The following is a 42,145-nucleotide window of genomic DNA, read 5'->3' as shown; positions in this document are numbered from 1 at the left end:
ACCAGCATGAGCGCCCCCGGCCCCGCCCGCCTCCGCGCCCCGGTCACCGCCTCAGGACGCGGCCCCGCTGTCGTCCGCCACGGACACCCAGCGGCCGTCGGTCGTGTCGTAGTCGAGCACGGAGTGCCCGCGTACCCCGCTCGTACGGAACGGCCGCCCGCCGTCGTCGATGCGTACCGTGCCGGACCGGCCGTCGCTGCTCCATCTCAGCTCCGCGACCCAGGAGCAGTCGCAGCCGACCGTACGGCCGGTGATCAGGAAGACCTCGGGATCGGTGACCGAGACGCGGTACGGGAAGGCGACCGCCTCGATGGGCTCGCCCGAGTCGTTGCCCGCGACCGGGCGGGCCACGGGGCGGGAGGCGTCGAGATCCACGTCGAACATCCTCGGGGTGAGGGACCCGCCGCAGCCGGAGCTCATCCGGTAGACCCGGCCCGGGGCCGGTGAGCCGCGCTCGACCACCCTGATCCGCAGGGATTGCAGGACCACGGCCCGGTCGTCCCGGCCCTGCAGGGTGATCCGGACGCCGGTCTCGCCCGCGTGCACCGCGCCGAGCGCCCCCGCCCAGGAGGCCGCGTCGGCCTCCACCGGGGGCGGTGGGACGGCGGCGGGCGCCCGGTCGAGGAGGTAGGCGTGGTCGCAGCCGTTCTTCCAGACGTGGTCGTCACCGGTCCAGGTGAACGGCACCCGCCCGGCTGCCGGGCCGGACGAGGGTCCGGAAGGCCGGGGGACGCTCTCGTTGCGAGGCCCGACCCCTGATGACGCGGTCGGCGAAGGGCTGCCCGACGGTGACGTCCGCGGGGACCCGCTCGCCGTACCCTGCGGCTTCTCGGGGGTGGGGGAGCCGGAAGAGGGGGACCCCGGGGCGTCCACCGGAGGCCCACCCGGGACGTGGGCGACTGACGGGCGCCCGCCGGGACCCGAGGACCACGGCCGCCCGAAGGCCGCGACCAGGGCGAGGACGAGGACCGCCGCGGCGAGGACGCCGAGCCCTTGCCCGTACCGGCGTGCGCGAGGTGACCGGAGCGCCGGCATCCGGGAGGCGAGGCGGCCGACCGTGTCCGACGGCCCGGACCCGGAGCCGGGCGACGGTCTCGCGTGTGGTGTCTGCGCGCCGGGCGGCCCGGCCAGGCCTCGGGGCGCCGGCCCACCCACAGCGCCTTCCGGCGGCCCTGAGCGGGCCTCGGGGGCGAAGGGCCCGGCCAGGGCCCCGGGCGCCGACTGTCCCGCCGCGCCTTCCGGCGACGGCTCCGCCGCGCCTTCCGGCGACTGTCCGGCCGCCGCCTGCTCCGTCGCCCCCGCGGCCTCCGCCACCCCCTGCCGGTCGAGGCGTTCGCCGTCCGCCAGGAGCCACAGGCGGTGCAGCGCCTCGCGTTCCTCGGCCGGTGCGCCGCACAGCCGGGCCAGCCGCTCCACCGGGGCGAACTCCGCGGGCACCGTCCGCCCCGTGCAGTACCGGTGCAGCGTCGAGCCGCTGACCCCGATGCGGCGGGCCAGCGACGCGTACGTCCGGCCCGACCCCTCCCGCAGCCCGCTCAGCCGCTCCGCCAGCACCGCCCGTGCGGCCCCCTCGGCGTCACCCGACACGCTCGACCTCCCCTGCCGCCGTTCCAGGGCGTTCCAGCCCTCCGGGAACACCCACGTCACCAGGGGTGGGACGGTTCCAGCCCGGCCGGAAGCCGTGTCACGCTTGTCCGGATCCGGGGCGGCGGCCCAGGCTGGTGCCCGTTCCACAACGCCGCCGTACGGACCCCGACGGGCTCCGTACGCCTCGGCGCGACGCCGTACGGACGACCGAACGGCCGCACGCGGGAACGCACCACCTGACCGCACCATCCGAAACGGGGAACCTCACCATGCGCGACCTCCGTAACGCCCTCCTGACCGTCATGGCCACGGGCCTGGCCGTCACCGCTCTGGCCCAGGTGCCCGCCGCCGCGGCCCCGGCCCCCGCTCCCGTCCAGCCGAAGTTCCTGAGCGCGAGCCAGCTGCCCGCCTCCCACACCCCCTGGACGGCCGGTCCGGTGCGCAAGGGCGTGCCGGCGGAGGGGTCGGTGTGCACCACCGGGATCGCCCCGGCGGCCGGCAGCCGTCACCGGGACTTCCGCACCGAGCTCGACACCAACGCCCGCCAGACCATCACGGTCGCCGCCACCACCGCCCAGGCCAAGAAGCTCGCCGCCGACCTGCGGAGCGCCCTGGAGACCTGCCTCGACCGGCTGAAGGAGCAGGACCCCGGCCTGGAGGGGGAGGCGTTCTACCACGGCAGGATCAATGTCGAGGAAGGCGCGCACGTCTACAGCATCGACACGTCCTACCCGGAGGTCGGTTCCACCGACATCGGGCTGTTCTCCGTGGGCCGCGACGGCCGGGCCGTCACCGTCGTCGAGTGGGGGCAGCTGGGCGAACTGGACGGCGCTCCGCTGGAGGGATTCAAGAAGACCACCCGCACCGCCGTCGCCAAGCTGTACTGATCCCGCCGCCGCGACCGGCCGCCACAGGGGAGTGGCCGGTCGCGGAGGTGCGGGGTACCCCGGGGCGGGAGCATGCTGGCTGTGTGACCCGGCACGATACGCCCCGGTCTTCCCCGCCCGCCGGACACGGGACCGTCGCCGGGGCGGCCGACGCTGGCCGTGTGCCCGACGAGCTCTCCCTCGTCCTCGCCCAGGCCCTCGTCAGCGCCGTCGAGTCGAGCGACGGCTACGCGGGCGGTGTCTACCTGCGCAGCCGGACGCCCGGACTTCTCCGGCTCGCGGTGCTCGCCGGACTGCCGGGCCCGCTGTTCCGGCCCTGGTGGCGGATGCATGTGAACCGCCCCTTCCCGGTGTCCGAGGCCTACCGCTCGGGGCGGCCCGTACTGCTCTCCGACGCGGAGGAGGCCATGCGCCGCTTCCCGCAGCTGATGGCCGGGCTGCCGTTCCCGTTCGGTTCGCTGTGGGTGCCGATCACCGGGCCCCGGGGGAGCATGGGCGTCCTGGCGGTCCTGCGGGCCTCCACGCCGGGGCGGCCCGTCGCCCCCGCCGACGGCGAACGGCTCCACGGCCTGGGCCGTCGACTCGGCGCCGCGCTCACCGATCTGGAGCGGCGGGGTGTCGACTGCGTATGGGAGACCGAGCCGGTCCCCGTGCAACTGCCCGCCGCGACCACGCCCCCCGTGCGCGTCGGCCGCTTCGACTGGGACCTGCACTCCGGGCAGGTCGCCGCCGACGACGAACTCTGCGCGATCCTCGGCTTCGAGCCCGACGCCTTCCCGGGCACCGTCGACGCGCTCGCAGAACGGCTGGTCCCCGAGGACGTGTACGGGCTGTGGGCCCTGGCCCGGCAGACGGTGGAGTCCGCCGAACCCGTCGTCCGCCGGATGCGGCTGCGCGGCCCCGACGGCCGGTCCCATCTGCTGGAGCTGTCCGGCCGCTGGACGCACCCGGACGGCGATGTGTCCGCCAGCCATCTGACCGGCTTCCTGGTCGACCTCGGTGCGGGACCCGTCGTACCGGAGGCCGCCGACCGGCTGCCCCGGGGAATCCTCTCCCTGGACCGGCTGGGCCGGATCACGTACGCCAACGGCCTCGCCGAGGAACTGCTCGGCCACTCCCGTACGGAGCTGGTGGGCCATCCGGTGTGGCAGGCCCTGCCGTGGTTCGGGCACGAGGCCTACGAGGACCACTACCGGGCCGCCCTGATCGCCGACGAGCCCGTCCACTTCCTCGCCCGGCGCCCGCCCGCGCTCTGGCTGTCGGTGTCCCTGTACCCGGGGCATGACGGGGTGAGCGTCGTCCTCCAGGCGACCGATCAGCCGGCCTACGCCCCCGGCTCCGTCACCGCGCCGGGTCTGGGCATCGGCTCGACCGCCGACCGTTCCTCCGCGCTGTACCGGCCGGTGGCCCTCGCCATCGCGCTGACCGAGGCGGTCACGGCCCGTCAGGTCTCCTCGGTGGTCACGGACGAGCTGCTGCCCGCCTTCGGCGGCCGTCAGCTCGCGATCTATCTGCTGAACGAACGCCATCTCCATCTGGCCTGGGAGACGGGGTTCCCCAAGGGCTTCCTCGACCGCTTCGACGGGGTCGGGCTCGACGTCAGCATCCCCGGGGTGGAGACCCTCACCACGGGGCGCCCGATCTTCTTCGAGTCCATGCAGCGCCTGGCCGAGGCCTATCCGGGCATCCCGATCGACACGGACGTCGGGGCGCGGGCGTTCCTGCCGCTCATCGCCTCGGGCCGGCCGGTCGGCTCCTGCATTCTCGGCTTCGACCGGCCGCGCGGCTTCAGCCCGGAGGAGCGTACGGTCCTGACGGCCCTGGCCGGGCTGATCGCGCAGGCCCTGCAGCGCGCCCAGCGCTACGACAGCGAGTCGGCGCTCGCCCGCGGGCTCCAGGACGCCCTGCTGCCGCACCGGCTGCCCGAGGCGGACGGGGTGGACACGCTGGGCCGCTACCTCTCCGGCACCCAGGGCATGGACGTGGGCGGCGACTGGTACGACGTCATCGAGACCGGTCACGAACTCGCCCTGGTCATCGGGGACGTTCAGGGACACGGCGTCTCCGCCGCCGCGACGATGGGGCAACTGCGCAGTGCGGTGCGGGCGTTCGCGCTGAGCAAGCACGATCCGCAGGAGGTGATGAGCGGCACGAACCGGCTGCTCATCGACCTCGACCCGGGCCAGTTCGCGAGCTGCTGCTACGTCGCCCTCGACCCGGCGACCGGCGTGGCCCGTGCCGTACGGGCGGGCCATCCGCAGCCCGTGCTGCGGCGGCCCGACGGCCGGACGGAGGTGCTGGACCTGCCCGGCGGCATCGTGCTCGGGATCGACGGGGACGCGGCTTACCCGGTCACGGAGATGCGGCTCGAACCGGGGGCGATGCTGGCCCTGTTCACGGACGGGCTGATCGAGCGCCCGGGGACGGACATCGACGAGGGCATCGAGCGCTTGCGCGCCACCGTCGAACGCATCGGCGCGGTCCCCCTGGCCGAGACGGCCGACCAGGTCATCGGAGAGGCGAGAGCGGCCACCGACCGCCCCGACGACATCGCGCTCCTGCTCGCCGCCCGCTGGGCCGAGGTCTCTCGGCCCCGCCGGCCCCGGACGGCGCAGGAGCCCGGGCCCGACCTGTGGCGCACGTTCAGGAGGCCGGACCCGGGGCGTACGACGGGTGCCCCGGATCCGGCCTCCTAGGGCCTGGAATACGTTCTGCCGGTCAGGCGCCGGAGGCGTCCAGCATGCCCTCGCGCTCCACGACCTTGATCCGCTCACGGCCCTGGGCCGCACCGAGCGCCAGCTCGTGGGCGTCCAGCTTGTGCCAGCCCTCCCAGGTCGTGTAGCGGACGCCCCGGTCCTCCAGGAACGCCTCGACGGCCTCCGGAGCGGGCGTGGCCGGCTCGGGCAGACGGCCGGCGGCACGGTCCTCCAGGACGCAGGCGACGGTCTCGTTGGCGTCGCCCTTGGTGTGTCCGATCAGACCGATCGGTCCGCGCTTGATCCAGCCGGTGACGTAGACCGAGGCCATGTGCTCGTCGCCGGCGATGACGCGGCCCGCCTCGTGCGGGACGGTGCCGGAGGTGACGTCGAAGGGGAGCTTGGGCAGCTCCTCGGAGTAGTAGCCGACGGCACGGTAGACGCTCTGCATGTCCCAGTCGGTGAACTGGCCGGTGCCCCGGACGTTGCCGGTGCCGTCCAGCTCGGTGCGCTCGGTGCGCAGCGCGGTGACCTTGCCGTCCTCGCCGAGGATCTCGACCGGGGACTCGAAGAAGTGCAGGAACAGCTTGTGCGGGCGGTCGCCGATGTCGCGGATCGCCCAGTTCTCCAGGGTCTGCGCGACCATGTTGGCCTGCTTGTTCTCGCGGCGGGTCGCGATGGAGCCCTCGTCGTACTCGATGTCCTCGGGGTTGACGATGACCTCGATGTTGGGGGAGTGGTCCAGCTCCCGCAGCTCCATCGGGCTGAACTTGGCCTGCGCCGGGCCACGCCGCCCGAACACATGCACCTCCAGCGCCTTGTTCTGCTTGAGGCCCTGGTAGACGTTGTCCGGGATCTCGGTGGGCAGCAGCTCGTCGGCCGTCTTGGCCAGGACCCGGGCCACGTCCAGGGCCACGTTCCCGACGCCGAGCACGGCGACCTTCTCCGCGGTGAGCGGCCAGGTGCGCGGGACCTCGGGGTGCCCGTCGTACCAGGAGACGAACTCGGCCGCGCCGTAGGAGCCGTCCAGCTCGATGCCGGGGATGTCGAGCGCACGGTCGGCCTCGGCGCCGGTGGAGAAGATCACCGCGTCGTAGAACGACCGCAGGTCGTCCAGGCCGATGTCGTGCGGGTAGCTGACGTTCCCGAAGAGCCGGATCTGGGGCTTGTCCAGCACTTGGTGCAGGGCCTTCACGATGCCCTTGATCCGCGGGTGGTCGGGGGCCACGCCGTAGCGGATGAGGCCGAAGGGCGCGGGCATGCGCTCGAAGAGGTCGATGGAGACCCCCGGGTCCTGGCAGACCTCGGATTTGAGCAGCGCGTCCGCAGCGTAGATACCGGCGGGGCCGGCTCCGACAATGGCGACGCGGACGGGGCGTGTCATGGCGTGGTGATCCTTCGGGGCGGGCGAACGCGGGCAGGTACAGCGTACGTCGGAGGTAAGGGTTGGCTTACTAGTCTCCACCCCACACCGTAAGCGATCGCCGCGCGGACCCTTCGACCGGCCCCGCCTGGAGTGCCCGTTTAGCCCGTTTTGGTATTGCGAAATGGTCGATTTGGCCCCTATGGGACTCATGGTCAATAAAGGTCTTATCGGGGCCATCGAGGTATTTGCTTGGGCGCGATTTCGCCACCTCCGCGAGGAAGTGGTGAGCGTCACGTCCGAGAGGGCGGATGTCGAAGCGGACGTATCGGTTCCCTTCTGTGCGAAGAAAGTTGACGCCACGACGGCGCGCCCCGATCCGGGAATTCCGTTATTCGATCATGCGCGGAAAGGGGAATCCGGAATGCGGGGCTTGTTCCGTCCTGTGTTTCTCGCCTACGGTCACCGTCAATCCGGATGGAACGCCGAATCCTGCCGCCGTCCGGGAATCCGAAACCCACTCACGTACGGCAGGAGCGGGGGACCCAGGTAAGTCGCCGATCCGTAACCGGAATGGCTTGGGGTGAAGTCGCACGACCGTGCGGCCAGACATCTCCCGTCTGAACCCGACAGCTCACCTCGCAGGCGCCGGAGAGGAAATCCCCCATGCCCGCACAGGGTAAGCACCGTCGTCCCAAGTCCACCTCGCTCGGCCGCGGCCTCGCCGCCGTGACCACCGGTGGAGCCGTCCTCGCCCTCCCGGTGATCGGTGCGACCAGCGCCTTCGCCGCTCCCGCGCCCGCCGCTGCACCGCAGGCCGTGGCGCCCGCCACGGTGGTCGCCCAGGTGAATTCCGCCGCGAAGGCCGCCCCCGCCAAGCATTCCGTGGTGGCCGGCGAAACCCTTTCCAAGATCGCCCGCGAGCATTCCGTCAGCGGCGGCTGGAAGAAGCTGTACGAAGGCAACCGGAAGATCATCGGCTCGAATCCCGACCTCATTCACCCGGGTATCAAGCTGGTCATCGGGGCCAAGTCCGCCGCCTCGTCGGACGACAAGGCATCCAAGGCTTCCCCGTCGGCCGCGCGCGGTGCTTCGGCGGACCGCGCCGACCGTTCGGAGCGCATCGACGCCGCCCCCGTGGCAAAGGCCGCTCCGGCCGCCGAGAAGGAGGCCGTCACCTACACGAACGACCTCGACGGCTGGATCAAGGAGTCGTTGGCGATCATGGCCGAGCAGGGCATCCCCGGGACCTACGAGGGCATCCACCGCAACATCATGCGCGAGTCCTCCGGCAACCCGGCCGCCATCAACAACTGGGACTCCAACGCGGTCAAGGGCACCCCGTCCAAGGGTCTGCTCCAGGTCATCGACCCGACGTTCCAGGCCTACCACGTGCCCGGCACCTCGACCGACAGCTACGACCCGGTCGCCAACATCACGGCCGCGTGCAACTACGCCGCGGACCGCTACGGCTCGATCGACAACGTCTTCGGCGCCTACTGATCCCCGCGCGACCCAGCAGCATGAAGGGGCCCCGGACCGCACGGTCCGGGGCCCCTTCGGCGTGCCGGGGTGTCGCCGGGAAGTTACCCCCAAGTTTCTCGTGACTTACCACGCGAACGGCAGTAGAACCTGTTGCATTCTGCCGAGAGTGAGGGAGGTCACATGAACGACGCTTCCATGCAGGACGACGGAACCAAGGGTGTTTCGCGTCGAAGATTCATCACTGGAACAGGTTCTCTTCTAGGGGTCGCGGCGATCGTCGGGCACGCTCCGCGGGCGTGGGCGGGCGTCCGTGCGGCGGCGGCGCCGATCGGGTCCGGGGTCCATGTACCGGTCCTGGTGATCGGCACCGGATACGGCGGCTCCGTGGCCGCCCTCCGGCTCGCCGAGGCCGGCATGGACGTCCATATGGTCGAGATGGGCATGGCCTGGGACACCCCCGGCGCGGACGGCAAGATCTTCGCCAACACCACCAGGCCGGACGACCGCTCCTTCTGGCTGCGCACCCGGACCAAGCAGCCGCTGAGCAACTTCCTCGGCTTCCCCCTCGACAAGGACGTCAACCGCCACACCGGCATCCTCGACGCCGAGGAGTTCGGCGGCATCACGGTCTACCAGGGCCGGGGCGTCGGCGGCGGATCCCTGGTCAACGGCGGTATGGCCGTCACCCCGCGTCGGGAGAACTTCGGCGCGATCCTCCCGACGGTGAACGCCGCGGAGATGTACGGCACCTACTACCCGCGCGCCAACAGCGGGCTTGGCGTCACCACGATCGACCCCGCCTGGTTCGACAGCGTCGACTGCTACCAGTACGCCCGAGTCGGCCGAAAACACGCGCAGCGCTCCGGCTTCCCGTTCCTCTTCGTGCCGGCCGTCTACGACTGGGACTACATGAAGCGGGAGGCGGCAGGAGCCGTCCCGAAGTCAGCTCTGGACGGGGAGATCCTCTACGGCAACAACCATGGCAAGAAGTCGCTCCAGAAGACCTACATCGAACGGATCAGAGCCACAGGCCGCGTCACCATCTCCCCGCTGCACAAGGTCACCACCGTCACCCCGGCCCCGGGCGGCGGCTACACCGTGCTCATCGACCAGCTCGACACCGGCGGCCGGACCACCGTCACCAAGACCGTCACCACTGACAAGGTGTTCTTCGCCGCGGGCAGCGTCGGCACCAGCAAACTGCTCGTCGGCCTCAAGGCCACCGGCGCGCTGCCCCTCCTCAACGACGAGATCGGCAGGGGCTGGGGCGACAACGGCAACGTGATGTGCGGCCGGGCCAACCACCTCTGGGACCCGACCGGGAAGGTCCAGTCGTCCATCCCCACCGGCGGCATCGACAACTGGGACGCCGGGGGAGCGTTCGCCGAGATCGCTCCACTGCCCACCGGCATCGAGACGTGGGCGTCGTTCTACCTCTCCATCACCAAGAACCCCCACCGCGCCCGGTTCACCTGGAACGCGGCGGCGGGGAAGGCTGAACTGGACTGGCAGACGGCGTGGAAGCAGCCGTCCATCGACGCTGCGAAGACCATCTTCGACAAGATCAACAAGAAGGAGGGGACGATCTATCGAACGGACCTCTTCGGCACCTACAAGATCTGGGGCGACCACCTCACCTACCACCCGCTGGGCGGTGCGGTCCTGGACAAGGCCACCGACAACTACGGCCGGCTGCGCGGCTACTCCGGCCTGTACGTCATCGACGGGGCGCTGATCCCCGGCAACACCAGCGTCAACCCGTTCGTCACCATCACCGCGCTCGCCGAGCGCAACATCGAACGGATCATCGCGACCGATCTGTAGGCGGCCCGCGCAGACCGGGAGCCCACGGAGAGTCCGGGGCCGGGAGTGCCAACCCCGGCGGCCCCGGACTCCGTCAGTGACCGGGCAGAACGCACACCGCGTCGATCCCCAGGACATGGTTGAGCCGCCCGAACGCCAGCCACGATCCGATGCTCATCGTCAGCTCCACGATCTCCGCCTGGCTGTAGTGCGCGGTCATCCGCTGCCAGAAGGCGTCGTCCAGACCGTGGTGGTCGAGCGTGTACCGCTCGGCGTACTCCGCCGCGAGCCGGGTCCGCTCGTCGAAGGCCTCGGTCGTACGCCACCGGGTCACCGCCTCGGCGAACTCCTCCTCGACCTTCGCCCCGTCCCGCTCGGTCCGCCAGTCCAGACAGAACAGGCACCCGTTGATCTGCGCCACCCGCAGCCGGGCCGCCTCGAACTCCCGCAGCCCCAGCGTCGTGTGCTCGTAGACGGACATCGAGAACGTGGCGGCGGCCGTGCCGATGCCGGGGACCATCTCCCCCCACACGTAACCGATGGGTTCCTGGCCCTCCGGAACATCGATGATCATGCCGGTCTCCTTCCCAGCCTGCCGACCGCAGGCCGCAGTGGAACGTCGAGTGCGTCGTACAGCCCCGGCTTCGCGTCCGCCAGCCAGTCGATCGCCGAGACGAGCCGCCCGACCGCGGTGGCGTTCCCGCCCGCCGACCGGTTCTCGCCCTCGTCCGAGGCCTCGACCGTCACCTCGATACGGGGCCGCCCCTCGATCACCACCCGGTGCGCGCCCACCCCGTCGGGCGGGGACGGCCAGTGAGGGGCGCACGAGGCGTGGATCCGGGTGATGTGCTCGATGACGATGCGGGGCTCGCCGCCCACGATGCCCTGTACCTCGAAGCGCACGGCGCCCTGGGTGCCCCGGGCGAACGCGCCCATCGTGCGGGTGTGGACCTCGCCCTCCAGGGCCCGGCGGTCCAGCGTCTCGCGGATCTCGTCGAGTTCGACGCCCAGCGCCCGCGCCATCAGACGTATCTGACCGCCCCACACCATCGTCGGAACGCCCTCCGCCAGCATCAGCGGCTGGTAGTCCATCGGGTGCCCCATCCCGATCAGATGGCGTACCGAGTCCTCCTGCTCGTACGTGGAGTAGTCGAAGATCTCCTGGCAGCGGATGGCGTCCACCTCGGTTCCGAGGCCGCTGATCAGCAGCGGCAGGACGTCGTTGCCCCAGCCGGGGTCGACACCGGAGACGAAGAGGGAGCCGCCGCCCTCGGCGACGGCCGCCAGGACCGGGTCCCGCAGTTCGGGCGGGGCGTTGCGCTGGTCGTAGAGCGGATACAGGGAGGGCGTGACGACCACCGCGCCGGCCCGGATCGCCCGGCCGACGTCGGTCAGGGCGTCATCGGGACGGATGTCGCCGGACGCCGCGTAGACCACCGCCCGGGGGCGGGCGGCCAGGACGGCGGCGATGTCGTCGGTGGCCGCGACCCCGAGCGTGCGCCCGAGACCGCCGAGTTCGCCCGCGTCGCGGCCGACCTTGGCGGGATCGTGCACGAGGACGGCGGCGAGTGTCAGTGCCGGATGGGCCTCGACGGCGCGGATCGCCGCGCGGCCGACGTTGCCGGTACCCCAGACAACCGTGGGAATCATGCGCGGAGGGTAGCTCCGGGGCCGTGCACTTCCCAGAGCCGTGCACCACCGAATCCCCCGGGGGAAAAAGGGGTTCCCGGGCCGGCGGGGGATCCGCCGGCCCGGGAACCGTGCAGGGGGTTCATCGCTTCGCGCGGGCGCCGTTCGGGGTGCCGGAGATCGTGAACTGCGAACCCGGCTCGATCAGCACATGGCCGTCGCGCGAGTCGGTGATCGTCACGTCGGTGAGCGTCGCGTTGCCGCGTGCGCCGCCCATCGCGAGGATGCCGGAGCCGTTGTTGGACTTCTCGATCCGCACGTTCTGGATCTTGACGTCCGGCATCAGGCCGCCGCCCGTCTTGAACTGGATGCCGTCGTAGGTGGAGTCGACGATGTCCGTGTCGCGGATCGTGACTCCGGGGATCGGCAGGTTCTGCGGGAAGAGGGTGATCGCACCGAACTCCTGGTCTTCGTTCCAGAAGGCTCCGCCGGTGCGGTACAGGCCGTTGTTGGCGATCAACGTCTGCCCGGAGAAGGGCAGCGGGTCGTGGTCGGTCGCCAGCATGATGGCCGGGTAGTTCATGGTGTCGGAGATCAGGTTGTTCTCGATCTTGTTGCCGTAACCGCCGTAGATCGCGATGCCGTTGGCGCGCCACGGGAGCTGGATGGTGTTGTTGCGGAAGCTGTTGTCGTGGCCGATGTCGACGGACTGGTCCTTGACGTACTTGCTGGACCAGACGGCGAGCGCGTCGTCGCCGGTGTTGCGGAACGACGAGTTGTAGACCGCGGAATTCCGGGTGCCGTTGGCGAAGTTGATGCCGTCCGCGTACGTGTTGCGGATCCGCATCCCGGTGAACTCGATGCCGTCGCCCGGGTTCCACAGCTCCTGGATGTTGTCGAAGTCGCGGCCGGCCCAGACGCCCACGTTGGCGTGCTCGATCCAGACGTTGCTGATCTTCGTGTCCTTGCCGAACCGGCCGTTGAGCGCGACGCCGCCCTCGTGGTTGCCGTCGCCGCCGCGGATCGTGCCCGAGCCGAAGATGGCGATGTCGGAGATTTGCGTGTTCTCGTCGATGTCGAAACCGAAGTTGCCCTCGTGCGGGTGGTTGATGCCGCCCGCCTCGTGCGGCGGGGTCAGCGTGTAGAGCTGGGAGTGCCACATGCCCGCGCCGCGGATCGTCACGTCCCGGATGCCGACCTGGTTCCACTGGCCCCGGTCGAGCGGGTCGTCGGTGAGGATCTTCTGTTCCTGGCGCCACTGGCCCGCCGGGATCCAGACGCAGTCGATCTCGCCGTTCTGGTTCGCCGTCACCGCGCGCTGGATCGCGGCCGTGTCGTCGAGACCGTCGTTCGCCACCGCGCCGTACGTCGTGATGGAGACACAGCCGGACGGCTGCGAGGAGGGCGCCGCCACCTGCTCCAGGTCGATCAGGTCGATGATGTGGAAGGCGGCGTTGTCGCTCGCGTCCCGCTGGAGGCGAAACTTCGTTCCCACCGGGTAGGTCTCGGTGAGCAGGGCGTGGGACTCGTCGAACAGCCGCCGCGCGTCGCCTCCCGGCGTGTTGGTGAGCCCCTCGGGGCTGTCGGTGTTCCCGTACAGCCAGCTGTGCTTGGAGGAGAGGTCGAGCTTGCGGACGAACTGGCCGTCGGCGTACAGGCTGATGGTCGCCTCACGGCCTCCGCCGCCCGGCGCGTCCGGGATGGAGTTGCGGACGACGATCGAGTTCGCCGGGGCGGTCGAGGTGAACTCCACGTACTCGCCCGTGGAGTTGAGCCGCACCGACTCGCGTCCTGAGGACTCGGTGGCGAAGTTGGTGTGCCCGAAGGTGCGTTCGGGGTCGGACTGGAGCAGCGTGCCCTCGTAGTCGGCCTTCTCCGCCTCCAGTTCGGTGTACGGGACGGCCGCGCCGCGTCCGACCACGATGGACCGGGCGAAGGTGTTGTTGGTCTCGCTGGTCTCCGCGACCAGGTTCGTGGCGTCCGCGGTGGCGGTCAGGGTCGCGCCGCCGCTCGCGGCCGTCCAGCTGCCGCCGACCGTGACGTTCGCGGTCGCGCCCGCGGCGATGGCCGGGGTGGTGCCGTTGAGCGTGGTGGAACCGACGGTCAGCCGGGTGACCGTGCCCGCGCTCACCGCGCTGGTGCCGCGGTTGTGCACGGCCACGGTGAAGGTGACCGCCGCGCCGACGGCCGGGTTGGCCGGGCTGGAGGTGATGGAGCGGACCTCCAGGTCGGGTCCGGGACTCTGGCCGACCACCAGCGGGGAGGCGGTGGTCCGGCTGTTGTTGGCGTCGTCCGACTCGACGACCGTGTCGGTCGGGTCCACCAGTGCCGAGACGGTGTACGACCCCTGCGGCCGCTTGCCGACCTCGACCGCGACCGGGGCCGAGGCCCCGGCCGCGAGGGGGCCGACCGGCGCGCTGCCCACGACCACGCCGCCGAGGCTCACGTTGACGGTGGTCGAGGGGGAGGCGGCCGAGCCGGCGTTGCGGACGGTCCCCGCGACGGTGATGTCGTCCGTCTCGGACGGTGACGACGGGCTCCAGGACAGTGCGCTCACGGTCAGGTCCGGGTTGGGCGCGGCCGTCCCGAACACCTGGATCTCGGCGACCTGGGCGCCGGGCGCCTCGGTGTTGGAGAAGAACTTCAGCTGGAGGTCGGCGGCCCGGCCGTCCACCGGGATGGTCACGGTGTTCTGGTTGGAGCCGGGGTTGAACACATAGCCGGCGCGGGCCCGCAGCGAGGTGAACGCCGTGCCGTCCTGTGTCCGGCCGAGCACCTGGATGTCCTGCGTCCGCGTCGCCCAGATCGGGTCCGGGTTGAGCTTGACGACCACGGAATCCAGGTCCGCGTCCGCGCCGAGCTTCACCGTCAGGTCGGCCGGGTGCCCGTTGGATTCCCAGTAGCTGTCGACCTTGCCGTCGTTGGAGTTCGAGGCCGGGTAGCCGCCGTGCGATCCGCTGGCGGTGACGGTCTTGCCCCGCGCGAGGTCCGTGGCCTCAGCCGCGCTCGCGGTGACGGGCAGGAGCCCGGCGGAGATCAGTCCGGCTGTCAGCAGTCCGGCGACCGTCCGTCCGATGAGTCGCTTCCATCTCATGATGTCCTCTGCTTCCACAGCATTTGAGTCCACAAGTCAATCTTTTGCGGTCAGAGATTCACAGATTTCTGCGCTGTTTCGGATTTGTCAACGGTCCTCGCATGGTCATGTCATTCAGGTGCGCACCGTGACGCAGCATCAGGCGTGCTCCTGTGCAGGCCTGTTCAGCCCGCCGTCACGCCCCGGACCAGCAGCAGCGCCAGATCCATCGCCGCCACGGCCACCGCTCCGGCCAGTGCCGCCTTGCGCCACCGGCGACCGAGCGCCGGGCCCACGAGCGCCGCCGCCCCGGCCAGGACGAGCGCCGCCGCACCGCCGGGGCCCACCGGTCCCGGCGGCCCGAGCGCCAGCACCGCCGTCGCGCCGAGGAGCGGCAGCGGCAGCAGCAGCCGGGTCCCCGTGTCGCCCAGTCGGTGCGGCAGGCCACGGATGCCGGCCGCCCGGTCCTCCGCGATGTCCGGGAGCGTGTCGGCCAGATGTGCCGCGAACCCGAGCAGGGCCCCGGCCGCCACCGTCCACCACCGGGGCGCCGGCCCGCCGGGCAGGGAGAGGGCTACGGCGGCGGGCAGCGCGCCGAACCCTGCCACGTACGGCAGCCAGGACAGGGCGGTCGCCTTGAGCCGCAGGTTGTAGAGCCAGGCGGCCGCGACCGCGGCGAGGTGCACCGTACCGGCGAGGGCCCCGCAGGCCAGCGAGAGCGGTACGCACAAGGCGAGCGCGACCGCCGCCGCCGCCCACACCGCACCCGCCCCGACCGTGCCGTCGGCCGCGGGCTTCCCCCGGCGGCCCGCCCGGGCGTCACGCCGCGCGTCGTACGCGTCGTTGCACCAGCCCACCGAGAGCTGGCCGGCCAGCACGGCCGCCGTGACCAGCGCGGAACGGGGGCCGAGGCCGGAGCCGAGGGCGAGGGCGCAGGCGAGCGCGGTCACCGCGAGCGCGGGTCCGGGGTGACACGCGAGCGCGAGCCCCGCGACCCGGCCGCCCCGCCGCACGGCCCCGGCCGGACCGGCGGCGACCGGGACGGTACCCGCCGGGCTCACCCTCTCCGTGGCGTCCATCGGGCGATCGTAGGGGGCTGCCGCCCCGTCAATGCCACGACCAGGCGGGTCTTTTGCGCCGTTTCGCACCACCTTGTGGGCAGGATGGGGGCATGACGCCACCGAAGCAGGAGGCAGGATGACCCGCATCGCCGCGGTGCACGTGGCTCTGCCGCCGCACCGTCACACCCAGCGCGAGGTCACCGACATGGTGGCCCGGACCTGTCTGCCGCCCGGCGCCGACCGCCGCGTCCTCGACCGGCTCCACGAGAACGCCCGGGTCCGCAGCCGGCACACCGTGCTGCCGCTGGACGGCTACCGCGACCTCGACGGCTTCGGCCCGTCCAACGACGTGTTCATCCGGTCCGCCGTCGACCTCGGCGCCCAGGCCGTACGCGGGGCGCTGCGGACGGCGGGACTGCGCCCCACCGATGTCGACCTGCTGATGTTCACCTCCGTCACCGGTATCGCCGCCCCTTCGGTCGACGCCCGGCTCGTCACCCGCCTCGGGCTGCGGTCCGACGTCAAACGGCTGCCCGTCTTCGGCCTCGGCTGTGTCGCCGGAGCCGCCGGAACGGCCCGGCTGCACGACTATCTCCTCGGCCGCCCCGACGACGTGGCCGTGCTCCTGTCGGTCGAGCTCTGCTCCCTCACCTTCCAGCGCCACGACACCTCGCCTGCCAATCTCGTCGCGACCGCGCTGTTCGGGGACGGGGCGGCCGCCGTCGTCGCCCTCGGCGGCCGCCGGGCCGTCGCCGGGCCCGAGATCGTGGCCACGTGCAGCCGGATGTACCCGGACACCGAGCACGTCATGGGCTGGGACATCGGCTCCACCGGATTCCGCGTCGTCCTCGATCCCGGCGTGCCCGACGTCGTACGCCACTATCTCGCCGACGACGTACGGGAGTTCCTCGGCGAACACGGCCTGAAACCGAAGGACATCGCCCACTGGGTCTGCCACCCGGGCGGCCCCAAGGTCCTGGAGGCGGTGACCGAGGTCCTCGACCTGCGCGACGGGGCACTCGACGTCACCTGGCGCTCGCTGGCCGACATCGGCAACCTGTCCTCGTCCTCGGTCCTGCACGTCCTGCGGGACACCATCGAACAGCGCCGGCCCGAACCGGGCACCCCCGGACTGCTGCTCGCCATGGGCCCGGGATTCTGCTGCGAACTGGTGCTGCTGCGCTGGTAGGAAGGAACGGCCATGACCTGGTACACCGCCCTCGTGCTCGCCGTCGCCGCCGAGCGCCTCGCCGAACTCGTGGTGGCCCGCCGCAACACCCGCTGGAGCCTCGCCCGGGGCGGCGTCGAATCGGGCCGGGGACACTATCCGGCGATGGTCGCGCTGCACACCGCGCTCCTGGCCGGCTGCCTGGCGGAAGTCCGATTCGCCGAACGTCCCTTCCCGCCCGTCCTCGGCTGGGTGATGGTCGCCGTCGTCGTGGCCGCGCAGGCGCTGCGCTGGTGGTGCATCCGCACGCTCGGCCCCCGCTGGAACACCCGCGTCATCGTCGTCCCCGGCCTGCCCCGGGTCACCGGCGGCCCCTACCGGTGGCTGAGCCACCCCAACTACGTCGCCGTCGCCGCCGAAGGCCTCGCGCTGCCCCTGGTCCACGGGGCGTGGCTGACCGCCCTGGTGTTCACCGCCCTCAACGCCGCGCTCATGGTCGTACGGATCCGCTGCGAGGACGGGGCGCTTGCCAGCCTCCCGGCCGTGGACGCACGGGCGTGATCGACGTCCTGGTCGCGGGCGGCGGACCGGCCGGACTTGCCGCGGCGATCCGGGCCGCCTCCACGGGCCTGGAAACGGTCGTGGTCGAGCCGCGCACCACCCCCGTCGACAAGGCGTGCGGCGAGGGCATCATGCCCGGCGGCGTCGCGGCCCTGCGCGACCTCGGCGTCCGGGTGGAGGGCCACGAGCTGCGCGGCATCCGCTACACGGACGGCCGACGCAGCGCGGAAGCGGCCTTCCGGGGCGGCCTCGGCGCGGGCGTCCGCCGCACCGAACTCCACGCGGCACTGCACGAGCGGGCCGCAGCCCTCGGCGTACGCGTCGTCACCCGCAAAGTGGGGGAGATCCGGCAGGACGAGCGCACCGTCACCGCCGCCGGACTCACCGCACGCTGGCTCATCGCCGCCGACGGGCTCCACTCGCCGCTGCGCCGCGCCCTCGGGCTCGACCACCCGGTCCCCGGCCCCGGACGCTACGGGCTGCGCCGCCACTACCCGACCGCCCCCTGGACGGACCACGTCGAGGTGCACTGGTCCCGGCACGGCGAGGCGTATGTGACCCCGGTCGGCGAGCGCCTGGTGGGCGTGGCCGTCCTGAGCCGCGACCGCCGCCCCTACGACCAGCACCTGGCCGCCTTCCCCACCCTCGCGGCCCGGCTCGCCGACGGCCCAGGGGCCACTCCCGTACGCGGGGCCGGTCCGCTGCGCCAGCGGGCGCTGGGCCGACGGGCCGGGCGCGTCCTGCTGGTCGGCGACGCCGCCGGGTACGTGGACGCCCTCACCGGGGAGGGCATCGCCCTCGCGGTCGCCACCGCGACGGCCGCGGTCGACTGCCTGAGCGCCGGTCGGCCCGAGCACTACCCCCGCCAGTGGGCGCGGGTCACCCGGCGCTACCGCCTCCTCACCGCGGCCCTGCTGAGCGCGGCGGGCCACCCGTCCTCGGGCCGGCTGATCGTCGCCGCCGCCCACCGGGCGCCCGCCGTCTTCCGCGCCGCGGTCCGCGCGCTCCAGTAGGCCGCCACGGCGTGTGCGGCAGGCCGCTCGCTCGAATGGCGGTCCCCTCATTTCGGGCATAACGTCGGTCGGGTGATCGCCCGCGCTCACGCCGGGCACTGCCCCCGGCACGAGAGACGACCTCCACCATGACGGGCTCCCGCGCGACACCCACGCCCACGGCCACAGCACACGACCGGCACCGGAGCGGACTGGCGCTGCTGGTCATCGCCTCGTGCCAGCTGATGGTCGTGCTCGACGTCACCATCGTCAACATCGCGCTGCCGCACATGCAGAAGGACCTGGGGTTCTCCACCGAGAACCTCTCCTGGGTCGTCAACGCGTACACGTTGACCTTCGGCGGACTGCTGCTGCTCGGCGGACGCCTCGGCGACATCCTCGGCCGCCGCAGGGTCTTCATCTTCGGCGTGCTCCTCTTCGTCTTCGCCTCGCTGCTCGGCGGACTGTCCCAGGAGGGCTGGCAGTTGCTGGCCGCCCGCTCCCTCCAGGGCGTCGGCGGCGCGATCGCCTCGCCGACCGCCCTGTCGCTGATCACCACGACTTTCCGCGAAGGCCCCGAACGCAACCGTGCGTTCGGGGTGTTCGCCGGTGTCTCGGCGGGCGGCAGCGCGATCGGACTGCTCGCCGGCGGGATGCTGGTGGAGTGGCTGGACTGGCGCTGGGTCCTGTTCGTCAACGTCCCGATCGGCCTGCTGATCGCCTTCGCGACCCCGCGCTTCATCCCGGAGTCCGAACGCCACCCGGGCCACTTCGACGTCCTCGGCGCGCTCACCTCGACGGTCGGCATGGTGCTGCTCGTCTACGGCTTCATCCGCGCCTCCGAGGACGGCTGGACCGACGGGCTCACCCTCGGCTCGTTCGCGACCGCCATCGTGCTCCTCGCGGTCTTCATCATGATCGAGCGCGGCTCGAAACAGCCCATCACGCCGCTGTGGATGTTCCGCGACCGCAACCGCGCCGGGTCGTACGCGATGATGCTCAGCCTCGCCGCGGCACTGTTCGGGATGTTCTTCTTCCTGACCCTGTTCGTGCAGAACGTGCTCGAATTCAGCCCGCTGCGGGCCGGACTCGCCTTCCTGCCGGTCAGTGCCGTGATCGCGGTCAGCGCCGGCCTGACCTCCCAACTGCTGCCCCGCTGGGGACCCAAACCCTTCATGGTGGTGGGCGCGCTCCTGGCGGCCATCGGCCTCGGCTGGCTGACGCTGACCGACGTCCACAGCTCCTACCTCGGCTCGATCCTCGGCCCGATGCTCGTGTTCGGCTTCGGTATGGGCATGCAGTTCGTCTCGCTGACCCTGATGGCCGTCTCCGGCGTCGCCCCGAAGGAGGCGGGCGCCGCCTCCGGCATCCTCAACGCCACCCAGCAGGTGGGCGGCTCGCTGGGGCTGTCGATCCTGGTCACGACGTTCGGCACGGCCAGCCGCAACGAGCAGGCCGAACAGCTGCGGATCATTCGCCAGGAGGTGTCGCCCGCCCAGTACGAGCAGCTCAGCAGGGCCGAAGTGCTGCCACCGCCCTGGGGTGCCGAGGTGCTCACCTCGGGTGTTTCCAGCGCCTTCGTCGTCGCGGCCTGCTTCGCCGTGCTCGCCGCCCTGGTCGCCCTGTTCGTCATCCAGGTCCGGCCCGCCGACCTGGCCCGCCTCCAGGGCGGCGCGACGCCGCTCGCCGCGGAGGGGGCGGACGACGGCGAGGCGGACGGACCGACGCCCGGCGCGGAAGCGACCCGGCGCGATCCGGACGTACCATCGCCCGACCCGGACGATCCAGGACCGGGCCCGGGCACCGACCGACCCACGAAAGGGCTGTGACCCATGGACTGGACCCTCGAAGTGATCGTGCTTCCCGTGACCGACGTCGACCGGGCCCGGGACTTCTACCGGGACAAGCTCGGCTTCCACGTCGACATCGACGACGAGGTGATGCCGGGCGCCCGCGTGGTCCAGCTGACGCCGCCGGGATCCGGCTGTTCGATCGCCCTCACCGACGGCCTGCCCAACCCGACGGGAACCCCGCAGCCGGGCACGTACCACGGTCTCCAGCTCTGCGTCACCGACATCGACGCCGCGCACGCCGAACTCGTCGGCCGGGGCGTCGAGGTCTCCGAGCCGCAGCGGTACACCTCCGACGACGGGGCGACCTTCATGTACTTCACCGACCCGGACGGCAACGGCTGGGCGGTGCAGGAGTACCGCCGCCGGGAGACCGAACCCCTGCACAAGCTCCTCGCCGACCGGGCCGCCGGGAACGGGGCGAACACGGGGGACACGGTGGGGTGAACCGGATGCGAAGGTGGATCGCGCCGCGTCCGGTCCACCAGAATGCTCCCCGTATCGAGTGCAGTGATCCATCAGCGCAAGGGAGCGGCATCCACATGGGCGGCAACGCAGAGATGGTGGCCTTCGTCCGGGCGCGGCTCGCCGACGAGGAACACGTCGCCCTGGCCGCCGGCGGGGACCGATGGCGGTGCCCGGCCGACGTGCCGGGCGAGGTCCACGACCGCACCGGCGGGGTGGCGTTCACGGTGCGGGGCCGGGGCTTCGACCAGCACATCGCTCTCCAGAACCCCGCGCGGACCCTGGAGCGCATCGAGACGAACCGCGTCATGCTCGGCGAGTACGAAGAGGTGGCCGACCTGGACACCGACCGTCCGGCCGAGGACTTCCGCTCCGGCCGTGCGGTGGGCCTGGGCTTCGCCGTACGGCAGCTCGCCGCCGAGTACGCGGGCCACCCCGACTACCAGGCACGTTGGCTGCCCCGGTTCATCCAGTAGCCGATGCCACCTGAACGGACGGTGATCGGTGTGGTACGAGCCGGTGACCATGAAGGTGATCCACGCCAAAATGGCGTTGCTCTCTGGTGAGGAGTGATCCCGCCGTGTAGCGTCGCCGACAGATGTCGTGGTTCGCAGTACCTGCCCGCGCCTGGCGCGGGCGTTTTGCTGTGCAGTGCCTGAGAACCAGGGCGATCACCTCCGGGTCCGCGCGGTGCGGATCCGTTTACTGCTGAGAGGTACAGGCATGGCCAGCGGAACCGTCAAGTGGTTCAACTCGGAAAAGGGCTTCGGCTTCATCGCGCAGGACGGCGGCGGCCCCGACGTCTTCGCGCACTACTCCAACATCAACTCCACCGGCTTCCGTGAGCTCCAGGAAGGCCAGGCGGTGACCTTCGACATCACCCAGGGCCAGAAGGGCCCGCAGGCGGAGAACATCACCACCGCCTGATCCGGGTTGACCGACCCTGGAGCCCCGGAGCGCGTCGCGCTCCGGGGCTCCAGGGCGTTGTGGGCCGATGGGTCAGCGGGACGGGCTGCCGCCCTCGGCCTCCACGGCCGACAGGGGGGTGGCGATGTCCTCCAGCGAGCGCTGCTCGGCGGGCACCGCGAAGAAGAGCGCGACCACGCCTGCCGCCACCATCAGGGTGGCTCCCACGCAGAAGGCGATGACCGCGTCGGCGACCACGCCGCTCTCGGTGAGGCTCGCGAACAGCAGCGGTCCGGAGATTCCGCCTGCAGCGGTGCCGATGGCGTAGAAGAACGCGATCGACATCGCGCGCGTCTCCATCGGGAAGATCTCGCTGACCGTCAGGTAGGCGGAGCTCGCCCCGGCCGAGGCGAAGAAGAGGACCACGCACCAGCACAGCGTCATGGTCGTGGCGGTGAGCAGCCCCGCCCCGAACAGCCAGGCCGTTCCGAACAGCAGCACGCCGGACAGGATGTACGTGCCCGAGATCATCGGACGACGGCCCCAGACGTCGAACAGGTGCCCGAGCAGGAGGGGCCCGAGGAAATTGCCGAAGGCGATGACGGCGAAGAAGTACCCGGTCGTTCCGCTGGAGACGTCGAAGAACTTCACCAGGATGGACCCGAACCCGAAGGTGATGGCGTTGTAGAGGAACGCCTGCCCGATGAAGAGGGCGAAGCCGAGCGTGGCCCGCCGGGGGTGGTCCCGGAAGACGCTCCGGCCGATCTCCAGGAAACCGACACTCCTGCGCTGGCGGATGGTGATTTCCGTCGTGGCCTCGGGGAGCGGCTTCCCCCTCTCCGCCTCGACGGTGCGCTCCACGTCGTCGACGAGACGCTCGGCCGCTTCCCCGTGGCCGTGGATGAACATCCACCGTGGGCTCTCCGGTACATGACGGCGCACCAGCAGGATGACCAGACCGAGCACGACACCGAGGGCGAACGTGAGCCGCCAGCCGATGTCCTTCGGGAAGATGTCGGTGTTCAGGGCGACGACCGACAGCAGGGCGCCGCCCATCGCTCCGAACCAGTAACTGCCGTTGATGATGAGGTCGACCCGGCCGCGGAACTTGCTCGGGATCAGTTCGTCGATGGCGGAGTTGATGGCGGCGTACTCCCCGCCGATGCCGAAACCGGTGAGGAAGCGGCAGAGGAAGAACCACCAGGGCGAGAAGGAGACCGCGGTCAGCGCGGTGGCCCCGAGGTAGACGGCCAGAGTGATCAGGAACAGCTTCTTGCGGCCGTAGAGGTCCGTGAGGCGGCCGAAGAAGAGGGCCCCGGAGCAGGCCCCCGCCACGTACAGCGCGGCCGCGACACCGGTGACCTGGGCATCCGTGATGGCCAGGCCGCTGCCGTCCTCGGACAGGCGGCTCGCGATGTTGCCGACCACGGTCACTTCCAGGCCGTCGAGGATCCATACGGTCCCGAGGCCGACCACGATCATCCAGTGCCATCGCGACCACGGAAGCCGGTCCAGCCGGGCGGGGACCCGGGTCGAGACCGTTCCCAGGACCGGTTCGTCTCTGCTCATGCGCCTGACTCCTCAGCTGCGGCGTCCCGGCCTCGTGGTTCGGGCCGGAGCGCGGGTACCCGGCGATGAAACCGGACAAACAGCGTTCGGGGCGGCGGGCCGCGCGGAAGCAGGGGGGCGGTTCCTGCTCCCGCCGACTGCCGTCCGGTCAGGTGGCCGCGATCCGGGATTGGGGTGCCGCGCCGTGGGTACGCGGTGGCTCGCGAACCCAACGCCCCTGGAAACCTCTGGGAGCGAGAACGGAGGGCAGACCCATGCTGAAGGCCATCGCGGACGTGCTTCGCTCCATCGGAGGAGCCATCGCGACCGTGGTCACGTTGCCCTTCCGGGCGCTGGCCCGGCTGTTCGGAGGCGCGTCGAGCAGCGCGCGTGGACACCACTGAACGCCACGACATGCCGGTGCCCCGGCCCTCCGGAGGGCCGGGGCACCAGCATGTCGTGGCGTCGTGCGGGGGCGGAGGAGGCAGGTCAGCCCGTCGCCTCGTCCGGGGCGGGGTGCTCCTCCGGGTGCGCGCCCGCGTTGCGCGGCTCGTTCCGGCCGGCGCCCGCCTCGTCCAGCGCGGGCCCGTCGTTCTGGCGGGCCACCCGGTCCGGCACCGGTATGTCGAGAGCGTCCTCGCCCTCCTGGTTCTGCTGGTCCGGCATGTCCGCCGGTACGGGGGGCGGGCTGCCGGAAGCCCCGGTGTAGGCGGTGCCTTTCGGCCTGCGGTCGGTCATGAGAGCTTCCTTCCGTACGGCCCCGGAGCGCCCGGGGAGGAGTGATGCGCCCAGGTGGGTACCCGCTGCCGGGCGAAGCAGTCACCCGATCCGATGAGGCGGGGGACACAGGGGCGCGGCCTCCCGCGCCACGCTCCGGGGAGGCGGATGAGAAGGTGCGGGGCCCGTGTGGTCCGGCCATATTGGGAGCTCCGGGCCACCGGTCCGGCACGTGCCGCGCGAGTCGGCGGTGGAAGCGGCGTCCGCGGAGTGTGACCTGCCCGGGCGTGGGTACCCGGGGCGATGCCCCATCCGGGCAGGATGTCGCCCCTACTCGGTCGCGACATCACCCGATCGACCCCGCGGAAGGAAGCCCCGCATGCTGATGGCCCACCCCACGGTGCTGCGCAATCTGATCGAGCAGTATGAGGCCCTGCGTGTGCTGCACGCGGAGAACGGCGGCCAGGAGGCCCGGCAGCGGATGGACGACGTGGCGTACACGCTGTGCGTGTCGACCGGCACGAGCGACGTGGACAGCGCGCTGGTCGCCGCCCGCCACCGGTTGCCCGGCGCCCGCCCCGAGGACGACTCCGTCCTGTCCGCCTGACCTGCCGAGCGTCGAAGGAGAGGCCCCGTGGTCCGCACGGTGGGAGTCGAAGAAGAACTGCTGCTGGTCGACGAGGACAGCGGCGAGGCCCGGGCGCTGTCCTCGGCGGTGCTGGCGATCGCCGAGAAGGACACGGCCGGGGAGTCGCCCTTCGAGGCGGAGCTGCACCGCCAGCAACTGGAGTTCTCGACGCACCCTTGCGCGGACATGGGCGAACTCGCCGAATCGGTCCACCGGTGGCGTGGCCAGGCGATCCAGCATGCCGCCGACGCCGGAGCGTCGGTCGCGGCCCTGGCGACCTCTCCGCTCCCCGTCAGCCCGAAGATCGGCACGGGGGAGCGGTACCGGTGGATGGCGGAGCGCTTCGGTCTCACCGCCCAGGAGCAGCTGACCTGCGGCTGCCACGTCCACGTCTCGGTGGCCTCGGACGAGGAGGGCGTCGCCGTGCTCGACCGGGTGCGCTGCTGGCTGCCCGTCCTGCTCGCCCTGAGCGCCAACTCGCCGTTCTGGCAGGGGCAGGACAGCCAGTACAGCAGCTACCGCAGCCAGGTGTGGGGGCGGTGGCCCTCGGCCGGCCCGGTGGACGTCCACGGGTCCGCCGAGGCGTACCACGCGTGCGTGCGGTCCCTGGTCGCCACCGGAGTGCTCAAGGACGAGGGGATGGTCTACTTCGACGCCCGCCTCTCGCACCGCTACCCCACGGTGGAGGTCAGGATCGCGGACGTCTGCCTGGACCCGGCCGACACCGTGCTGCTGGCCACTCTGGTACGGGGACTGGTGGAGACGGCCGCCCGGGAGTGGCGGGCCGGTGAGCCGCCGCCGGGGGCCGGTACGTCCTTGCTGCGGGCGGCCTCCTGGCAGGCGGGCCGCTCGGGCCTGGAGGGCCGGCTGGTCCACCCCCGGACCTGGCGGCCGGAGCCCGCGCCCGATGTCCTCGCGGCCCTGCTGGACCATGTGCGGGACGCCCTGGAGGACAGCGGCGACCTGGAAGCCGCGGAGAAGGCCGTGGCCACCGTGGTCCGGCGCGGGAACGGGGCACGGATCCAGCGCGAGACCCTCGCGCGGACCGGCAGCCTGCGGGACACGGTGGCCGAATGCGTCCGCATCACGGCCGGATGAGCCCCCGCGGGCCCCGCCACGGCGGGACGACCGCATGAACAGCCGAACATCTGACATCGCAGGAACGGAGCAGTCCATGTCCACCACCGCTCTCGACGACCGCCGGATCCTGGCTGTCGTCACCAATTACGGCGTCGAGCAGGACGAACTCGTCGTCCCCGTGAAGCACCTGCGCGACCACGGGGCGCAGGTCAGCGTGGCGGCGGTCTCCTCCGACACGATCCGCACCCTCATCGGCGACCGCGATCCCGGCCAGACCGTGCGGCCCGACCTCACACTCGACGACGTCGACCCCGCCGCGTACGACCTCCTCCTGGTCCCGGGCGGCACACTCAACGCCGACTCGCTGCGGCTGGAGGACGCCACCACCCGGATCGTCAGCTCGTTCGCCGCCTCCGGCCGGCCGGTGGCCGCCATCTGCCACGGGCCGTGGGCACTGGTCGAGGGTGGCTACGTCCGCGGCAAGACGCTGACCTCGTACGCCTCGCTGCGGACCGACATCACCAACGCGGGCGGCACCTGGGTCGACAAGCCGGTGGTCCGCGACGACGCCGAGGGGTGGCCGCTGATCACCTCCCGGAACCCCGGAGACCTGGACGACTTCCTCGGCGAGATCGACGCCGTGCTCGCCGAGGGCTGAGGCGGCCGCCCCTGGCGAGGGGGCTCGGCCCTCAGTCCAGCGTCTGCGTCACCTCGCTGCGGGTGGCGGTGTGCACGACCCGGCACCGCGCCCCGTTGACGAGGGGCAGGTACGGCGGCACATGGCCGCACTCGATGTCGGCGACGATCGGCACGTTCAGCGGTCCGAGTGCGTCCAGCACGGCCTCGTGCTGGGTGAGCGAAGCGGTCCCCGGTGCCGCTGTCCGGCCTACGAGCACGGCGTTCGCGGCGTCGAAGAACCCGGCCAGCCGCATCCCGTGCAGATAGCGGCAGATGGCGAACGCGTCGTCGCCGGCGGCCTCCACGTACACGAGAAGCCCCTCCGCGGCGTGGGTCCGGGCGAACGCCGAGGCATCGAGATAAGGCGTCCCGGTGAGGTTGCACAGCATCTCGATGCAGCCGCCGATCAGCCGCCCCTCGACGTCCACGTCGCCGCTGCCGTCCAGTCGGGTCCACCGGCCCGGGACGTCGAGCGTGAGCGTACGGGAGTCGGGGTGCGCCGCCCAGTCGTCCCAGCCCGAGGCCCGGTGCCGTTCCGGCGGGATCTGGGTGAAACGGTGGCCCGGTGGGGCGGCGACGACGTCGAACCAGGACAGCAGTCCGTCCGGCACGCGGTACGGGGTGTCCATGAGGTTGTTCCCGTGCACGGTCGCCACCCCGGTGAGCAGGGTCAGCGGCGTCATCACGGTCGACATGTCCGAATAGCCCACCACCCACGTCGGCTCCGCCGCCCGCACCGCCTGCCAGTCGATCAGCGGCAGCAGGTCGATGGCGGTCTCCCCGCCCCACGGCGGCACCACGGCCCGGATGCCGGGGTCCGTCAGCATCGCCGTCAGCTCGGCCGCCCGCTCGGCTGCGGGCGCGCTGACGTGCCCGGAGCCGTCCATGCACCGGCCGACGACGACCTCGTACCCCCGCGCCTCCACATCGCGCACCGCCACGGCGAGCCGCTCACGCAGCTCCCCGGGCACTCCGCTCGAAGGGGAGGTGACGCCGACGCGGTCACCGGGACGCAAGGGGCGCGGGTATCGAACTGACATGCGTAAGAGCTTGGCACAACCCGCCCGTGCCGGGTCAGCGCATTTCGGCGGGCTGCGGGGGGCAGTCCGGCGTGGCGGACCGTGAAGCCGCCCCGGGCGGCCGGAGCGAAGGGCGCGGGCGCCTTGCAGGTCCCCACCCTCGGAGCGGTGACGTTCCCTGCTCGTCGGTCTTCCCGGGGCCGATGTCCGCCACGCCCCACGAGAACCCGAGCCGGCCCGGTGACCAGGCGGTCCACCCGGGTTCGCCGCGGCGATCTGCCCCGTGGCGGCGACGACGTGACGGAAGCTCACCATGCCCCGAGCGTCGGTGGCGGCCCCTGGGGCAGCCCCGGAAGCGGCCGGGAGCAGGGCGCCGCCTCGGCGTCGATCGTGAAACGGATGTTGTCGTCGGGGCTGAACGCACAGCGGGTCCGCGCCGGTTCATGGACGCTCGCGGTTCCGGCCGGCTTCGGATCGGCAGACGCGCGAGAGGGATGTCGCCGGGCTCCTCCGCCGGACGGCGGGGACCGGGCGTGCGCCGCCGACCGCGGTCCACGATCGAGGCCGTCTCGAACCGCTGCGCGCGGAAGGTTAGGCTGGCCTAAGCCAATTCGGTTCTCTCGTCCCCGCGGGCGAGGCGCTCAGGCCGACCACGCGTACGAAGGGGCAGTGTCCATGACGATCCACCGAGCCGTCGTCGCCCGAGTGCAGCCGCTCACCCCGAGCATGACCCGCGTCACCCTCCACGGAGAGGGCCTTGCGGGCTTCCGGACCACCGGGGTCGGCGACGAGTACGTGCGGATCTTCCTCCCGCACGGCCCGGACCGCACCGACGTCTCCCTGCCCCGGACCACCGAGCAGGGGGGCTGGGAGACCCCCGAGGGGCGGCCCGTCGCGCCGATGCGCACGTACACGATCCGTGCCGTGCGCCCGGAGGCGGGCGAGGTCGACATCGACTTCGTGCTGCACGAGGGCGGTGTGGCGTCCGGCTGGGCCGCCGAGGCGCGTCCCGGCGACGTCGTGGGCGTCAACGACCCCACCGGGCTCTACAGCCCTCCGGACGACCTCTCCTGGCAGGTGCTGGTCGCCGACCAGACCGGCCTGCCCGCCGCCGCCCGGCTGCTGGAGAACACCCCGGAGCATGTCCGGACCCGGGCGGTCCTGGAGGCGCCCGACCCCTCGGCCGTGCTGCCGCTGCGCGAGCCGGCCGACTCCAGGGTGACCTGGACCTACGGGGGAAACGGCCACGGCCCGAGCCGTCTGGCCGACCTGGTCGCCGCCTCCGTCCCGCCCGGCGCGGACCTCGCGGGCGGGTACGTCTGGGTGGCCGGGGAGACCAACGCCCTGCGCGCCGTGCGCCGCTACCTCCGGCGCGAGCTGGGGCTCCCGGCCGAGCGCTTCAAGGTCGTCGGCTACTGGATACCGAACTCGGACACCTGGTCCGAGCGGTACGAAGCCCTGCCCGACGCCGTGCGCTCCGAGCTGGAGGCCCTCTGGGACAACCCCGCGACGGGTGGTGACACCGAGGACCTCACCATCCGGTACGAGGCGCGCCTCAGCGACCTCGGCCTCTGATCGTCACCTCCTCGATGCGACGGACAAGTCGCCATTGAGGAAAGTGAGTTGGGGAATCCGGCGAGTCATCCGGGAGGGGACGGGTAGGGTCACATTCGGTCAAGTAAAGGAAGCCTTGCCTAAAGTTGAGGAGCATGCGGTGACCAATCCGTTCGATGACGAGGACGGCACCTACCTGGTGCTCGTCAACGACGAGGGGCAGCACTCCTTGTGGCCGGCGTTCGCCGAGGTGCCCTCCGGATGGACAGTGGCGCACCCGGAGGACACCCGTCAGGCCTGCCTGAACTATGTCGAGCAGAACTGGACCGACCTGCGGCCCAAGAGCCTGATCGAGAGCACGGTGTCCGACCCCATCTGAGACTCGGCACCGGACTCGGCCCCGCCTGTCCAGTGGCCCCGCACCCCGCGTGCGGGGCCATCGGCGAGCTCGCGGCACCGTGACCGGACACCCCCTAGGCTGCGACCCGGCACCGGCCCCGACGGATTCAGGAGCGCACCCCAGCATGAACCACCCCGTCCGCGACGTCCCCTTTCCCTTCCCCGACGCGCTGAGCACCGACGCTTCCCCCGCACCGCACCCCCTGCTCGCCCCGGTGACCGGATTCCTCGGCACCTGGCGGGGCACGGGGAGCGGCGGGTACCCCACGCTGGAGGCGGACTTCACGTATGCGCAGGAGGTCACGTTCAGCCACGACGGGCGGCCCTTCCTCGCGTACGAGGCCCGGGCCTGGCTGCTCGACGCGGACGGGAACCCCCTGCGGCCGTCCGCCCGGGAGACCGGCTGGTGGCGGCTGCAGCCGGACGGCCGGGTGGAAGCCCTGATCACCCAGCCCACCGGCATCGCGGAGATCCTGTCCGGCCATGTCCGCGACGGCGCCGTCGACCTCGCCACCGAACAGGTCTCCCTCACCCCGACCGCCAAGCAGGTCGACGCCACCCGCCGCCGGTACACCCTGACCGACCCGGACACGCTCGCCTTCGCCCACGACCTCGCCGCGGTCGGCCGACCGCTCCAGCACCACCTGTCGGCCGACCTCCGTCGAACAGTGCAGGTAGTTGCCGGAGCGTGACCGAAACTGCGGCATGGCGGCCGGGCCACGGGGCAGGTGGACGGGAAGCCAGGAGAACAGGAGCACCCTCCCGATGTCCCTTCCCTCGTACCCGGATTCCCCGTACTCGGCGCCGCCCGCGGCCGACCACGACGCCTACGGCGGTCAGCCGCCGGCCCGGTCGAACGGCTTCGCCGTCGCCGCCCTGGTGCTCGGCCTCCTCGCCTGCCTGTTCTTCTGGACCGTCGTCGGCGGACTTCTCCTCGGCCTCCTCGCCGTCGTCTTCGGCATCATCGCCGCGCTCCGCACCCGCCAGGGCCGCGCACCGCGCCGGGTGATGGCCATAGTCGGCGCGGCCTTCGGCGCGCTGGGGCTCATCGGATCGGCGATCGTCCTCGTGGTGGCCGTCTCCGTGTTCGACTCCCCGGAGTTCCGAAACTTCGAGGACTGCATGAACCAGGCCAACGGGAGGGCCGCCGAGGACCGGTGCACGGAGGACTTCATCGACGAACTGACGAACTGACCGGTCCCGCGGGAGCCGCCGCCCCGCGGGGCGGCGGCGTACGCTCGGCCCATGGTGCATGTACTGGGCAGCAGGATCCTGCTCCACCCCACCGACCCCGACCGTTCCCGCGCCTTCTACGGCGACGCCCTGGGCCTCGCCGTCTACCGTGAATTCGGTGCGGGCCCCGAGCGCGGCACGGTCTACTTCCTCGGCGGCGGATTTTTGGAGGTCTCCGGCCGGGGCGATGAGCCGCCCTCGTCGGCCATCCGGATCTGGCTCCAGGTCGACGACGCCGAGGCCGCCCACGAGGAACTGCGGGCGAAGGGCGTCACCGTCCTGCGACCGCCGAAACGCGAGCCCTGGGGGCTGGTCGAGATGTGGATCGAGGACCCCGACGGGGTGCGGATCGCCGTCGTCGAGGTGCCCGACGACCACCCCCTGCGCTACCGGCCCTGACCGGCGGTCTCCGCACATCAGTCCACCCCCGCCCGGCACCGCACCGCCGGTTGCACGCGCACCGGGTGTTTGCCACGGTGTGGGTGGGTAGGCGGCCGGGTGATCACCGGGTGACCCCGCCCGTTGGACCGTCCGCAATGGAGCACCGAGCAGAAAAGGAGGGTTCGATGTCCTCGAAGCGACGTCGTAAGAAGAAGGCCCGCCGCAAGAACGCCGCGAACCACGGCAGGCGGCCGCAGAGCTGAGACGACGCCGCGGCCCCACCGGACTTCCGATCCGGTGGGGCCGCGGCGGTTTCCGTGGGCCGGGGGAGGGGCCGTGCGGAACTCGGGTCCACCTCCTGATGCCCGGTGGGCGCCCGCTTCACACCCCAAGCGGGGCCGTGGGTTCCGTTCCCGCCCTGGCGCAGACCGAGGCGGCCGTCGCGGCCGCGTATTCCAGCATCGCCCGCGCCTCCGCACCGGACAGCTCGGTCCGCCACCCGGTCTCCGCCCCGAGCCAGGCCAGCATTCCCGCCATAAACGCGTCACCCGCGCCGATGGTGTTCACCACCCGCACCGCGAGGGCCGGGACGGAGATCGCCGGGGCGTCCTGGACGAACGCGGTGGCGCCCCGCGCACCCCGGGTCAGCACCACCAGCCGCCCCTGCCCGGCGAGCCTCCGGCAGCTCGCCTCCGGCTCCGCGTCCGGCCACAGCCGTACCAGATCCTCGTCGCTCGCCTTCACGACCCGCGCGAGCGCGCACAGCTCGCGTAGCCGCACATGGCTCCGTACGGGGTCCAGGGTGCGGTCCTCGCGCACATTGGGGTCCACCGCGAGCACACCGCTCCGCGCGGCCGCCCGGGCGGTGGCGGCCACGACCTCCTCCGCCGGCTCGACGACCGCGGCGAGCCCGCCCACGTACACCGCGCCGAAACGCGACACCTCCGCGGTGCGGTCGGGCAGTGCGAAGGTCGCCGTGTGCCCGAGATGGAAGCGGTACGTGTTCCCGTGGTCACCCGGGTCGGCCACCGCGAGCGCCGTGGGCAGCGGCGGGCGGGCGCTCAGCGAGAGATCGACGCCCGCCCCGGTCAGCCACGCCTCGATGCGGCTCCCGAAGGCGTCGTCGCCGAGCCCGCCCACGAAGGACGGCCGCCCGCCGAGACGGGCCAGACCGACCGCGACGTTCGCCGGAGCGCCGCCCGGCTGGGCCACCCGTACCGCGGCGTCCTCTCCGGCCGGCACCAGATCCACCAGTGCCTCGCCGAGCACCAGGACCGAGCGGGGACCCGGGCCGGGGCCCGGGGGCGAGGTGTCCGTCACGGCTCCACCACGATCTTGCGGCCGATCCCCGCCCGGAAGCGCTCGATCGCCTGCGGGTACTGCTCCAGCGGCAGCCGGTCGCTGATGAACACCGACGCGTCCAGCACCCCGCTCGCGAAGAGCGCGGCGGCCCGCTCGTAACTGTGCAGGACCGCCATCGACCCGGTGATGGTGATCTCCTGGTTGTAGATCCTGTACGGCTCGATCACCGCGGTCGTGGCGTAGTCCGAGACGCCGAACTGGAGGAACGTCCCGCCCTTGGCGACCCTCCCCAGCCCGTCCTGGATCGCGGCGGCGTTGCCGGTGGCGTCGATGACGACGTCCCAGCCGCCCGGGCGGTCCAGCTCCTCGGCGCGGGCCGCCGATCCGGTGCAGCCGAGCGTCGTCGCGGTGGCCAGGCGCTGCGGGTTCACGTCCAGCATGTCCACCGACGCCGCGCCGGTGCGCTTGGCCAGCTCCAGCATCATCAGCCCCATGGTCCCGGACCCGTAGATCAGCACCTGGGCACCGAGGTTGCCGTTGAGGACGTCGTAACCGCGCACCGCGCAGGACAGCGGCTCGATGAGCGCCGCGTCCCGGACGTCGATGTGCTCCGGCAGGCGTACGCAGTTGGCGACGGGCGCCACCGCGTACTCGGCCGCGCCCCCGGGCACGGTGACCCCGATCGCCGCCCAGTTGTCGCAGAGGTTGCCCCGGCCGGAGCGGCAGTAGCGGCACTCGTGACAGTGCAACGAGGGGTCCACGGCCACCTTGTCGCCGACGGACAGTTCGGTGACGTCCGCACCGAGCCCCACGACCTCCCCGGCGAACTCATGACCCGGGACGATCGGCAGCGTCGGCGCGAACTCGCCCTGGAGGATGTGGAGATCGGTGCCGCACAGCCCGCACGACGCCACCTTCACGACCACGTCACGCGGGCCGGGCGTGGGGTCCGGGACGGTGGTCACGGAGACCTTGCCGACGGCTTCGACGATGGCTGCCCTCATTTGACTGCTCCCAGCGAGAGGCCCTGGACGAGTTTGTCCTGGGCGGCGTAGCCGGCGACGAGCACCGGCAGGGACACGACCACGGACGCCGCGCACAGCTGGGCGAGGAAGAGTCCCTGGCTGGTGACGAAGGTGGTCAGATGGACGGGGGCGGTCCCGGCGACCACGCCGGTCAGCACCCGTGCGAACAACAGCTCGTTCCAGCTGAAGATGAAGCAGATCAGGGCGGTCGCGGCGATCCCGGGGCCGGCGACCGGGGCGACGACCCGGCGCAGCACCGTCGGCAGCCGGGCCCCGTCGACCTGCGCCGCCTCGATGATGGAGACGGGCACGTCCGCGAGGAAGGACTGCATCATCCACACCGCGATCGGCAGGTTCATCGAGGTGTAGAGCAGGACCAGCAGCCAGATGTTGTCCAGCAGCCCCGTGTTCTTCGCGAACAGGTACACCGGCAGCAGCCCGGCGACGACGGGCAGCATCTTGGTGGACAGGAAGAAGAACATCACGTCCGTCCACTTGCGCACCCGCCGGATGGAGAGCGCGTACGCGGCGGGCAGCGCGAGCAGCAGCACCAGCACGGTCGAGAAGAACGAGGCCGCAAGCGAGTTCACCAGCGGGGGCCACGGCGTCGGGCCGCCCCCGCCGCCGAAGAACGTGCGGTAGCCGTCCAGGGTCAGGGCGGCGGCGAGCGACGGCGGGTTGGTCGCCGCGTCGGCCTCCGCGTGGAAGGACGTCAGCACCATCCACAGGGCCGGCAGGCAGAAGCCGATGCCAACGACCCAGGCGACCACGCCCAGAGCCGCGGAGCGCCGACGGGCCTTGCGCTCGGGTCCGGTGGCGGAGGACGTGACGGACGGGGAAGTCGCGGTCGAGGCGCTCATGCGCGGCTCGCCTCCTCACGGAAGAGGGAGGAGACCACCCGGAGAGCGAAGGTGGCGATGATGATCGTGCCGATCACCACGACCACGCCCGCCGCCGACGCCAGCCCGTACTCATGGGCCCGGTAGAAGGTCTCGTAGACGGTGTACGGGAGGTTGGCGGTGCCCAGACCGCCGGAGGTGATCGTGAACACCGCGTCGAAGTTCTGCACGATGTACACCGACCCGAGCAGGATGCCGAGTTCGAGGTAGCGGCGCAGATGCGGCAGGGTCAGATGGCGGAAGATCTGCCAGGGCCCGGCCCCGTCCAGCCGCGCGGCCTCGATGATCTCGGCCGGCCGGCTCTGCAGCCCGGCGAGCAGGATCAGCATCATGAACGGCGTCCACTGCCACACGAGCGACGCCTCGATGGCGATCAGCGGCATCTCGGACGTCCACTCCGGCTGCGCGATCGACTCGATGCCGAACAGCTCGCCGAACCAGGTGAGGACGCCGTTGAACAGCCCGTACTCCGGGTTGTAGAGGGCGTGCTTCCACAGCAGCGCCGCCGAGACCGGCACCAGCAGGAACGGGGTGATCAGCAGGGTGCGCACGAACCCTCGGCCGAAGAACGTACGGTCCAGGAGCAGCGCGAAGACGAGCCCCAGCACGACGCTGACGATCACGACCGTCGCGGTCAGGACGACGGTGGTCACGACCGACTCGCGCAATGCCTCGTCGGTGAAGACGGACGCGTAGTTGGACAGACCGGTGAAGTGGCGCTTCTCCGGCTTGAGGGAGTTCCAGTCGAAGAGCGAGATCACCAGCGTTGCCACGAAGGGCAGTTGGGTGACGGCGATCAGGAAGATCAGCGCGGGCAGCAGAGGCGCGCGGGTCGCCCAGGCGCGCCGCCGGTCGCCGCCCGGCTTCTTCGCCGGAGCTTGCGGAGAGGCAGTGGCTTCTCTGGTTGCGGTGACGGTCATCGGTACTCCTCCGCGACCTTCTCGGCCAGCTTCTGGGAGGCGGCGAGCGCGGCGTCCACCGACTGGCGGCCCGCGATGGCGGCGCTGATCTCCTGGGCCACCCGGGTGCCCAGATCGGTGAACTCCGGTACGCCGACGAACTGGATGCCCGCCGTCGGGCGGGGCTGGGTACCCGGGTTCTTCGGGTCGGCCTCGGAGATCGCCCGCTCGGTGACATCGGCGAACGCCCCTGCCTCCGCCCGGTAGTCGGGGTTGGCGTAGGTGGAAGCCCTTTTGCCCGCGGGGACGTTGGACCAGCCGCTGGTGGCGCCGACGAGCTCCTCGTACTCCTTGCTGGAGGCCCAGGAGACGAACTTCCAGGCGTCGTCGGACTTCTTGGACGCCTTCTGCAGCCCCCAGGCCCAGGTGTAGAGCCAGCCCGAGCTCTTGGTCTGCTCGACGGGGGCGGGGACGTACCCGATCTTCCCCTTCACCGGGGAGCCCTTCGCCTCCAGGGAACCGGCGCCCGCCGTGGCGTCGTACCACATGGCGGTCTTGCCCTGCGTCATGTTGTTCAGGCACTCGGCGTACCCGGACTGCGGCGCGCCCAGCTCTCCGTGTTCGCGCACGAGATCGACGTAGAACTTCGTCGCCTTCTTGAACTCCGGTGCCGTCAGGCGCGGTTCCCAGTCCTCGGTGAACCAGGTGCCGCCCATCGTGTTGACGACGGTGGTCAGCGGGGCGATCACCTCGCCCCAGCCGGGCAGCCCGCGCAGACAGATGCCCTTCATCCCGCGCTCCGCGCCGTCCGTCTGCTCGGCGAGCTTCGCCACCTGCTCCCACGTCGGCTTCTCGGGCATGGTCAGGCCCTGCTTCTCGAAGACGTCCTTGCGGTACATCAGGAAGGACGACTCGCCGTAGAAGGGCTGGGCGTAGAGCTTGCCGTCCTCGGCGGTCAGCGAGTCCCGCAGCGGCGCCAGGATGTCCTCCTGGTCGAAGGCCGTGTCGGCGTTCGCGTAGTCGTCGAGGGGGTGCAGCCAGCCGTTCTTCGCGAAGAACGGCAGTTCGAAGTTGCTGATGGTGGCGACGTCGTACTGACCGGCCTGGTTGGAGAAGTCCTGGCTGATCTTGTCGCGTACGTCGTTCTCGGGCAGCACCGTGAAGTGGACCTTGATGCCGGTCTCCTTCGTGAAGTGCTTCGCGGTCAGCTTCTGCAGTTCGACCATCTGCGGGTTGTTGACCATCAGTACGTTCAGCGCGTCGCCGCCCCCGAAGGAGGTCCCGCCCGCTCCGGCGCAGCCGGTGGCGAGCAGGGCCAGTGCGGCGGTCACGGCACACGTCCGCCCCCGCATACGTGGTCGGCGGCGGCGTCCTGGATGAGGCATGGGGGCTCCTGATCAGTCGTAGCGGCTCGGTGATCGGGTGGATGCGGGCATGGCGAACCACGCCCCGGCGGACGGGGGGAGCGGTGGTGGGGACGGTCAGACGCGGATGACCTGAGGGCCGAGGAGGGAGTAGCGCTGGGCCTCGGCCGAGGGGAGTCCGGCGTCGGTGACGATCGCCTCGAAGTCACCGACCCCGGCGAACCGGCAGAAGCTCACCGCACCGAACTTGCTGTGGATCCCGGCGAAGACCCTCCGCCGCGAGCTGCGCAACGCCTGCGCCTTGACCTCGGCGACGGCGGGGTCCGGGGTGGTGAGGCCGTACTCGCGGGAGATGCCGTTGGCCCCGACGTACGCCAGGTCGATCACGAATTCCGAGAGCATCCGGGAGGCCCAGTGGTCGACGGTCGCCATCGTCGAACCGCGGACCCGGCCGCCCAGCAGCAGCACCGAGGTCTTCTCGACCGCGGCGAGGGAGGTGGCGACGGCCAGGGACGCGGTGACCACGGTCAGAGGCCTGTCCTGGGGAAGCGCCTCGGCGACGAGCTGCGGGGTGAAGCCCTCGTCGACGAAGACCGTCTCGGCGTCACCGAGGAGATCGGCCGCCGCGGCCGCGATACGCGACTTCTGCGGAACGTTTCGGGTGGTGCGGACGGCGAGCGTCGTCTCGAATCCGGCCGACTCCACCGGGTAGGCGCCCCCATGGGTCCTGCGGACGAGCCCGTGCTCCTCCAGTACGTGCAGATCGCGGCGGACGGTCTCCTTGGCCACCTTGAACAGGTCCGCGAGGGCGTTCACCCCGACCGACCCCTCCCGCCGGGCCGTGTCCAGAATTCCCCGACGGCGTTCCTCGGTGTCCACGGCGCACTTCCCTGGTCGCTGCTGCGCCCGTTTCGGGCGGAGCCCGCATGTCCGTTCGGGCTCATGTGTCGTTTGTACAAGCAGTCCAGGGGCCACGACCAGCCGCTTCACCGAATCCCCTCGGCCCGTTCGTGCCCGCTTTCCGCGGGTGTTCGTGCTGGTCAGGCCCGGACGGCCGCCGTGTCGGCTGTCCGGGCCGCCCGCTTTCCCGTGTCCGCTGCCCGAATGGCGCCCGAAGCGCGGGACGGGGGTGTGCCGACCGTCAGAGTTCGGAGCCGAACGCCTCGGCCAGGAGACGCCATTCGGCGCGCGGCAGGCCGGCGCCGCCCTCCTCGGCGGTGAGGACCTGCAACGCGACATGGTCCGCGCCCGCGTCGAGGTACTCCCGCGTCCGGCGCGTCACCTGCTCCGCGTCGCCCAGCGCGAAGAGGGCGTCGAGGAGACGGACGCTGCCGCCGCCCTCGAAGTCGCCTTCCGTGAACCCGAGGCGCAGCAGATTGGCCGTGTAGTTGGGCAGTTGGAGATACATCCCCAGCATGGTCCGCGCGGTGGTGCGGGCCCGGTCGAGGTCCGTGTCCAGCACCGCGGTCAGCTCCGGGGCGAGCAGCGCGTCGGGGCCGAGCGCCGCACGGGCCTCCGCGGTGTGCTCGGTGGTGACGAGATAGGGGTGTGCGCCCAGCGACCGATCGGCCGCGAGCTTCAGCATCTTCGGCCCGAGAGCCGCCAGGACCCGGTGGCCGGAGCCCACGGACGGTTCGGCGCCGTCGAGCGCGTCGAGGTAGGCCACCATCGCGCTGTACGGCTTCGCGTACTGGGGCGTCATCGGGCCGTGGCTGACGCCCAGTCCGAGGACGAAGCGGCGGCGCGCGTCCGGATCGATCGCCGACACCGCGGCCGCCACCTCCTCCGCCGTGTGGTTCCAGATGCTCAGGATGCCGGTGGCCACGGTGATCGAACGGGTGGCGGCCACGACGGCCGCGGCGTCGCCGGGCGTCGGGCTGGCCCCGATCCAGACGGTGCCGTACCCCAGTTCGTCGAGTTCGGCGAGCGCCTCCGCGATCGCCTTCCTGCCCGCGTCGTCCACGTGTGACGCGTGCAGGGCGCCGCTCCAGATCCCCACGCGTCCGAAGGTGCTGCCCGATCCGTTCGTCTCAGAAGTCATGGTGTGATCAACAACGGCCTGGCCCGGCTATTCCTGCCGGAACGGCCTTTCACCCGACCGGATGTGCGGGGCCGATCCCGCCGGGGCCGTGACGTGCGGTCTCAGTCACTCGGGGACGTCCTTCATGAACACGATCCCGTCGAGGCGGGCCAGGTGCGCCGGGTCGAGCGGGGCATAACCGAAGTACGGCGACGTGCGCCGTACGGGGCCCGTGGCGGCGAGGGCCGCGGCCGAGTCGGAGGCATCCACCAGGCAGGTGTCGGCCGGGAGCGCGTACAGGGCACCTTCGAGGGTGTCCGGCGGCGGAGTGCCGACGCCCTGGTGGCGCATCGTGCCGAACGCGGTGGCCAGAAAGGCGTACTCCTCGCCCAGACGGGTGTGCACGACGGCCCCCGCGCTCCACCACTCCAGCCGCTGCCCGCCCATCCGCATCGAGCTGATGTCGCGCTGGAGATGACTGTTGTGGGCGTGGACCAGAACCGGCCCCCGCTCCGCGAGCGCGAGGAGATTGTCGGCCATCATCTGGTCCCGCAGGCCCGTCAGCCGTGCCAGCCGGCTCGGCGAGGCGTCGGCCATCCAGCGGTGGTACCGCAGCAGCCCCGAGGCGGCCCGCGCCCGGAGCCGCGCCCGGTCGAACGCGTCCCGTGAGGTCGCCGCGATCAGGTGCGGTGCCCAGGCGTGGAGCAGCGCGCCCAGATCGTCGGCGAGCAGCCGCAGTTCCCCGGCCTCGGCCGAGCGCCCGAGGGACGCGGACGGATCCAGCATCGCCGCGGGGTCGGTCCACCGGTCGTCGGGGCCGAGCAGGCGGTCGAGCGTCTCGGCGGTGCAGGGAATCAGCCCCGGGTCCACGTGGTCGGTGAGCGTGCGGTGGAGCGAAGTGAGGGTCTCCCGGGGGCTCGCGGCCCAGGCCATCTCCAGCGGACCGTCGAAGCCGGCGAACCGGACCTGGTCGGACGCGGGCCGGCCGTCGTTGAACGCGCGCATCCAGCACACCAGTTCACGACTGGCGGCGGACGCCCCGAGACCGTGGCTGAACCCCCGCTCCAGTACGTCGTCCAGCGCGCCCGCGCCCGACGTCACGTAGTCGTCCACCAAGAGCCCCGCCACGCAGTCGCTCTCGACGGCGATGGTCCGGTACCCCTCCTGCTCGACCAGCTGGCGGAAGAGCGCGTTGCGCAGGCGGAGCGGGGCGTCCACCCCGTGGGTGGGCTCGCCCAGGGCCAGCATCCGGGGCGGGGAGGCGAACAGCCGCATGACGGAGGCCGCCTCGACGGCGTGGGCGATGTCCTTGATGTCGTCTGCCATGGCTTCAACCGTATCGTTGAACCCTCGGTGGAAACTTCTGCGCGATATCCTCGGGAGCATGGGGAAAAACCCTCAAACAGCAGGTCGCCTGCGCCCCGTCGACCTGGCCCGTCGGCACGGTCTGTCGACCCAGGCCGTGAGGAACTACGAAGCGGCGGGCATCCTCCCGGCCGCCGGGCGCACCGCCCACGGTTACCGCACCTACACACCGCTGCACGCGGACGCCCTGGGGACCTTTCTCGCCCTGGTCCCCGGCCATGGGCACGCGACCGCGACGGCGATCATGCGGGCGGTGAACCGCGACGAGTCGGCCGAGGCGCTCCGTCTCATCGACGGGAGCCACGCCCAGCTCCTGGAGGACCGCAGGACGCTGGACGCCGTCGAAAGGGCCCTCCGCGACCTGAGGCCCGGAGCCGTGCCCGCCCTCGACGACGGGGCGGGCCCCGGCGCGATGTTCGTCGGACCCCTGGCGGGAAAGCTGGGCATCAGGCCCGCCACGCTGCGCACGTGGGAGCGCGCCGGGCTCGTGACCCCGCGCCGCGACCCGCGGACCGGATACCGGGTGTACGAGGCGGCCGATGTACGGGACGCCGCACTGGCCCACCAACTCCGGCGCGGCGGCTACCGCCTGGAGCAGATCGCACCGCTCATCGCCCAGGTGCGGGCGGCCGGCGGTCCGGAGCCGCTCGCCGCCGCACTGGACGACTGGCACGCCCGGCTGGCCGCCCGCGGGCGCGCGATGCTGGCCGGGGCCGGCGAGCTGGACGCCTACCTCCGCGAACGTGAAACGCCGGCGCGGGCGCGGGGCCCGCACCGGCCGCACAGCACGTGAGCGGTTCGGTCAGGCGGGCAGCCGCCCCAGCAGGGCCGCGAAGTCCGTGCCCGCCGGAAGGGTGCCGAACGCGAGCCCCTGGTCCCCGGCGAGGCGGGACGCGCAGAACGCGTCGGCCACCGCCGCCGGAGCATGGCGCACCAGCAGCGAGCCCTGGAGGACGAGTGCGGCCCGTTCGACGACCCGGCGGGCGCGGAGCTGCGCATCCTCGGGGCGGGCCAGCTCGGCCCGCAGCTCCCGCCAGGCCGCGTCGAGCCGCGCGTCCGCCCCGGCGGCCGCCCCGATCTCGGCGCTCAGGGCCTCCAGGGACTCGGGTTCCCGCGTCAACGCCCGCAGCATGTCGAGGGCGTTGACATTGCCGGAGCCCTCCCAGATGCCGTTGAGCGGGGCCTCGCGGTACAGCCGGGGCATGCCGGACGCCTCGTCGTAGCCGTTGCCGCCGAGGCACTCCAACGCCTCGGCGACCGCGACGGGCTGCCGCTTGCACACCCAGTACTTGCCGATGGCGGTGGCCAGGCGGAGGAAGGCGCGTTCCCCGGCGTCGCCCCGGTGGGCGCGGTCGGCGGCCCCCGCCAGGCGCAGGGCCAGGGTCGTGGCGGCCTCGGACTCCAGGGACAGATCCGCCAGGACGTTGCGCATCAGGGGCTGGTCGATCAGCTCGACGCCGAACACCGAGCGGTGGCGCGCGTGGTGGGCCGCCTGCGCGAGCGCGGCACGGGTGCCGGCGGCCGAGCCGAGCACACAGTCGAGCCTGGTCATCGTCACCATGTCGATGATGGTGCGCACGCCCTTGCCCTCGTCACCGACGAGCCAGGCCACGGTGTCGTCGAACTCCGGCTCGCTCGACGCGTTGGACCGGTTGCCGAGCTTGTCCTTGAGCCGCTGGATGCGGAAGGTGTTCCGGCTCCCGTCCGCCAGTACACGCGGCACGAGGAAGCACGACAGGCCGCCGGGCGACTGGGCGAGCACCAGGAAGAGGTCGTTCATCGGCGCACTCGTGAACCACTTGTGCCCGCGCAGCCGCCAGGTGCCGTCGGCCTGCTCCACGGCGGCCGTGGTGTTGGCGCGCACATCGGTGCCGCCCTGCTTCTCCGTCATCCCCATCCCGGCGAGCAGACCGCGCTTCGCCGTTGGGGTGCTGAGCCCGGGCTCGTACACCCGGCTGGTCAGCAGCGGCTCGTACGTCTTCGCGAGATCGGGGGAGCGGCGCAGCGCCGGGACGACGGCGTACGTCATCGAGACCGGGCACAGGTGCCCCTGCTCCAGCATCGTGGCCAGCATGAAGCCGCCGGCCCGGGCGACATGGGCCCCGGGCCGCTCGTCGGCCCAGGCGGCACCCGCCAGCCCCGCGCTCACCGAGGCGTCCATCAGCGCGTGGTACGCCGGGTGGAACTCGACCTCGTCGATCCGGTGGCCGAAACGGTCGTGGGTGCGCAGCTCCGGCTCGTGCCGGTTGGCCTGGTCGGCCCAGTGCTGCGCCTCCTCGCCGCCGACGTACCGCCCGAAGCGGTGCAGCTCCTCCAGATGCCACTCGGCACCCTCGCGGCGCACCCCTTCGAGCAGCACCGTGTCGTCGGCGGCGTCGTGACCGGTGAGCGGCGGCGCCTGATTGGTCACCTTGTGCGTCTCGGCGGTCGGGTTGCTGCGGGGTGCGGTGGGCGTGGACATCGGATCTCCTCCGGGAGGCGGGACGGCGGGGTGGGGCACACCGGGTG

The 42,145-nt window shown here is 71.8% G+C and carries 39 protein-coding genes and 1 riboswitch; of the genes, 21 read left to right on the top strand and 18 right to left on the bottom strand.

Annotated elements, in window-relative coordinates:
• Positions 1–51 precede the first annotated feature (51 nt).
• Complete coding sequence (locus tag D3105_RS06545) at positions 52–1,587, bottom strand: helix-turn-helix domain-containing protein (protein ID WP_118900875.1); 1,536 nt, start codon at positions 1,585–1,587, stop codon at positions 52–54.
• A gap of 269 nt (positions 1,588–1,856) precedes the next feature.
• Between D3105_RS06545 and D3105_RS06540 the strand changes: the two genes are divergently transcribed.
• Complete coding sequence (locus tag D3105_RS06540) at positions 1,857–2,474, top strand: hypothetical protein (protein ID WP_118900869.1); 618 nt, start codon at positions 1,857–1,859, stop codon at positions 2,472–2,474.
• Between the two features lie 161 nt (positions 2,475–2,635).
• On the top strand, positions 2,636–5,170 hold the full coding sequence (locus D3105_RS06535) for a SpoIIE family protein phosphatase (RefSeq protein WP_118900867.1): 2,535 nt from the start codon (positions 2,636–2,638) through the stop codon (positions 5,168–5,170).
• 22 nt (positions 5,171–5,192) lie between these two features.
• On the opposite strand, the gene D3105_RS06530 is transcribed toward D3105_RS06535, so the two are convergent.
• Complete coding sequence (locus tag D3105_RS06530; protein WP_118900865.1) at positions 5,193–6,554, bottom strand: FAD-dependent oxidoreductase; 1,362 nt, start codon at positions 6,552–6,554, stop codon at positions 5,193–5,195.
• Between the two features lie 483 nt (positions 6,555–7,037).
• Positions 7,038–7,196: riboswitch (cyclic di-AMP (ydaO/yuaA leader) on the top strand.
• Positions 7,197–7,199: 3 nt separating this feature from the next.
• On the opposite strand from D3105_RS06530, the gene D3105_RS06525 reads away from it, so the two are divergent.
• Positions 7,200–8,036 (top strand): transglycosylase SLT domain-containing protein, encoded by an 837-nt coding sequence (locus D3105_RS06525; RefSeq protein ID WP_118900863.1) that lies wholly within the window; start codon positions 7,200–7,202, stop codon positions 8,034–8,036.
• 162 nt (positions 8,037–8,198) lie between these two features.
• Positions 8,199–9,842, top strand: a complete 1,644-nt coding sequence (locus tag D3105_RS06520) for a GMC oxidoreductase (protein WP_206272666.1) — start codon at positions 8,199–8,201, stop codon at positions 9,840–9,842.
• A 73-nt stretch (positions 9,843–9,915) separates the two neighbouring features.
• Here the strand turns inward: D3105_RS06520 and D3105_RS06515 are convergent, their stop codons facing one another.
• The 4 genes from D3105_RS06515 to D3105_RS06500 all read right to left on the bottom strand — a co-directional run bounded on the left by D3105_RS06515 (position 9,916) and on the right by D3105_RS06500 (position 15,602).
• Positions 9,916–10,395 carry a carboxymuconolactone decarboxylase family protein gene (locus D3105_RS06515; protein WP_118900861.1) on the bottom strand — a complete coding sequence of 160 codons (480 nt, stop codon included), beginning with the start codon at positions 10,393–10,395 and terminating at the stop codon, positions 9,916–9,918.
• Positions 10,392–11,471, bottom strand: coding sequence for a dihydrodipicolinate reductase (locus D3105_RS06510; RefSeq protein WP_118900859.1), 1,080 nt, complete (start codon positions 11,469–11,471; stop codon positions 10,392–10,394). The genes D3105_RS06515 and D3105_RS06510 overlap by 4 nt, the downstream gene beginning before the upstream one ends.
• A gap of 121 nt (positions 11,472–11,592) precedes the next feature.
• On the bottom strand, positions 11,593–14,544 hold the full coding sequence (locus D3105_RS06505) for a CARDB domain-containing protein (protein WP_118900871.1): 2,952 nt from the start codon (positions 14,542–14,544) through the stop codon (positions 11,593–11,595).
• Positions 14,545–14,708: 164 nt separating this feature from the next.
• Positions 14,709–15,602 (bottom strand): UbiA family prenyltransferase, encoded by an 894-nt coding sequence (locus tag D3105_RS06500; protein ID WP_118900857.1) that lies wholly within the window; start codon positions 15,600–15,602, stop codon positions 14,709–14,711.
• Positions 15,603–15,720: 118 nt separating this feature from the next.
• Between D3105_RS06500 and D3105_RS06495 the strand changes: the two genes are divergently transcribed.
• The 7 genes from D3105_RS06495 to D3105_RS06465 all read left to right on the top strand — a co-directional run bounded on the left by D3105_RS06495 (position 15,721) and on the right by D3105_RS06465 (position 21,547).
• Positions 15,721–16,773 (top strand): type III polyketide synthase, encoded by a 1,053-nt coding sequence (locus tag D3105_RS06495; protein WP_118900855.1) that lies wholly within the window; start codon positions 15,721–15,723, stop codon positions 16,771–16,773.
• Positions 16,774–16,785: 12 nt separating this feature from the next.
• Positions 16,786–17,313, top strand: a complete 528-nt coding sequence (locus tag D3105_RS06490; protein WP_118900853.1) for an isoprenylcysteine carboxyl methyltransferase family protein — start codon at positions 16,786–16,788, stop codon at positions 17,311–17,313.
• Complete coding sequence (locus D3105_RS06485; protein WP_118900851.1) at positions 17,310–18,326, top strand: NAD(P)/FAD-dependent oxidoreductase; 1,017 nt, start codon at positions 17,310–17,312, stop codon at positions 18,324–18,326. Before D3105_RS06490 ends, D3105_RS06485 begins: the two co-directional genes overlap by 4 nt.
• A 128-nt stretch (positions 18,327–18,454) precedes the next feature.
• Complete coding sequence (locus D3105_RS06480; RefSeq protein WP_118900849.1) at positions 18,455–20,134, top strand: MFS transporter; 1,680 nt, start codon at positions 18,455–18,457, stop codon at positions 20,132–20,134.
• Between the two features lie 3 nt (positions 20,135–20,137).
• Entirely contained in the window at positions 20,138–20,602 is a 465-nt protein-coding gene (locus D3105_RS06475) for a VOC family protein (protein WP_118900847.1), read from the top strand.
• Between the two features lie 95 nt (positions 20,603–20,697).
• A complete protein-coding gene (locus D3105_RS06470) occupies positions 20,698–21,096 on the top strand; it encodes a DUF6221 family protein (RefSeq protein ID WP_030717551.1) in 399 nt (132 codons plus the stop codon).
• Between the two features lie 247 nt (positions 21,097–21,343).
• Positions 21,344–21,547, top strand: a complete 204-nt coding sequence (locus D3105_RS06465; protein WP_003964323.1) for a cold-shock protein — start codon at positions 21,344–21,346, stop codon at positions 21,545–21,547.
• Positions 21,548–21,619: 72 nt separating this feature from the next.
• On the opposite strand, the gene D3105_RS06460 is transcribed toward D3105_RS06465, so the two are convergent.
• The gene (locus D3105_RS06460; RefSeq protein ID WP_118900845.1) at positions 21,620–23,095 is read right to left on the bottom strand and encodes an MFS transporter; all 1,476 of its coding nucleotides are present in this window, start codon (positions 23,093–23,095) and stop codon (positions 21,620–21,622) included.
• A gap of 254 nt (positions 23,096–23,349) precedes the next feature.
• Between D3105_RS06460 and D3105_RS35705 the strand changes: the two genes are divergently transcribed.
• Positions 23,350–23,478: an LPFR motif small protein gene (locus D3105_RS35705; RefSeq protein ID WP_003964321.1), complete on the top strand. Its 129-nt coding sequence runs from the start codon at positions 23,350–23,352 to the stop codon at positions 23,476–23,478.
• Between the two features lie 85 nt (positions 23,479–23,563).
• On the opposite strand, the gene D3105_RS06455 is transcribed toward D3105_RS35705, so the two are convergent.
• Positions 23,564–23,812 (bottom strand): hypothetical protein, encoded by a 249-nt coding sequence (locus D3105_RS06455; protein WP_118900843.1) that lies wholly within the window; start codon positions 23,810–23,812, stop codon positions 23,564–23,566.
• A 358-nt stretch (positions 23,813–24,170) separates the two neighbouring features.
• Between D3105_RS06455 and D3105_RS06450 the strand changes: the two genes are divergently transcribed.
• The 3 genes from D3105_RS06450 (at position 24,171) to D3105_RS06440 (ending at position 26,157) form a co-directional block, all read left to right on the top strand.
• Positions 24,171–24,398, top strand: coding sequence for a DUF5133 domain-containing protein (locus tag D3105_RS06450; RefSeq protein WP_098017184.1), 228 nt, complete (start codon positions 24,171–24,173; stop codon positions 24,396–24,398).
• 27 nt (positions 24,399–24,425) lie between these two features.
• Entirely contained in the window at positions 24,426–25,517 is a 1,092-nt protein-coding gene (locus D3105_RS06445) for a glutamate--cysteine ligase 2 (protein WP_118900840.1), read from the top strand.
• A gap of 76 nt (positions 25,518–25,593) precedes the next feature.
• Positions 25,594–26,157 (top strand): type 1 glutamine amidotransferase domain-containing protein, encoded by a 564-nt coding sequence (locus tag D3105_RS06440; protein ID WP_118900838.1) that lies wholly within the window; start codon positions 25,594–25,596, stop codon positions 26,155–26,157.
• A 31-nt stretch (positions 26,158–26,188) separates the two neighbouring features.
• Here the strand turns inward: D3105_RS06440 and D3105_RS06435 are convergent, their stop codons facing one another.
• Positions 26,189–27,217 (bottom strand): S66 family peptidase, encoded by a 1,029-nt coding sequence (locus D3105_RS06435; RefSeq protein ID WP_118900836.1) that lies wholly within the window; start codon positions 27,215–27,217, stop codon positions 26,189–26,191.
• A gap of 654 nt (positions 27,218–27,871) precedes the next feature.
• Between D3105_RS06435 and D3105_RS06425 the strand changes: the two genes are divergently transcribed.
• The 5 genes from D3105_RS06425 to D3105_RS06405 all read left to right on the top strand — a co-directional run bounded on the left by D3105_RS06425 (position 27,872) and on the right by D3105_RS06405 (position 30,781).
• The gene (locus D3105_RS06425) at positions 27,872–28,771 is read left to right on the top strand and encodes a siderophore-interacting protein (protein ID WP_118900834.1); all 900 of its coding nucleotides are present in this window, start codon (positions 27,872–27,874) and stop codon (positions 28,769–28,771) included.
• 139 nt (positions 28,772–28,910) lie between these two features.
• Entirely contained in the window at positions 28,911–29,129 is a 219-nt protein-coding gene (locus D3105_RS06420; RefSeq protein WP_118900832.1) for an MbtH family protein, read from the top strand.
• A 145-nt stretch (positions 29,130–29,274) separates the two neighbouring features.
• Positions 29,275–29,841 (top strand): FABP family protein, encoded by a 567-nt coding sequence (locus D3105_RS06415; RefSeq protein ID WP_118900830.1) that lies wholly within the window; start codon positions 29,275–29,277, stop codon positions 29,839–29,841.
• 73 nt (positions 29,842–29,914) lie between these two features.
• Complete coding sequence (locus D3105_RS06410) at positions 29,915–30,343, top strand: DUF4190 domain-containing protein (protein WP_118900828.1); 429 nt, start codon at positions 29,915–29,917, stop codon at positions 30,341–30,343.
• A gap of 51 nt (positions 30,344–30,394) precedes the next feature.
• Positions 30,395–30,781 (top strand): VOC family protein, encoded by a 387-nt coding sequence (locus tag D3105_RS06405; RefSeq protein WP_118900826.1) that lies wholly within the window; start codon positions 30,395–30,397, stop codon positions 30,779–30,781.
• A 363-nt stretch (positions 30,782–31,144) separates the two neighbouring features.
• On the opposite strand, the gene D3105_RS06400 is transcribed toward D3105_RS06405, so the two are convergent.
• The 8 genes from D3105_RS06400 to D3105_RS06365 all read right to left on the bottom strand — a co-directional run bounded on the left by D3105_RS06400 (position 31,145) and on the right by D3105_RS06365 (position 39,598).
• Positions 31,145–32,083 (bottom strand): PfkB family carbohydrate kinase, encoded by a 939-nt coding sequence (locus D3105_RS06400; protein WP_118900824.1) that lies wholly within the window; start codon positions 32,081–32,083, stop codon positions 31,145–31,147.
• Positions 32,080–33,069 carry a zinc-dependent alcohol dehydrogenase family protein gene (locus D3105_RS06395; RefSeq protein WP_118900822.1) on the bottom strand — a complete coding sequence of 330 codons (990 nt, stop codon included), beginning with the start codon at positions 33,067–33,069 and terminating at the stop codon, positions 32,080–32,082. Before D3105_RS06395 ends, D3105_RS06400 begins: the two co-directional genes overlap by 4 nt.
• Positions 33,066–33,950 carry a carbohydrate ABC transporter permease gene (locus D3105_RS06390; protein WP_010059202.1) on the bottom strand — a complete coding sequence of 295 codons (885 nt, stop codon included), beginning with the start codon at positions 33,948–33,950 and terminating at the stop codon, positions 33,066–33,068. Before D3105_RS06390 ends, D3105_RS06395 begins: the two co-directional genes overlap by 4 nt.
• Positions 33,947–34,909 (bottom strand): carbohydrate ABC transporter permease, encoded by a 963-nt coding sequence (locus tag D3105_RS06385; protein ID WP_118900820.1) that lies wholly within the window; start codon positions 34,907–34,909, stop codon positions 33,947–33,949. The genes D3105_RS06390 and D3105_RS06385 overlap by 4 nt, the downstream gene beginning before the upstream one ends.
• Positions 34,906–36,273 carry an ABC transporter substrate-binding protein gene (locus D3105_RS06380; protein ID WP_118900818.1) on the bottom strand — a complete coding sequence of 456 codons (1,368 nt, stop codon included), beginning with the start codon at positions 36,271–36,273 and terminating at the stop codon, positions 34,906–34,908. The genes D3105_RS06385 and D3105_RS06380 overlap by 4 nt, the downstream gene beginning before the upstream one ends.
• Before the next feature lie 96 nt (positions 36,274–36,369).
• A complete protein-coding gene (locus D3105_RS06375; protein ID WP_030586134.1) occupies positions 36,370–37,131 on the bottom strand; it encodes a DeoR/GlpR family DNA-binding transcription regulator in 762 nt (253 codons plus the stop codon).
• A gap of 262 nt (positions 37,132–37,393) precedes the next feature.
• Positions 37,394–38,293, bottom strand: a complete 900-nt coding sequence (locus D3105_RS06370; protein WP_118900816.1) for an LLM class F420-dependent oxidoreductase — start codon at positions 38,291–38,293, stop codon at positions 37,394–37,396.
• A gap of 105 nt (positions 38,294–38,398) precedes the next feature.
• Positions 38,399–39,598, bottom strand: coding sequence for an erythromycin esterase family protein (locus D3105_RS06365; protein ID WP_118900814.1), 1,200 nt, complete (start codon positions 39,596–39,598; stop codon positions 38,399–38,401).
• A gap of 58 nt (positions 39,599–39,656) precedes the next feature.
• On the opposite strand from D3105_RS06365, the gene D3105_RS06360 reads away from it, so the two are divergent.
• Complete coding sequence (locus D3105_RS06360; protein WP_118900811.1) at positions 39,657–40,430, top strand: TioE family transcriptional regulator; 774 nt, start codon at positions 39,657–39,659, stop codon at positions 40,428–40,430.
• Positions 40,431–40,439: 9 nt separating this feature from the next.
• Here the strand turns inward: D3105_RS06360 and D3105_RS06355 are convergent, their stop codons facing one another.
• Positions 40,440–42,098, bottom strand: coding sequence for an acyl-CoA dehydrogenase family protein (locus D3105_RS06355; protein WP_118900809.1), 1,659 nt, complete (start codon positions 42,096–42,098; stop codon positions 40,440–40,442).
• Between the last annotated feature and the right edge of the window lie 47 nt (positions 42,099–42,145).

The organism is Streptomyces globisporus (assembly GCF_003501885.1).
Classification (GTDB): Bacteria; Actinomycetota; Actinomycetes; order Streptomycetales; family Streptomycetaceae; genus Streptomyces; species Streptomyces globisporus_D.
Note: the sequence above shows the minus strand (reverse complement) of the source record. Positions and strands in the feature narration are given on the sequence as shown.

Coding starts and splice junctions, on each gene's coding strand:
- D3105_RS06540 (WP_118900869.1), top strand. CDS start 1,857: ATGCGCGACCTCCGTAACGCCCTCCTGACCGTCATGGCCACGGGCCTG.
- D3105_RS06530 (WP_118900865.1), bottom strand. CDS start 6,554: ATGACACGCCCCGTCCGCGTCGCCATTGTCGGAGCCGGCCCCGCCGGT.
- D3105_RS06525 (WP_118900863.1), top strand. CDS start 7,200: ATGCCCGCACAGGGTAAGCACCGTCGTCCCAAGTCCACCTCGCTCGGC.
- D3105_RS06520 (WP_206272666.1), top strand. CDS start 8,199: ATGAACGACGCTTCCATGCAGGACGACGGAACCAAGGGTGTTTCGCGT.
- D3105_RS06515 (WP_118900861.1), bottom strand. CDS start 10,395: ATGATCATCGATGTTCCGGAGGGCCAGGAACCCATCGGTTACGTGTGG.
- D3105_RS06510 (WP_118900859.1), bottom strand. CDS start 11,471: ATGATTCCCACGGTTGTCTGGGGTACCGGCAACGTCGGCCGCGCGGCG.
- D3105_RS06505 (WP_118900871.1), bottom strand. CDS start 14,544: ATGAGATGGAAGCGACTCATCGGACGGACGGTCGCCGGACTGCTGACA.
- D3105_RS06500 (WP_118900857.1), bottom strand. CDS start 15,602: ATGGACGCCACGGAGAGGGTGAGCCCGGCGGGTACCGTCCCGGTCGCC.
- D3105_RS06495 (WP_118900855.1), top strand. CDS start 15,721: ATGACCCGCATCGCCGCGGTGCACGTGGCTCTGCCGCCGCACCGTCAC.
- D3105_RS06490 (WP_118900853.1), top strand. CDS start 16,786: ATGACCTGGTACACCGCCCTCGTGCTCGCCGTCGCCGCCGAGCGCCTC.
- D3105_RS06480 (WP_118900849.1), top strand. CDS start 18,455: ATGACGGGCTCCCGCGCGACACCCACGCCCACGGCCACAGCACACGAC.
- D3105_RS06475 (WP_118900847.1), top strand. CDS start 20,138: ATGGACTGGACCCTCGAAGTGATCGTGCTTCCCGTGACCGACGTCGAC.
- D3105_RS06470 (WP_030717551.1), top strand. CDS start 20,698: ATGGGCGGCAACGCAGAGATGGTGGCCTTCGTCCGGGCGCGGCTCGCC.
- D3105_RS06465 (WP_003964323.1), top strand. CDS start 21,344: ATGGCCAGCGGAACCGTCAAGTGGTTCAACTCGGAAAAGGGCTTCGGC.
- D3105_RS06460 (WP_118900845.1), bottom strand. CDS start 23,095: ATGAGCAGAGACGAACCGGTCCTGGGAACGGTCTCGACCCGGGTCCCC.
- D3105_RS35705 (WP_003964321.1), top strand. CDS start 23,350: ATGCTGAAGGCCATCGCGGACGTGCTTCGCTCCATCGGAGGAGCCATC.
- D3105_RS06455 (WP_118900843.1), bottom strand. CDS start 23,812: ATGACCGACCGCAGGCCGAAAGGCACCGCCTACACCGGGGCTTCCGGC.
- D3105_RS06450 (WP_098017184.1), top strand. CDS start 24,171: ATGCTGATGGCCCACCCCACGGTGCTGCGCAATCTGATCGAGCAGTAT.
- D3105_RS06440 (WP_118900838.1), top strand. CDS start 25,594: ATGTCCACCACCGCTCTCGACGACCGCCGGATCCTGGCTGTCGTCACC.
- D3105_RS06435 (WP_118900836.1), bottom strand. CDS start 27,217: ATGTCAGTTCGATACCCGCGCCCCTTGCGTCCCGGTGACCGCGTCGGC.
- D3105_RS06425 (WP_118900834.1), top strand. CDS start 27,872: ATGACGATCCACCGAGCCGTCGTCGCCCGAGTGCAGCCGCTCACCCCG.
- D3105_RS06415 (WP_118900830.1), top strand. CDS start 29,275: ATGAACCACCCCGTCCGCGACGTCCCCTTTCCCTTCCCCGACGCGCTG.
- D3105_RS06410 (WP_118900828.1), top strand. CDS start 29,915: ATGTCCCTTCCCTCGTACCCGGATTCCCCGTACTCGGCGCCGCCCGCG.
- D3105_RS06405 (WP_118900826.1), top strand. CDS start 30,395: ATGGTGCATGTACTGGGCAGCAGGATCCTGCTCCACCCCACCGACCCC.
- D3105_RS06395 (WP_118900822.1), bottom strand. CDS start 33,069: ATGAGGGCAGCCATCGTCGAAGCCGTCGGCAAGGTCTCCGTGACCACC.
- D3105_RS06390 (WP_010059202.1), bottom strand. CDS start 33,950: ATGAGCGCCTCGACCGCGACTTCCCCGTCCGTCACGTCCTCCGCCACC.
- D3105_RS06385 (WP_118900820.1), bottom strand. CDS start 34,909: ATGACCGTCACCGCAACCAGAGAAGCCACTGCCTCTCCGCAAGCTCCG.
- D3105_RS06380 (WP_118900818.1), bottom strand. CDS start 36,273: ATGCCTCATCCAGGACGCCGCCGCCGACCACGTATGCGGGGGCGGACG.
- D3105_RS06370 (WP_118900816.1), bottom strand. CDS start 38,293: ATGACTTCTGAGACGAACGGATCGGGCAGCACCTTCGGACGCGTGGGG.
- D3105_RS06365 (WP_118900814.1), bottom strand. CDS start 39,598: ATGGCAGACGACATCAAGGACATCGCCCACGCCGTCGAGGCGGCCTCC.
- D3105_RS06360 (WP_118900811.1), top strand. CDS start 39,657: ATGGGGAAAAACCCTCAAACAGCAGGTCGCCTGCGCCCCGTCGACCTG.
- D3105_RS06355 (WP_118900809.1), bottom strand. CDS start 42,098: ATGTCCACGCCCACCGCACCCCGCAGCAACCCGACCGCCGAGACGCAC.